Source organism: Promicromonospora noduliphila (assembly GCF_056951025.1).
Map to the genome: position 1 here is coordinate 114,767 of NZ_CM167806.1, position 57,543 is coordinate 172,309.

The window sequence follows — 57,543 nt, forward strand, 5'->3', positions numbered from 1 at the left end:
AGCCGAGGTCGGCCGCGATGTGCGAGACCCGGGCAGCGCCGCCGAGGGGACCGGTGCCGTCAACACAGCCCGCCGCGAGCTCGGCCGCAAGCCGCTCGCCCGACGAGTCACGGGTGATCAGCACGAGGTGGACCTCCGGGTCGTCCCGCAGGATCCGCCCGGCGGCGACGCGGCCGATCCCGCGGCTCGCGCCGGTCATCACGATGGTGTGCACGGTGGCTCCGATGGTGTGGTGGCTGTCCTCGACACCGGCCAGCGTCGCCGTCGCCGTCGTCGGCCGCCAGGGCCCGGGCGAGCCTGCGGACTGGCGGTACCCATGCTCGCCCGCCGTCGTGCCGCCACAATGGCGGCATGACGACGACCGGGACGGGCTTCGGAGCGCTGGTGCACCGGTGGCGCGACCGGCTGTCCCCGGCCGACGCCGGTCTGCCGCGGCAGACCGGGCGCCGGGCTCCTGGACTGCGCCGCGAGGAGCTCGCGCAGCTCGCGGGGCTGTCGGTGGACTACGTGCTGCGCCTGGAGCAGGGCCGCGCGAGCAACCCGTCGGCGCAGGTGGTCGCGTCGGTGGCGCGGGCGCTCCAGCTCTCCCGGGTCGAGCGCGACCAGCTCTACGTGGCCGCGGGGCTCCTGCCGCCGCGTGACGGTCTGGTCAGCCTGCACGTGCCGCCGAGCGTCCAGCGGCTCACGGCCCGGCTCGGCGACTTCCCGATAGCCGTGTTCGCCGCGGACTGGACGCTGGTGTGGTGGAACGCGGTGTGGACAGCCCTGCACGGCGACCCGGGCGAGGTGCCGCCCGGCGAACGGAACCTGGCCCGCGCGCTGTTCGGCGCAGGCCCGGCCCGGGCTGCCGTGCGGCAGTCCTCGTCGGAGAACGGCGACGAGGTGTTCGCCGCCGCCGTGGTGTCGGATCTCCGGGAGGCGGTCTCGCGTTATCCCGGGGACGAGCGGCTGGGCCGGCTCGTCGCCGGCCTGCGCCACGACTCCCCGGACTTCGACCGGCTCTGGGTCGCGGGCGAGCTGGTGCGGCACGTCGCGGACCGGAAGACGATCCGGCACCCCGCCGTCGGCGACGTCACCCTCGACTGCGACGTCCTGCTGGTGCCGGACGCCGACCTGCGCGTGGTGACCTACACGGCGGCCGAGGGCGGCCCTGACGCGGGACGGCTCGACCTGCTGCGGGTCATCGGCGCGCAGACGGTCGGGTCGCGGTAGCTACCGCGTCGGCTCCGGTTCTCGCCTTGCCCGGTGGGGTCCCGCCCGGCCGGCAGCGTGCGACGGCGGCTTGGTAGTGTCCGACGCCGGTTCGGCAGCGTGCGACGCCGGTTCGGCAGCGTGCGACGGCGGCTCGGTGGTGCGCGACGGCGTCCGCAGCCGCGACCGGACCGCTATGCCGGCGCAGGCGATCACGGCGGCCCCGCCGAGCACGGTGGGCCAGGTGAGCTGCTCGTGCAGGAGCAGCGCGGCCCAGGTGATGCCGAGCACCGGCTGCACGAGCTGGACCTGGCTGACCTGCGCCATCGGGCCGATGGCCAGGCCGCGGTACCAGGCGAAGAAGCCGAGGAACATGCTCACCACCCCGAGGTAGGCGAACAGGACCCAGTCCAGCGGGCTGCCCGACGGCGGGAGCCGCACCACCGAGACGCCCGTGAGGACCGCCATCGGGATGCCGGAGAGCACGAGCGCCCAGGAGATCGTCTGCCAGGCGCCGAGCTCGCGGGACAGCAGCCCGCCCTCCGCGTAGCCGATCCCGCACGCGACCACCGCGGCGAGCAGGAGCAGGTCGGAGCCGTGCAGGCCGCCGAGTCCTCCGCCCTGCGCGGCGGCGAACGTGGTAGCGGCGATCGCCCCGAGCGCGGCCATCACCCAGAACGACGTCCGCGGCCGTTCGTGGCCGCGGAGCACCACCAGCACCGCCGTCGCGGCGGGCAGCAGCGCGATCACCACGGCGGCATGGCTGGCCGACGCCGTGGTGAGCGCGAACGAGGTGAGCACGGGGAAGCCGACGACCACGCCCCCTGCGACGACCGCGAGCCGCGCCCACTGGATGCCGCGGGGCCGGCGCTGCCGGGTGATCGCGAGGGCGGCGGCCGCGAGCACCGCCGCGACGACCGCGCGGCCGCAGGACACGAAGAGCGGCGACATACCGCCGCCGTCGATCACCACGCGCGTGAAGGGGAGGGTGAACGAGAAGGCCGCGACCCCGAGAAAGCCCCACAGGAGGCCCGCGCGGGGCGTGGATAGCGGCTGGGCCGTTGCGAGAGTAGCGCTACTATTGCTCGTCATGTACGACGATAGCAGTGGCCGGATCGTCGCGGGCCTCCAGGAGTGGATAGCCGCCGCGGCGCCGGGGGCGCGGCTGCCGTCCAGCCGGTCGCTCGTCGCGCAGTACGGGGCGAGCCCTGTCACCGTGCAGAAGGCGCTGCGCACCCTGACGTCGCAGGGTGTGGTCGAGACCCGGCCGGGCGTCGGGACGTTCGTCCGGGCCGTGCGGGTGGCCCGCCCCAACGACTACGGCTGGCAGACGGCGGCGCTCGGCCCCCGGCCGAAGCCGGCCCAGGAGCTGTCCAGGGCCCTGCACTACTACTCGAACGACGTGATAGCGCTGCACTCGGGCTACCCGGACCGCGAGCTGCTGCCCGAGCGGCTGGTCCGGTCCGCCCTCACCAGGGCTGCGCGCGGCGACGCCGCCGTCAGCAGGTCGCCCGCCGCGGGCGACCCGGAGCTGCAGGCCTGGTTCGCGACCGAGCTCGGCGCCACGGCACCGGTCGGCACCGCGCCGCCGACGCCGGGCGACGTCGTCGTCTTCCCCGGCAGCCAGGCCAGCCTCAGCACCACCTTCCGTGCCCTCGTCGGCGCGGGTCGGCCGCTCCTGGTCGAGTCGCCGACCTACTGGGGCGCGCTCCTCGCGGCGGACCAGGTCGGCGTGCAGGTGGTGCCGGTGCCCAGCGGACCCGACGGCCCCGACCCGGACGCGCTCGCCCGCGCTTTCGCGCAGACCGGGGCGCGCGCGTTCTACGCGCAGCCGAGCTTCGCCAACCCGACCGGCGCCCGCTGGTCGCCCGGCCTGTCCGACGACGTGCTCCGGCTGGTGCGGGAGCACGGCGCCTACCTGATCGAGGACGACTGGGCGCACGACTTCGGGATCACCCAGGACGTTGTTCCGCTCGCGGCCCGTGACGACGGCGGGCACGTGGTATACCTGCGCTCGCTGGCCAAGAGCGTGTCGCCCGCCGTGCGCGTGGCCGGGCTCGTCGCCAGGGGCCCCGCCCGCGAGCGGATCCTGGCCGGCGCCCAGGCCGAGTCCATGTACGTGAGCGGCATGCTGCAGGCCGCCGCGCTCGACGTCGTGACCCAGCCCGCCTGGCGCACCCACCTGCGCGGCGTGCGCCAGCAGCTCGCGGCCCGCCGTGACCTGCTGCTGGACGCGCTGCGGGAGCACGTCCCGGCCGCCCGTGTCGAGGCCGTCCCGCAGGGCGGCCTGAACCTCTGGGTGCGGCTCCCCGACACCACCGACGTCGCGCGCCTGGTCCGGGACTGCGAGGCCGCCGGCGTGATCGTGGCGGCGGGCGACGAGTGGTTCCCCGCCGAGCCGACGGGCGCCTACCTGCGGCTCAACTACTCGGGACCGAACCCGGGGGCGTTCCCGGAGGGCGCCAGGGTGATCGGGGAGATGCTGGAGCGGCAGGCGGGGTGAGCCCATTGGGCTCCTTTTGACCATGCACTTGCTGCCAGATTCGGCGGCTACGTGGCAGCAAGTGCATGGTCAACCGGCGTCAGCTTTGCCGTCCAGCGCGCCTCGGATCTCGTCGGCGAGGGCCGGGTCGTGGGGCCTACTTGGCCGGCAGCGAGCGGGCGTAGTCCACCCCGCGCCGCGCCCACGTCGAGACCTCGGCCTCTGTGCCCAGGTCGTCGGCGCCGACGTGCAGCCAGCCCTTCATGACGCGCCCGCCCATCACGGCGCGCGTCGCGGTGGTGGTGCGCACCAGCTCGTCGGCGTCGTCGGCCGCCAGGCGCACCAGGATCCCGCCCTGGCTGCTCACCGCGACCGCCAGGTTGCCGTTGACCAGGAAGGCCAGCCCGCCGAACATGCGCCGCTCGGTGAGGGCGGCCTCGCCGTCGAGGGCGCCCCGGATCTCGTCCGCGAGGGCCGTGTCGTATGCCATGCGAACGAGGCTACGTCGGCGGCTCGTCCGATTCGCGAGCGCCGCGGCTGTGGACGGCCCCTTCAACGTTGAACGCACGCCGTGTACCGTCACGACCGGCGCTCTCGTGCGCCCGCTTCCCCACCCGACGCCGCCTGGAGGAGTCATGACCATCACCCACGAGTCCGTCGCAACGCCGGACGGCGTCGTCGCACCGCGGTTCCGCCCACCGGCCGGCGCCTCCAGCGCCGCCACCGTGTCGCTCGACGGCGAGTGGCGGTTCCGGCTGTTCCCGCACGCCGACACGGGTGTGGACCCCGCGGAGCCCGGTGACGACTGGGACCGCGTGTCCGTGCCGGGGCACTGGCAGCTCGCGGGAGCCCCGCACGCCTGGCCGTACGGAACCCCGGCGTACACCAACGTGCTCTACCCGTTCCCGGTCGAGCCACCCCACGTACCCGACGACAACCCGACGGGCGAGTACCGCACCACGCTCCGGCTGCCGGCGGACTGGCCGGACGGCGGCCGCACCCTGCTGCGCTTCGAGGGCGTCGACTCCTGGTTCCAGGTGTCGCTCGACGGCGAGCTGCTCGCCACGTCGCACGGTTCCCGCCTGCCCACGGAGGTCGACCTCACCGGCCGCCTGCGGCGGGGTGGGGAGCACCTGCTCGCCGTGCGGGTCACCCAGTGGTCGGCCATGTCGTACATCGAGGACCAGGACCAGTGGTGGCTCTCGGGCATCTTCCGCGGCGTCACGCTGGAGCACCGCCCGGACGGCGCCCTCGACGACGTCCGCGTGCACGCGGCCTACGACCACACGACCGGCGTCGGCACGCTGCGGGTGGACGCCGCGACCGTCGTGGGCGGGGCGGGCGCCGTGGCCGCGCGGGTGGCGGTGCCGGAGCTCGGCGTCGAGGCGGCGGCCGGCGAGGAGCTGCGCGTGGCGGTCGAACCGTGGAGCGCCGAGGTCCCACGGCTGTACGACGTCGTCGTCTCCACCGAGGCCGAGACCGTGACGCTCGCCGTCGGCTTCCGCACCGTCTCGATCGAGGACGGCGTGTTCCTCGTCAACGGGCGGCCGGTCAAGCTGCGCGGCGTCAACCGGCACGAGTTCGACCCGCTGCGCGGCCGCTCCGTGACCCCCGAGCGGATGCTCGAGGACGTGCTGCTCATGAAGCGGCACCACGTCAACGCCGTCCGCACGAGCCACTACCCGCCGCACCCGCACTTCCTGGACCTGTGCGACCGGTACGGGCTCTACGTCATCGACGAGAACGACCTGGAGACGCACGGCTTCGAGATCGACGGCTGGGTGGGCAACCCGGTCGACGACCCGGACTGGACCGACGTGCTCGTCGACCGCGTCACCCGGATGGTGCGCCGCGACGGCCACCACGCGAGCATCATCATGTGGTCGCTCGGCAACGAGGCGGGTGCGGGCCGCAACGTCGCGGCGATGGCCGACGCCGTCCGGGCGCTCGACCCGAGCCGGCCCGTCCACTACGAGCGCGACTACGCGAGCGAGCACGTGGACGTGTACTCGCGGATGTACGCCGACGTGACCGAGGTGGAGCTGATCGGCCAGGGCACCGAGCCGCCGTTCGAGCGCGCCGACGCCGACGCCCACCGGCGCACGCTGCCGTTCCTCCTGTGCGAGTACGCGCACGCGATGGGCAACGGCCCGGGCGGCCTCGCCGACTACGACGCGCTCTTCGACCGGTACCCCCGCCTGCTCGGCGGCTTCGTCTGGGAGTGGATCGACCACGGCCTGACCCGCACCGACGGCGACGGGGTCGAGTTCGCGGCGTACGGCGGCGACTTCGGCGAGCGCCTCCACGACGGCACGTTCATCGCCGACGGCCTGCTCCTCCCCGACCGCACGCCCTCGCCCGGGCTGGTCGAGACGGCGGCGGTGTTCGCGCCGATCCGCATCGACCCGCAGGACGAGGGCACGCTGCTCGTCCGCAACCGCTACGTGTTCCGGGACACGAGCCACGCCGAGCTCCGCTGGACCCTGCACCGGGGCGGGGACGAGCTCGCCGCCGGCACGCTCGACCTGGAGCTGGCCGCCGGGACCGAGGCGGTGGTGCGGCCGCCGTCGGACCTGCCGCTGCCGGAGCCGGGTGACGCGCCGGTCTGGTGGACCCTGCGCGCCGTCCAGCGGAAGCCGGACGCGCTGGAGGAGGGGTGGTTCGAGCCGGACTTCGTGCTCGGCGCGGGTCAGCTCCTCGTCGTGGAACGCGCGCCGCTCGCGGCGCCGGCCGGCCGCGTGACCATCGAGGCCGACGGCGGGTTCGTCGCGGGCCCGGCCCGGTTCGACCGCCGGGGCGGGCTCCGCGAGCTCGCCGGCCGCGCGGTGCACACCTTCCGGGCCGACGCCTGGCGCGCGCCGACCGACAACGACCGCAAGCCCGGCAGCCACCGGGACCGGTCCGACGCGCAGGTCTGGTACCGGGCGGGACTGACCCTGCTCGGTGAGCGCATCGCGGGGGTCGACGCCGGCGCGGACGGGGCGCTGGAGATCGACGCGCGCGTCGCGGGGCCGGCGATCCGGACGGGCTTCGTCACGCGTTACCGGTGGCAGCCGGTGACCGATGCGCCCGACGCCGTCGACCTGCTCGTGGACCTCCGGCCGGAGGGGCCGGCGCCGGAGAGCGTCGCCCGGCTCGGGGTGCTGCTCGCCCTCGACGAGCCGCGGGCCGCCGAGGCGGAGGTCCGGTGGACCGGCCTCGGCCCGGACGAGTCGTACGCCGACTCGAAGGTGGCGGCGCTCGGCGGCGCGTGGCGGCACACCGTCGCCGACTGGCAGACCCGGTACACACACCCGCAGGAGAACGGCGCGCGGCGCGGGGTGACGAGCGCCGTCCTGACCTTCGCCGACGGCTCCGGCCTGCGGATCGACGCGGGCGAGGTGACGGTCGGCCCTCGTTCGCAGGCCGGCTTCGAGCTGTCGCTGCGCCCGTGGTCCGACGAAGCGCTGGACCGTGCGGCGCACCCCCACGAGCTGGTGCCGGACGGCCGGCTGTGGCTGCACCTCGACGCCGCGCAGCACGGCGTCGGGAGCGCGGCCTGCGGACCGGGCGTGCTGCCGAACGCGCAGCTCCACGCCGCGCCGGTCCGGATGCGGCTGCGCTTCACCACCCTGTGAGCACGGTGCCCGCCCCGCCTGCCGGGGCGGGCATGATGTATACAAGCGTGACGGCACACGGACGACGGACGAGGAGAACGCTGTGAAGATGGGCTTCCGCTGGTACGGCGAGGGCAACGACACCGTGACGCTGGACCAGGTGCGCCAGATTCCCGGCGTGGAGACCATCGTCTGGAGCCTGCACCACAAGCAGGCCGGCGAGGTGTGGGAGCAGGCGGAGATCGACGCGGAGGTCGCCCGGATCACGGGCCTGTCCGAGGAGGCGCGGGCGCGCGGCATCACCCGGACCTTCGACGCCGAGGTGGTCGAGTCGGTCAACGTGCACGAGTCGATCAAGCTCGGCCGCACCGTGCTCGGGCTGAGCCGGGACGAGGCGATCGAGAACTACGTCACGACGGTCCGGCGGCTCGGCCGGGCCGGCGTGAAGGTGGTCTGCTACAACTTCATGCCCGTCTTCGACTGGCTGCGCACCGACCTCTGGCACCCCCTGCCCGACGGCTCGACCGCCCTGTTCTACGAGAAGGCCGTGGTGGGCAGGATGTCGCCGGAGAGCCTGATCGCCGACATGGAGGCCAACACCCACGGGCTCACGCTGCCGGGCTGGGAGCCCGAGCGGCTGGCGAGCTTCAGCGAGCTCAACGCCGCCTACGAGGGCGTGACCCACGACGACATGTACACGAACTACAAGTACTTCCTCGACGCGGTGATCCCCGCGTGCGAGGAGGCCGACGTCAAGCTGGGCGTGCACCCGGACGACCCGCCGTTCGACGTCTTCGGCTGGCCGCGCGTGGTCTCCACCAAGGAGGGCCTGGCCCGGGTGCTCGACCTGCACCCGAGCCCGTACAACGGCCTGACGCTGTGCCTGGGCAGCTTCTCGGCCAACCCGGAGCAGGACGCCGTCGACGCCGTGCGCACCTTCATGGACCGCATCCACTTCACGCACGTGCGCAACATCAAGCACTTCGACAACGGTGACTTCACCGAGGTGGCGCACCGGGCGTCCGAGGGCAGCGTGGACACCACGGGCATCATGCAGGCGTACGCCGATGCGAACTACCAGGGCTACGTGCGGCCCGACCACGGCAGGCACCTGTGGGACGAGAACACCACGAACAAGCCGCGCCCCGGGTACGGCCTCTACGACCGGGCGCTCGGGATCCAGTACCTGCTGGGCGCGTGGGACGCGTTCCGCTACCGCGCGTGAGATTTCCTGGTCTTGTCGTCGTCGGCGCTGCCATGATGCGGCCATGGTGAGCAGCGGCGAGTCTCGGTCCGACGACGACACCACGTCCGGCGTGACCGTCACGTCGGACGACGACGGTGCGCAGCCCACCGCCGCCGTCGGCCCGGACTACGCCGCCTGGAGCGAGCGCGCCGTCGCGGCCGTTCTCGACAACGCGATCCTGGCCGGGGTCACCTGGCTGGCGCTCGGCGCGGGGTTCTTCCAGCCCACGCTCACGCCTGGGTCGCCAACGCCCGGGTCGGTGCTGGACAGCGAGGCGCTCAGGATCGACGATCCGCTCAACCTGGTGCCGGTCGGTGCCCTCGTGGTCCTCCTGGTGCTGCAGGGCCTGACCGGGTGGACGCCGGGCAAGCTCGTGGTCGGCATCCGGGTCGTCCGTGCGGAGTCGCACCGGCCGGCCGGGCTGTGGACGACGCTCGTGCGCTGGGTCCTGCACCTGCTCGACTCCATCCTGCTGATCGGCTACCTGCGGCCGCTCTGGCACGCGAGGCGACAGACGTTCGCCGACGGGATAGCGCGCACCGTCGTGGTGCGCGCGCTGCCCGCGCTGCCCCGGCGGCCGATGATCGCCGTGTACGGCGCGGCGCTGGCCGCATGCGTGCTCGGGCTCGGGTACGGCTGCGTCCCGATCAACAGCGGCGGCACGCTGTCGGCCGACGGCGAGATCTCGTGCGGGCAGGAGCCCCACGGACCGGCCCTGACCGGCGGTGACATCACGCTCGCCGGGTCGGTGTCGGTCGAGCGGGAGCGCCGGATGTGGACCGTCCGGGAGACCCGCACCACGCTCCCGGGCGCCGAGCTCACCTGGACGAGCGAGCCGTCGGTGCGCGACGTCGAGTACCGCGTGGAGCTCGAGGCCGGGCCGGGTTCGAGACCCGGGGACGCGACGGTCTCGCGAGCCTGGGACATCGGGACGGGCGGCCTCGACTGGTCGGACAACGCCGGGTTCACGCACACCAGGACCATCGCGGCGGACGAGGACGTCCACGTCGCACAGGTCGACGTCACCGACTCCACGCTCGCCGCGCGTGGCCTCGGCAACGACGTGTGGATCGACGTCCGGCTGATCGCCGACGGCGAGACCGTAGCGGCGTGCGGCGGCTCCGTGACCTATCCGCGGTGAGGCCGGGCGACCTCGTCGCGGTGAGGCGCGACGACCTAGTCGTTGTGAGGCCTGGTCGCGGTGAGGCGCGGCGGTCGGGTGGTCGGAGGTCGCTCCTAGGTGGTGGGCCGCCTCGATTTTCCGTGGCGGGCGGCTCCGGCGCGGGTCCACCCTGTTCGCATGGACGCACCAGAGCACGGCACAGGCCAGCGTGACGCGGGCGAGCGTGACGCCGCGGAGTCAGAGACGACTCGGTGGACGCAGTCGACCGTCTACCCCGACATGTGGGTCGACCCGGACGACGATCCGCGGGAGACCGACGCCCCGCTCGTCGACGAGCGGAGCATGCTGCTCGACTACCTCCGCTACTACCGGCTCACCCTGGAGCTGAAGTGCGCGGACCTCGACGCCGAGCAGCTCGCCCGCCGGTCCGCGCCGCCGTCCACCATGTCCCTGCTCGGGCTGGTGCGGCACCTGGCGGCGGGGGAGCGGCACCTGCGCCGAGTGATGGCCGGCGAGGACGCGCCCGAGCTGTACCGCACCGACGACGACCGCGACGGTGACTGGACCGGCGCCGTGGCCGACCCGGCGGTCGTCGACGACGCCTGGCGGCGGTGGCGCGAAGAGGTGGCCGCGACCGACCGGTACCTGGACGGCGTCGCCGACCTCGGCACGTGGAACGCCGGTGCCTCCGACTTCGGCCCGGATGGCGCGGACCTCCAGCTCCGGGAGGCCATTATGGGACAGATCGTGGAGTACGCGCGGCACTGCGGCCACGCCGACCTCTTGCGAGAGCGGATCGACGGCCGCGTGGGCCAGTGATCACCTCGCCTCGCGCAGCAGGGCGAGCTGGAGGTCTACGGCCGCGGTGATTCGTGGTGCGTCGTCGGTCGCGAGCAGGTCGAGCAGGGCGCCGCGCAGCACGGCCAGGGCCAGGGTGCGACGTCGCATCCCCTCGGCACTGTTCCGCTCGGCCGCGGGCTGGTGCTCGGCCAGCACGGCGAGCCAGTCGTCCACGGTGGCGCGGGCGAACCCCGCCCAGGGCCCGTCGGGCTCGACCAGCGAGCGGGTGTAGGCCTCGGCCCACAACCGCAGCAGCGGGCGGTGGTCGTCGTCGGCCAGCCAGGCCCAGACCTGCTCGACCGCTCGGGCCAGACCGGGCGGGGCGCCGTCCTCGGTCTGGCGGAGGCGGTCCAGGATGGCGAGCTCGTCGGCCCGGGCCCTGCTCAGCAGGGCCTTGATCAGCCCGTCCTTGCTCCTCCACAGGAACAGCAGCACCCGAGGGCTCGAGCCGATGGCGGTGGCCAACGGGCGGAGCGAGAGGTCGGCCAGGCCGTGGGCCAGCGCGTACCGGTACGCCGCCTCCAGCAGCTCGACCTGGCGCGCGGACTGGGTCGCCTCCGCGGGGGCCGGCTCGGTGTGGGTTGTCTCCGCCTCGGGCATGTGGCTAGCCTACTGGTACTGAAACGATCGTGTCAGTGGAGCCATCGGGAGGAACTCGTGCACGAGCAGGACCACCGGCGCGGCGTCGTGGTGCGCGATGCGGACCAGCCCGGCGACCTGGGCTGGATGGTGAAGGCGCACGGCGAGCTGTACCACCGCGAGTTCGGCTGGAACGGCGAGTTCGAGGCTATGGTCGCCCGGATCGTCGCCGACTACGCGACCGCCCACGATCCGGCTACCGAGGCGGCCTGGGTCGCCGAGGTGGAGGGCGAGCGCGCCGGCTGCATCAGCCTCGTGGCCGGCGACGAGCCGGGCATGGCCAAGCTCCGGATCCTCCTGGTCACGCCGGAGGCCCGCGGTCGGGGTATCGGCGGCCGGCTTGTGGGCGAGTGCCTGGCGTTCGCGCGCAAGGCCGGGTACGAGCGCGTCACCCTGTGGACGGTCGACGTCCTGGCCTCCGCCCGCAGGATCTACGAGAGCTTCGGCTTCACCCTCGCCGAGCAGGAGCAGCGCCACAGCTTCGGCCACGACCTGGTGGGCCAGACCTGGGTCCTCGACCTGGACCGGGTGGTTCGGAGCCGTCAGCCGCTGTAGTGCTCGTGTGCTGTGGAGTGCTCGCGCCGTTTGTCGTGCTCGCGCCGCCGTCGAGGGTCTTCTAGCCTGGCGGCATGGCCGCGACCGGCACGCGTGAGATCGCAGTCCTCCCCGCCAACGAGGCGTCGTGGGAGGACCTCCAGGCGGTGTTCGGGGAGCGCGGAGTGCCGCAGTGGTGCCAGTGCCAGTGGTTCAAGTTCCCCAACGCGGAGTTCGACGCCCTGGACGGCCCGGCGCGGCAGGAGCGGCTCGCGGCGCAGACCGGGTGTGGTGACCCGGCGGCGCCGTCGACCAGCGGGCTCGTGGCCTATCTGGACGGCGACCCGGTCGGATGGTGCGCGGTGGAGCCGCGGACCGCCTATCCGCGGCTGCGGACGTCCCGGCTCGTCTGGGCCGGCCGGGACGAGGACCGCGACGACCCGTCGGTGTGGTCCGTGACCTGCTTCGTCACGCGGAAGGGCTACCGGCGCCAGGGGATCAGCACCGAGCTCGCGCGGGCCGCGCTCGGCTTCGCCCGGGACCGCGGCGCGACGGCGGTCGAGGGCTACCCGCTGCTGCCGCGTGCCGACGGGCGGGTGTCGAGCGGCGACCTCTTCGTCGGGACCGTCGGCATGTTCGAGTCCGCGGGATTCGTCGAGGTCAGCCGTCCGACGGAGCGGCGTGCGGTGATGCGGGCCGAGCTTTGATCTCCTCCACGAACCGTTCGCTGGGTGCCGCACTGATGCCATGCGCTGCCGTCACTCGCCCTACGTGTCGTACTCCAGACCGTCCCACGGTGCGTAGTACGCGATGAAGTCGCCCGGCTCGATGTTGATGAAGTAGGTGCCGTCGTCGTACTGCTCGACGTTCCAACCGAAGGTGACGCCGTCGACCTCCTGGGTGAACGGCTCCACCTCGATGGGCTCCAGGACATAGTCGCCCAGCTCGGCCAGCCGGGCGGCGACGAGGTCCTTCGCGCCGGCGCGCCCGGCCTGACCAAAGGGAAGCCCGCCAGGGCGGGGGACCGCGTCGACCCGGACCTCATCGAAGGTGTCGTCCTTGTTCCACAGGAACACTCCGACATACGCGGAGTCGTCAGCGAACAGCTCCTCGCTGAGGAAGAACTTGCGGCCGTCCTCGGCGGTACCGGCGTAGGGCACGTGGTAGTCGTCGGGCACGATGGTGAAGCGTTCGGGTGCTCGTTCCACATTGGCTCCTTCACACCTGCATGTCGACGAACCGCTGGTAGTGCCCCTGGAACGCCACCGTGATCACGTCGGTCGGACCGTTGCGGTGTTTGGCCACGATGAGGTCCGCCTCGCCGGCGCGCGGTGACTCCTTCTCGTAGGCGTCCTCGCGGTGCAAGAGCACCACGACGTCCGCATCCTGCTCGATAGACCCAGACTCGCGCAGATCCGACATCTGCGGCTTCTTGTCACCACGTTGTTCAGGACCACGGTTGAGCTGCGAGATCGCGATGACCGGCACCTCAAGCTCCTTCGCGAGCAGCTTGAGCGCACGCGAGAACTCGGAGACCTCCTGCTGACGCGACTCGACGCGTTTGCCCGAGGTCATGAGCTGGAGGTAGTCGATCACGACCAGCTTGAGGTCGTGCCGCTGCTTGAGGCGCCGGCACTTGGCGCGGATCTCCATCAGCGACATGTTCGGCGAGTCGTCGATGAACAGCGGGGCGTCCGAGACCTTGCCCATGGTGGCGGCCAGCTTCTGCCAGTCGCCGTCGTCCATGTGGCCGCTACGCATCTTGGTCAGCGGCACGCGAGCCTCGGCGGCGAGCATGCGCATGACGATCTCGTTGCGGCTCATCTCCAGCGAGAAGATGACCGACGCCATGTTGTGGTGAATAGCCGCATGAGAAGCGACATTTATGCCCAAAACGGACTTGCCCACAGCTGGCCTGGCCGCCACGACCACCATCTGGCCCGCATGCAGGCCGTTGGTCAGGCGGTCGAAGTCCGAGTACCCCGTCGGCACGCCGGTGAGTCCCTCGCCGCGGCCCTGTGCGGCGTCGATCTCGTCGAACGTCGGCCCGATGATGTCGGCCAGCGGCAGGTAGTCCTCGGACGCACGGCGTTCCGTCACCGCGTAGACCTCGGCCTGCGCGTTGTTGACGACGTCGTCCACCTCGCCGCCGTCGGTCGCGTAGCCCATCTGCACGATGCGCGTGCCCGCCTCCACGAGGCGGCGCATGATGGCGCGCTCGCGCACGATGCGGGCGTAGTACCCGGCGTTCGCCGCCGTCGGCACGCCCGCCATGAGGTCGTGGATGTACGGCGCGCCGCCGACGCGCGCGTGCTCACCGCGGCGCTGGAGCTCGGCGACCACCGTGATGGCGTCGGCCGGCTCGCCGCGGCCGTAGAGGTCGATGATCGCGTCGTAGATGGCCTCGTGCGCCGGCCGGTAGAAGTCGTTGCCGCGGATCTGCTCGATCACGTCGGCGATCGCGTCCTTGGAGAGCAGCATGCCGCCCAGCACGCTCATCTCGGCGGCGATGTCCTGCGGTGGTGTTCGGTCGAAGCCCGAGCTTCCCCCGGAATAACTCGACTCGAGCTCCTCGATCGACATCCGCACCTCCAGCCCTTCCTCGTTCACGCCGCCGGGCGCACGCCGCACGTGCGCTCTCCCGACGTCCTGCACCTGTTCTACTCCCCGCCACTGACACTCCCGGGACGCCGGCCTCGACACGCCCTTGTGTCGCGCGCGGCCGACCCGCGGGTTATCGGACCAGCAGGCAAGTTCCGCTGACGCTAAGCCTCTGTGCATGCGAGCGCAACGAGACCTGTGGACGGGTCTGTGCACATCCATGTGGAAAGGTGGCCCAGGGCTGTGCACAGCGGGTGGACAACCCTGTCCCCAGTTGTGGATAACCCCTGTGTAAAACATCGCCACACAGCGTGACCTGCGTTGACGTAACCCCCAGCCTGTGGAGGAAAGAAAGTTGGGCGAGTCCCGCCACACCCCGGATTCCCCGCGGTCCATCGACCGGGAGATCCTCGCCCTCGCGGTACCCGCCCTCGGAGCGCTGGTCGCCGAGCCCGTGTTCGTGCTCGTGGACAGCGCCGTCGTGGGCCATCTCGGCACCGCCCAGCTCGCCGGCCTGTCCCTCGCCAGCAACGTGCTGCTCACGCTCGTCGGGCTGTGCGTCTTCCTCGCGTACACGACGACGGCGTCGGTGGCCCGGCTCACGGGCGCGGGCAAGGAGCGGGAGGCGCTGCAGTCGGGCATCGACCGGATCTGGCTGGCGGTCGGGATCGGCGTGGTGCTCGCCGTCGCGCTGCTGCTCACCGCGCCGCCGACCGTCGCAGCCCTGGGTGCGCGCGGCGACGTCGCCCAGCAGGCCGTCACCTACCTGCGGTGGTCCGCGCCGGGTCTGGTCGGGATGCTCGTGGTCCAGGCCGCGACGGGCGTGCTGCGCGGACTGCGCGACACGCGCACGCCGCTGGTCGTGGCCGCCGCCGGCGCGCTGCTCAACACCGTGCTGAACGTCGCGCTCGTGTACGGGGCGGGCATGGGCATCGCGGGATCCGGCCTCGGGACGGCCGTCACCCAGCTCCTCATGGCTGTCGTGCTCGGCGTGATCGTGGTGCGCGGCGCCCGCGCCCGCGGCGCGAGCCTGCGCCCGCACCGGGCCGGCATCCTGTCCGGCGCCCGGGCCGGTGTGCCGCTCGTGGTGCGCACCCTCAGCCTGCGCGCCGCGATCCTGCTCACCGTGGTCGTCGCGACCGACCTCGGCGCCGTCGCTCTCGCGGGGCACCAGGTGGTGAGCTCGCTGTGGGGTCTGGCGGCCTTCGCGCTCGACGCGCTCGCCATCGCCGCACAGGCCCTGGTGGGGCACGGGCTCGGCGCGGGCGACGTCGCGCACGTGCGCTCGGTGCTGGCCCGCTGCCTGCGGTGGGGCGTCGGGGCGGGAGCCGTGATCGGCGTGGTGCTCGCGGCGGCCGGCTGGTGGATCGCCCCCCTCTTCTCGCCCGACCCCGGCGTGCGCGTCGCCGTCGCGCTCGGCATCGCCGTCTGCGGCCTGCTCATGCCCATGGCGGGCTGGGTCTTCGTGCTCGACGGCGTCCTCATCGGTGCGGGCGACGGCCGCTACCTCGCCTGGGCCGGCATGGCGACGCTCGTGGTCTACCTCCCGTTCGCGCTCGCGGTGTCCGCCTGGGCGCCCGACGGCGCACCCGGGCTCGCCTGGCTCTGGCTCGCGTTCGCCGGCGTGTTCATGGCCGCCCGCGCCGTGACGACCGGCTGGCGCGCGCGAGGCGACCGGTGGCTGGTGACCGGGGCGTGAGTACGAGCCGCTACGTCCACACCTTGAGCCGGTAGCCGACGCCGCGCACCGACGCGACCTCGACGTCGCGCACGGGTGCCAGCCGCTTGCGCAGCCGCTTCACCGCCGAGGTCACCGGGTCGGAGTCACCGAGGTACGGGAGCCGCCACACACGCGCGGTGAGCTCTGCGAACGACCACACCCGTCCTGCCTCGAGGGCGAGCGTCGCGAGCAGGTCGAACTCCCGCGCCGACAGGTAGACGCGCCGGCCGAGCGCCGTCACCTCGCGGCCGGCCAGGTCCACGAGCAACGGCCCGGCGACCAGCGGGTCGAGAGCGGGCGGCGCGACCATGGGGATCGGGCCCGTGACGGCGGGGATCGCCCCCGTGACGGCGGGAACCGGGCCCGTGACGGCAGGCACCGAACCCGTGACGGGGTGCGCGGTGTCGCCCAGGGCGCCGCCCGAAGCGGGTCGCGGCGCCGGGATGGTCGCGTGCATCACGGGTACGAACTCGCCAGGGGTGCGCACCGAGGCACCGGTGACGTTGTCGCCGTCGGGCAGACGGTCGGTGGGGCGCTCCAGGCGCCTGCCGTAGGCCGTCCCGGGGTTCTCGAACCGCTCGGCCGGCGTACCGCGGCCCTGCCAGGGCAGGCCGACGGGGTACCGCGACGCGGTGGGGTTGGCGAGGACGGCACGGGCGCCGTCCGCGTCCGGGGTGGCCAGCACCGTGGCCTGGCCGCGCAGGAGCCGGGCGATCTCGATGATCTGGTCCGAGGGGAGGCCCACGCAGACGACGAGGCCGGGCGTGGAACCTGGTGCGGGGTCGAGTGTCATGTGCGTCACCCTCAGTCGGTCGGCCGTTCAGGGTGCGTCCCGGGATGAAATCTGGGCAGCGGGCGTCAGTTTGCTCCCGGGGCGTACCGTTTGGGTCAATTTTTCGTTACCTGCCCGTTGCGCGGTAGAAATGACACATTCCCGCCTGGATGACACTTTTACGCCAGTCCGGTAGGTGTAGCGGGTGAATTCTCCCCGCCAGGGCGGGTGAAATGTGGCCGGAATCGTTGACAAGGGCAATCGGCGCTCTTTCGACCCTGTTTTGACCGGGAAATGACCCATGCCTGACCGTGAACGAACCTTGTCGGTCTGACCTGCGCAAACGACGGTTGGGGCGGCCCACGACCGTGGGCCGTCCACGCGCACCCGCGTCTGTCGGTGCGCCGGGTAGTGGAGGGTTCATGCACCGTCGAACTGCTCTCGCACAACGCGCGACGACCGCCACAGCGGTTCTCGCGCTTGTCGCGACATCAGCGCTGAGCGTCGCTCCGGCGTTCGCAGCAACATCCCCGACAACAGCCGCCACCACGACGACGGGCGTCGCCGCCGACCCCGACGACAAGTTCACCAGCTTCGCCAAGGAGATGCTGACCGAGCGCAAGACCGCCGACTTCTGGGTCGAGCTGGCCGACGAGGCGGACCTGACCGACGCCCGGGGCATCACCAACTGGGACGAGCGCGGCCAGTACGTCTACGACGCCCTCACGAGCACCGCCGAGGAGTCCCAGGCGAGCCTGATCAAGGAGCTGAAGGCGGCCGATGCCGACTTCGAGAGCTTCTGGATCAGCAACCGGATCCTCGTCGAGGACGGCACCCTCGAGCTCGCGACCGACCTCGCGGCGAGCAGCGAGGTCAAGCGGATCAGCGAGACCGTGCAGCTCGACCTGGTCGAGCCGGTCAAGCGCACCCCGGTCGGCGACAAGGGGACGCAGGCCGTGGAGTGGGGCCTTGACGCCATCAACGCCCCGGAGGTCTGGGAGCAGGGCTACACCGGTGAGGGCATCACCGTGTCGAACATCGACACCGGCGCCCAGTACGACCACCCGGCCCTCGCCGACAAGTACCGCGGCCTGCAGTCCGACGGCACGGTCGTGAACGACTACAACTGGCAGGACACGTCCGGTTCCGCCGAACTGCCGTTCGACAACGACGGCCACGGCACGCACACCATGGGCACCATGGTCGGCGACGACGGCGCGGGCAACCAGATCGGCGTCGCCCCCGGCGCCGAGTGGATCGCGACGAACGGCTGCGACAGCTGCTCGGACGTCGCCCTGCTGGAGTCGGGGCAGTGGATCGTCGCCCCGACGCGTACCGACGGCTCCGACCCCGACCCGTCGATGCGGCCCAACATCGTCAACAACTCGTGGGGCTACACCGCGGCCGGCTACATCGACGACTGGTACACCGACACCACCGACGCCTGGGAGGCCGCCGGCATCTTCGGCACCTGGTCCGCCGGCAACTCGGGCCCGTCCTGCCAGACGACGTCGTCGCCGGGCGCCAACTCCGGCTCGTACTCGGTCGGCGCCTTCGACTCCTCCGGTGCCATCGCGTCGTTCTCGTCGCGCGGCGCGGGCGAGGACGGCATGATCAAGCCCGACATCGCGGCCCCCGGCGTGAACGTGCGCTCGTCGATCCCCGGCGACGGCTACGCCGCCTACAACGGCACGTCCATGGCCGCCCCGCACCTCGCGGGCGCCATCGCGCTGCTGTGGAGCGCCGCCCCCGCGCTGATCGGTGACATCGAGGGCACCAAGGCGCTGCTCGACCAGACCGCCGTCGACACGGACAACACGTCCTGCGGCGGCACCGCCGAGAACAACAACGTGTGGGGCGAAGGCAAGCTCGACGTCGCCGCGCTCATCGACGCTGCCCCGATCGGTGCCACCGGGTACGTGACCGGCACCGTGACCGACGCCGACGGCGCCCCGATCGCCGGGGCGGACGTCACCGTCGACGGCGAGCGGGACCGCACCGTCAGCACCGGCACCGACGGCACCTTCTCCGCACGCGTCGCCACCGGCGACTACACGGTGTCGGCGTCGGCCTTCGGGTTCCTCGCCTCGACGCCGGTCGCTGCGACCGTCACCGAGGACGGCACGGTCGACGTGCCGATCACGCTGCAGGCGGCGCCGTCGCACCCCGTGACGGGCACGGTCACCTTCGCCGGGTCCGGCGACCCGGTCGCCGGCGTGCCGGTCAGCCTCGGCAGCCACTTCGAGGACGTCACCACCGGCGCGGACGGCACCTTCGCCTTCGCTGACGTGCCGGAGGGCACCTACACGCTCACCGTGGAGACGGGCGGCTGCGCCGCCCCGTACGAGGGCGACGTCGTGGTCGACGGCGCGGAGGACGTGCCCGTCGAGATCACCGCCGTCACCGACGACTTCGGCTACTCCTGCGCGACGTCGACCGGTGACTACCTGCAGGGCGACACCGAGCTCCCGCTCACCGGGGACGACGTGCAGACGTCGCTCGACCTGCCCTTCGAGTTCCCCTACTACGGCGTCGGCTACGACTCCGCGTTCGTCACGTCCAACGGTCACGTGAACTTCCTGGCCGGCACCACGTCGTACGCGAACGGGCCGATCCCCGGCACCGCGGTGCCCAACGCCGCCCTGTTCCCGTTCTGGGACGACCTGGTCCTCGACGCCAGCGCGGGCCTGTACACGGGCACCACGACGGTCGACGGCGAGGAGGCGTTCGTCGTCGAGTGGCGCAACGTGCGCAAGTACAGCCCGACGACCGACCGGCTGAGCTTCTCGGTCACGCTCGTCGCCGACGGCACCGTGATCTTCGGCTACGACGACGTCACGGACACCGACACCGCCAAGGGCAGCTCTGCGTCGATCGGCATCGAGAACGAGACCGGCACGACCGGCCTGCAGTACTCGTACAACACCCCGGCGATCACCACCGGTTCCACGATCACCTACACCGCCCCGGTGCTCTCGTTCCTCGAGGGCTCGGTGACCGACCTGAACACCGGGGAGCCGGTCCAGGGCGCCACCGTGACGGCCACGGCGGGCGACGTCACCCGCACGGCCACCACCGGCGCTGACGGCACGTACTCGGCCATCGCCCTGCCGGGCGAGTACACGGTCGACATCACGGCCCCCGACTACGAGCCGGAGTCGGGCAGCGTGACCCTCGCGCCCGACGGCACCAGCACGTTCGACGCGGCGCTCGCGGCGGGCCTGCTCACCGTCAGCACCGAGTCGGTCAGCACGACCATCCCGCTGGGCAGCTCGGCGACCAAGCGGTTCACCGTGAAGAACGAGGGTTCAGCGCCGGCCGCCGTCGAGATGACGGGGACCGGTGGTGGCTTCGACATGATGGGCATGGACGGCGCCGCCGTCATCCAGCACACCCAGGGCGAGGCCACCGTGGCCGAGTCGGTGAAGCCGTCGGCCAAGGCGGGCTCGTCGCTCGGTGGCTCGGGCTCGCGGTTCCAGGCCGCAGGCAAGGGCACCGCGGGCAAGAGCGTGACGCCGGAGTCCATCCCGGTCCGGCCGGACGCCACCACCATCACCCACTCGGCGTCGCAGGAGGTCACGGCGCTCAACTCGGCCTCGTGCGGCAGCATCGCCGGGACCACGGAGAACCACTTCCTGCGGACGTTCACGCTGAGCGACTTCGGCATCGACGACGACTTCGAGGTCTCGGAGGTGTCCTTCGGTGTCGAGGAGGCCACGGCCCAGACCCTGACCGTCAACCTCTACACGCTGGACGGCGCGCTCACCTTCGCCAACCTGACCCCGATCGGCACGGCGGAGGAGAGTATCCCGGCGTCGTCCCTGACGATGGTCTCGGTGCCCGTGACGGGTGAGGTGCCCGCGGGCGCCACGCTCGTGGTCGAGGTCGTCTCGCCCAACCAGCAGTCGAACGGCGGTGTGTTCTACATCGGGTCCAACAGCGCGGGCCAGACCGCGCCGTCGTACCTCGCCGCCGCCGACTGCGGGATCGCGGAGCCGGCGACCACCGACTCGATCGGCTGGCCCGACATGCACATCGTCATGAACGTGTCCGGTGACACGGCGGGCGGCGGCATGGAGTGGCTGACCGTGAGCCCGACCGAGTTCACGCTCCAGCCGGGCCAGAGCAAGACGATCACGGCCACCATGAGCGGTGTGGTGGCACAGCCCGGCACGTTCACCGGCTCGCTCCTGGCGAGCGCCGAGACGCCCTACGACACCCCGGCGGTCGACCTGAGCATGACCGTCAAGCCGCCGTCGAGCTGGGGCAAGCTCTCCGGCACGGTGGGTGGTTTCACGCCGGACGGCGTGGTCTCGCTCGGTGACTCGGTGGTGCAGATCAACGCGAGGTACTCGGCGGTCACCCTGGTCACCGGGGCGGACGGCGTGTACGAGTACTGGTTCGACAAGTCGGAGCGGACGGCGCAGATCATCGCGACCGCCAACGGGTACGTCCCCGAGGTCGGCTCCGCCAAGGTGACGGCGGGCACGAACGTCGTGACCGACTTCGAGCTGGACCCGATCGAGTAGTCAGGACTGGCGCGGGCTTGATTCGCGCCGTGTGATCGGTAAAAGGTCACGTGATCGGTAGCTCAGACTGCCGATCACGTGACCTTTTGCCCATCATGCGCCGGTGCGCGTCAGCGCTCCACCTCACCGCGGATGAAAGCCTCCAGCTGGGCACGGCCCGCGGTGTCCTCCATCTGCACGGGCGGGGACTTCATGAAGTACGTGGCCGCCGAGAGGATGGGGCCGCCGACGCCGCGGTCCTTCGCGATCTTGGCCGCGCGTACGGCGTCGATGATGATGCCCGCCGAGTTGGGGGAGTCCCACACCTCGAGCTTGTACTCCAGGTTGAGCGGCACCTCGCCGAACGCGCGGCCCTCGAGGCGGACGTACGCCCACTTGCGGTCGTCCAGCCAGGCCACGTAGTCCGACGGGCCGATGTGCACGTTCCGGTCCTCCTTCTTTCCGGCCAAGGGGCCGGAGAGGTTGGACGTCACGGCCTGCGTCTTGGAGAGCTTCTTCGACTCCAGCCGGTCACGCTGCAGCATGTTCTTGAAGTCCATGTTGCCGCCCACGTTGAGCTGGTAGGTGCGGTCCAGGACGACGCCGCGCTCCTCGAACAGCTTGGCCAGCACGCGGTGGGTGATGGTGGCGCCGACCTGCGACTTGATGTCGTCGCCGACGATCGGCACGCCCGCCTCCTCGAACTTCGCCGCCCACTTCGGGTCGGACGCGATGAAGACGGGCAGGGCGTTCACGAACGCGACGCCCGCGTCGATGGCGCACTGCGCGTAGAACTTGGCGGCTTCCTCCGAGCCCACCGGCAGGTAGCAGACGAGCACGTCGACCCGGGCCCCGCGCAGCGCGGCCACGACGTCGACGACGTCCTTCGTGGACTCGTCGATGGTCTGGCGGTAGTAGTCGCCGAGCCCGTCGAGGGTGGGGCCGCGCTGGACGGTCACGCCGGTCGGCGGGACGTCCGCGATCTTGATCGTGTTGTTCTCGGAGGCGGTGATGGCCTCGGCCAGGTCGAAGCCGACCTTCTTCGCGTCCACGTCGAACGCTGCGACGAACTCGAGGTCCGACACGTGGTAGTCGCCGAACCGGACGTGCATGAGGCCGGGGACGCTGCCCGCCGGATCGGCGTCACGGTAGTAGTGCACGCCCTGGACCAGGGACGAGGCGCAGTTGCCTACGCCGACGATGCCCACGCGGATGGAGGTCATCCTCGCTCCTTCTCTCTCTGTTCTTGCTGCGACAAGCGGTTCTGCGCTGTTGCGCGTCCCCGCTCGGTGGAGATGAGGCTGTCGAGCCAGTGCACCTCGCGCTCGACCTTCTCGAGCCCGAACCGCCGGAGCTCGAGCGCGTACTCGTCAAGCCGCGAGCGCGGGTGCGTGGTCGACTCCCGGAACGCCTCCAGACGCTCGGTGAGCCGGGTGCGCCGGCCTTCGAGGACCCGGAGGCGGGTCGCGGCGTCGGTCTGTGCGAAGAGCGCGAACCGCACGTCGAAGTTGTCGTCCTCCCAGGCCGCTGGACCGGCGGTGGCCAGAACGGACTGGAGGTGCTCCTTGCCCTCCGCGGTCAGCTCGTAGACCACACGACGGCGTCCGAGGGGCTTGGGCTTGGTGGTTCTGCCGGGGATCCCGGACTTCGTTCTCCGAGCTGACGGCGATGGTGGCTCGCCCTCGGTCGTGGCGATCAGGCCCCGGGTGACCAGGCCGCGCAGGGCCGGGTAGAGCGTGCCGTAGGAGAGGGCACGGAACGAGCCGAGCACGAGGTTGAGGCGCTTGCGGAGCTCGTACCCGTGCAGTGGCGACTCGTTGAGCAGGCCGAGGACGGCGGTCTCCAGCACCTCCGACCGACTGCGCACGGCAACTCCCTCCGCGGTCCGCACCGGTTGCCCGGGCGGATCAGTCACATACGATGTATCGAGTCGATACATCGTGAGGATAAGCACGCCCGACCGCGGTCCGCAATCCGGAGCCCGGACGCCGTCGTCCAGGCCCAGACGTGGACGAAATGTGAAGCAGGGGCAGACGGAGTGCGCTGACCCTGGGTGAAATGTCCGAGACGGGCCGGTCAGCGACGATCGGGCTACTAGGGCCGATGACAGATCCCCTATGGTTTCGGTTGGTCCGCAGTGGTGGGTGCGTCGGCCGCCCACCGGCGGGCCCCGAGTCCGAACCGAGGAAGAGGCCGTTGTGTCGAACTGGAGTCCCCCTCCGATCTGGCCGCAGACGCCCCGACGTCGGCAGGCGATCTGGAACTATCCCCGGCCCTACCGCACGGGGCTCCGCGCCTGGATCCCGTCGTGGCGGTTCATCGTGGGTGCCCTGCTGACGGGCACCTCGCTCGTGACGGGGGTGGTCATCGCCGCCTGGGTGGGCACGACGGTGCCGGACGACCTGGAGACGGTGACCTTCGAGACCACGACGGTGTACTACTCGGACGGCAAGCCGCTCGGGAAGTTCGCCGCCGAGAACCGCACCATCGTGTCCCTCGCCGACCTGCCGCCGCACGTGACCCAGGCGATCATCGCGTCGGAGGACCAGGACTTCCGGTCCCACATCGGCATCAACCCGGTGGCGATCGGGCGGGCGATCATCAACAACCTCAGCGGCGGCGCCCAGCAGGGTGCGTCGACCCTGACCCAGCAGTACGTCGAGAACTACTACGTCGGCGTCGGCGACACCACGTACGCGGACGAGTTCCGCGAGGCGATCCTGGCGCTCAAGGTGACGCAGGAGCAGTCCAAGGACCAGGTGCTCGAGGGCTACATCAACACCATCTACCTCGGCCGGGGTGCCTACGGTGTCGAGGCCGCGTCGCAGGCGTACTTCGGGCACTCGGCCAAGGAGATGACGATCTCCGAGTCGGCCTTCCTCGCCGGCATCATCCCGAACCCCACGTACTGGGACCCGCGGCAGGGCGAGGCGGCGCAGGCGCAGGCCGAGGCGCGCTGGAACCGCACGCTCGACTACATGGCGGAGATGGGCTTCATCTCCGCCCAGGACCGGGCCGCCGCGGAGTACCCGAAGCTCCAGAAGTACACCCAGGGCTCTGGCAACCCTCAGACCGCCTACCTGCTGGAGGAGGTGGCCAAGGAGCTCGCAGACCCGGACGGGGCGAACATCTCCGAGGGCCAGCTCACCACCGGCGGGTACTCCATCAAGACCACCATCGACCGCAAGATGCAGGCAGCGGCGGCCGAGACGATGAAGCTGCCGGAGGACGCCAACCCGAACGCCCGCGCGTCGCTCACCTCGATCGACCCGTCGTCGGGTGCGATCAGGGCGCTCTACGGCGGTCCGGACTACGGCGAGTACCCGACCAACGCGGCGACGCAGGACATCGCGCAGGCCGGCTCGACGTTCAAGCCGTTCACCCTGGTCGCGGCCCTGGAGAAGGGCATATCGCTGTACAAGACGTACGACGGTACGACGCCGCAGGAGATCGAGGGCTACACGCGGTGGAACGCGGAGACGGGCCAGGACGAGCAGGCCGTCCTGACCAACTTCGGCGCGCCGCCGTACGGTGACAGCTACCCGAACGTCAACCTGATCGACGCGACGGCCCACTCCGTGAACACCGCCTACGTGCACCTCAACAAGGAGGTGGACCCGTCGAGCACGACGGACGTCGCCGTCCGCGCGGGCATCCCGGAGACGGACGCGGCGGGCAACCAGGTGGTCACCTCCGACCTGTCGAACGTGCTGGGCACGGCGAGCGTGCACAACATCGACCTGGCGCACGCCTACTCCACCTTCGCGGCGCAGGGCATCCGCACCACCCCGCACCTGGTGACGGAGGTGCGTGACGGCGACACGCTGAACTACGAGTGGAGCGGAACCTCCGAGCAGGAGTTCGACGCCGACGTGATGGCCCAGGCGACCTACGCCTTGACCCAGGTCGTGCAGAAGGGGTCCGGCGAGCCCGCCTCGCACCTGGTCGGCCCGGACGGCTACACGCCGCGTCCGGTCGCCGGGAAGACCGGTACGTCGAACGAGAACAGGTCCGCCTGGTTCGCCGGGTACGTGCCGCAGCTCGCGACCGTCGTGGGGCTGTACCAGTACAACCGCGAGGCCCGCGACGGCAAGGGCGCGTACGAGCAGATCACGCCGTTCGGCGAGTGGGCGGACATGGGCCTCCAGGGCCTCACCGGTGGTACGTGGCCCGTCACGGCCTGGGCGGAGTACATGGGCAAGGCGACGGAGGGCATGGACGTCGAGGAGTTCCCCGAGTACGAGCCGCCGCCCCCGCCGCCGTCCCCCACGCCGACGCCGTCGCCGTCGAGCAGCCCGTCGGCGACGCCGGAGGAAGAGGAGACCGTGCTGGTGCCCAGCGGTCTGATCGGCCAGCAGTACGTGAACGTCGCGTCCGCGCTCGGCGGGGCCCAGCTCGTCCCGGAGCAGGTGGACGTGGACAGCGACGAGCCGGCGGGCACCGTGGTCTCGGTCGACCCGGGTGAGGGTACGGAGGTGCCGGTGAACTCGACGGTCCGGGTGGAGGTCTCGAACGGCTCCGGCGCCGAGGAGGAAGAGACCACCATGGTGCCCTGGGGCCTGACCAACCAGGAGCAGGGCTACGCGGAGGACCAGCTCGAGGCCGCCGATCTGGTCCCGGTGGTCCAGGAGGCGCCGTCGGACACGGTGCCGGAGGGCTCGGTCATCTCGGTCGACCCCGGTGAGGGGTCGGAGGTGCCGGTGGGCAGCGAGGTGACGCTGGTCGTCTCCACCGGGCCGGAGGGCGGCGGCGACCCGACCGACGATCCCTCCGACGGGGGCGGGATCTTCGGCTGACCAGGGTCTCGACGAGCCCGAACAATGACCGGGTGAAATACTTCACCCGGTCATTGTTCGGGGCCCGCGGACTTAGCGTGTCGGACACGGGGCGTACACAGAGAAACCTCGTTTGTGCTACTTGCCGCCAACATCGATCCTCTATCGTTTCGTCGGTTCAGTGTGATGGCTGGACCCCGAAACCAGGAACGAGGAAGACGTGGCTAACAGCAGCCCCTCCCCGATCTGGCCGCAGACTCCCCGGCGCCGGCGAACCATCTGGAACTACCCTCGGCCGAACCGCACGGGGATTCGCGCCTGGATCCCGTCGTGGCGTTTTGTCGTCGGTACCGCGCTGACCGGGCTCTCGCTCGCCGTCGGCGTGTTCACCGCCGGGTGGATCGGCTGGTCGGTGCCCGCCGAGCGCCCGGAGATCGGCCAGGAGAGCACGACCGTCTACTACGCGAACGGTCAGGTCATGGGCAAGTTCGCCGCGACCGACCGCACGATCCTGAAGCTCAAGCAGTTCCCCGAGCACGTGCCGGCGGCCGTCCTTGCCTCGGAGGACCAGAACTTCGAGAACCACATGGGCGTCGACCCGGTGGGCATCGTCCGCTCGCTGATCAACAACGTGACCGGCGGGGCGCAGCAGGGTGCCTCCACCCTGACGCAGCAGTACGTGGAGAACACGTACTTCCAGCCCGGCCAGTCGAGCTACGCGGACAAGTTCCGCGAGATCGTCCTCGCCCTCAAGGTGGAGCAGGAGAAGTCCAAGGACGAGATCCTCGAGGGCTACCTCAACAGCATCTACCTCGGCCGCGGCGCCTACGGCTTCGAGGCCGCCGCGAAGGCGTACTTCGACAAGACGGCGGCAGACCTGACCGTCTCCGAGACCGCGATGCTGGTGGGGATCATCCCGTCGCCGTCGTACTGGGACCCCCGGTTCGGCGAGGAGTCGCGGGCCATCGCGGAGGCCAGGTGGGCGCGCGTGCTGCGGAACATGGCCGAGACGGGGGCCATCACAGAGGAGGAGCGCGCTGCGGCCAAGTTCCCCGAGCCGGTCCAGTACCAGCCGGCGTCGCGCGCGGGCCAGGTGGGCTACCTGCTGGAGGAGGTCCGCAAGGAGCTCGCCGACGAGGGCATCGCGGAGGAGGACCTCATGACCCACGGTTATGAGATCCAGACCACGATCAACCCGAAGTGGCAGCAGGCGGCCGTCAAGACGGCGAAGAGCATCCCGTACAAGGGTGAGCACCCGGCATCGAAGCGCCTCGGCGTCTCCATCGTGTCCGTCGACCCGAAGGACGGCGCCATCCGCGCCCTGTACGGCGGCAAGGACTACGAGAAGATCCAGTTCAACGCGGCCACCGACGGCAGTGCACAGGGTGGCTCCACGTTCAAGCCGTTCACCCTGATCGCAGCGCTCGAGGCCGGGCACGAGCTCGAGGAGACCTATCTCGGCACCAGCCCGATGCAGATCCCGGGCTGGGTCGAGACGGTCGACGGCGTCGAGCAGGAGAAGGAGCTCACCAACTTCAACGACGAGTCGTTCGGCTACATCGACCTCGTGACGGCGACGGCGAACTCGGTGAACACCGTCTACGCGCAGCTCAACGAGGAGGTCGGGCCCAAGAAGGCGCAGGACGTCGCGATCCGGGCCGGGATCCCGGAGGAGGCCACGGGCTCGGACCTGTCCAACGTGCTCGGCACCTCGACCGTGCGTGCGATCGACCTGGCGGGGGCGTACGCGACCTTCGCCGCCCAGGGCACGCGGACCGATACGCACATGGTCACGTCGGTGACCAACGGCGACACGCTCATCTACGAGTGGGGCGGTGCGTCGCACCCCGGGGCCATCGACCCCGACGTGATGACCAAGGCCACCTACGCCATGCAGCAGGTGGTCAACGAGGGTTCCGCCACGACGGCGCAGGAGCTCGTCGGCCCGGACGGCGAGCAGCGCCCCGTCGCGGGCAAGACCGGTTCCACCAACGGGAACAGGTCGGCGTGGTTCGCCGGCTACATCCCGCAGCTCGCGACGGTGGTCGGCCTCTACCAGACCGACGAGCAGGGCAACCAGGCCTCGATCACGCCGTTCGGCGAGTGGGCGGACTACAGCATCACCGGTGGCACGTGGCCGGTGACGGCGTGGACCGAGTACATGAAGCTCGTGACCAAGGGCATGGAGGTCCAGGAGTTCCCGGAGTACGTGCCGCCGCTGCCGCCCGAGCCCTCCTACTCGCCCACCCCGACGCCGACGCCGACGAACACGCCCGAAGAAAAGGTGCTGGTCCCGTACGGCCTGACCGGGCAGCAGGTCGCCGCCGTCCTGGCGGCCCTTGCCGGTGTCGGACTGAACCCGGTCGTCGTCGAGGTCGAGAACGAGCTGGAGTCGGGGACCGTGGTCTCCGTGCAGCACGAGGGCCAGGAGGTGCAGCCCGGCTCGGACATCAGGGTCGAGGTATCGACCGGCCCGGCCGAGGAGGAGGTCACCTACGTGCCGGGCGGCCTGGTCGGCGGTGACCAGGGCAACGCCGAGCGGCAGCTCCGGGCAGCCGGGCTCGAGCCGGCCGTCCAGTACCAGTCCTCCGACGAGTACCCGGAGGGCACCGTCATGGACGTCAACCCGGACGAGGGTGCCGAGGTGCCCATGGGCAGTTCGGTGCAGGTGATCGTCTCGACCGGTCCGGAGCTCTTCCCGACCCCGAGCGGCGAACCGACGGGCGGGAACGGTAACGGCAACGGGAACGGGGGCGGCAGCCCGTAGCCCGATCCACGGCCGAGGGGCCGCCTCCTGCGGGAGGCGGCCCCTCGGCCGTGCTCGCCCGCTGGTTCGCCGGTCGGGGTCGGTCGGCGGGACGCGGGTCGGTCGCGGTCGGACGGCGGGACGCGGCCTGTGAGGCGGGTCTCGCCGGCTCGATTCCGCCGTCGCGCGTCGGGCGGGTACGCTTGACCCTTGCTGTGAACCCTCCTGTCACGGAACGACCGTGACCGCTGAGACCAGAGGAGGTGGGTAGACACATGCGTCAGTACGAACTGATGGTGATCCTGGACCCGGAGGTCGAGGAGCGCACCGTTGCCCCGTCGCTCGACAAGTACCTGTCGGTCATCACGACCGAGGGTGGCACCGTCGACAAGGTGGACATCTGGGGTCGCCGCCGTCTGGCGTTCGACATCTCGAAGAAGTCCGAGGGCATCTACGCCGTCGTCGACTTCACCGCGACGTCGGACACCGCCAAGGAGCTGGACCGTCAGCTCGGCCTCAACGAGGTCGTGCTCCGCACCAAGATCCTGCGCACGAGCGACAAGTGAGTCGTCGGAACTGAACCTCCTACGCCCGCGCGAGTGTCAGTGGTTCGTGGTTGCATTCACCGCGAACCCACGTACCGCGTACGGAACGTCGACTGAATCGAGGAATTGGCATGGCTGGTGAAACTGTCATCACAGTGATCGGGAACCTGACCGGAGACCCGGAGCTGCGCTTCACCCCCTCAGGTGCGGCGGTCGCCAACTTCACGGTGGCGTCGACCCCGCGGACCTTCGACCGCCAGAGCAACGAGTGGAAGGACGGGGAGACCCTGTTCATGCGCTGCTCGATCTGGCGCGAGGCCGCGGAGAGCGTCGCGGAGTCGCTGACCAAGGGCACGCGCGTCATCGCGCAGGGTCGCCTGGTCCAGCGCTCCTACGAGACCCGTGAGGGCGAGAAGCGCACTGTCGTCGAGCTGCAGGTGGACGAGATCGGTCCGTCCCTGCGCTATGCGACGGCCAAGGTCACCCGGTCCCAGCGGTCCGGTGGCGGTGGCTTCGGTGGCGGTGGCTTCAACGGTGGCGGCCAGCAGGGCGGCTCCGGCGGAGGCTTCAGTTCTTCCGGTGGCGGTCAGAGCAACGACGACCCGTGGGCCACGGCAGGCCCGGCGTCGTCCGGCGGCGCGTTCTCGGACGACCCGCCGTTCTGATCGGCACCACCCCGTTCATCTTTTGTGCTCGCACGGCCCGCCAGGCCGGGTGAGCAGCACCTGACGAAGGAGCAACACCATGGCGAAGCCTGTGGTGCGCAAGCCCAAGAAGAAGATCAACCCGCTGAAGTCCGCGAAGATCGCGAACATCGACTACAAGGACACGGCGCTGCTGCGCAAGTTCATCTCCGACCGCGGGAAGATCCGCGCTCGTCGTGTCACCGGCGTCTCCGTGCAGGAGCAGCGTCAGATCGCGAAGGCCGTGAAGAACGCCCGCGAGATGGCCCTGCTGCCGTACACGTCGACGGCTCGCTGAGGAAGGGATCGAGAACCATGGCAAAGCTGATCCTGACCCACGAGGTGACCGGCCTGGGCGAGCCCGGCGACGTGGTCGAGGTGAAGGACGGGTACGCCCGTAACTTCCTCATCCCGCGTTCGCTGGCGACGCCCTGGACCAAGGGCGCAGAGGCCGACATCAACGCGATCCGCAAGGCTCGCAAGACCCGCGAGATCGCCTCGCTGGACGAGGCGAAGGCCCTGGCCACCTCGCTGGCCGCGAAGCCGGTGGTCGTCGCGGCGAACGCCGGCCCCGGTGGTCGCCTGTTCGGTGCGGTGACCACTGCGGACATCGCCGGTGCGGTCGCCGCCGCCGGTGGCCCGTCCGTCGACAAGCGCAAGATCGAGATCGGTCAGTCCATCAAGACGACCGGCGACTTCACCGTGTCGATCCGCCTGCACCCCGAGGTGTCGGCCAAGATCGGCGTGAAGGTCGTCGCCGGCTGATCGCCAGCTCGCTGAGAGGCCCCGGATCCGCCCTGGATCCGGGGCTTTTCGCATGCCCGGTCGATGGCGGACGTGCTGGTCCGGAGATCGCACGTGCCGGTCGGGGGAGGGCGCTGACCGGGCAAGCAGACGTGCTGGGTGGGCGAAGGGAAACGTCAGCCGTTCGGCACGTGCGGACAGCCGAGCCGCGGCCCGCTGATCGTCTCGTCGGAAGTCCGCTTCGACCATGTGGTTACGCATGAAACCGCGCCCTGATCGATGCCCAATCGCATGATCGAAGCGGACCTGGTTACGGGCGCGGCAGCACCTCCGGCTCGTCCGCGAGCAGCACGTCCAGCGTCAGGGCCGCGGTCCAGGAGAACTGGCGGGTTCCGCGGCCCGCTCCCGTGTTCGGGTCCACGTACTCCGGGAAGCCCTCGCGTGCGGCGAGGGCGAACTGCTCGCGCAGGCGGGCGGCCAGGTCGTCGCGGCCCAGCGCCCGGACCGCGCGCAGGAGCAGCCACGACGTGTTGAACCACGCCGGTCCGCGCCAGTACAGCGCGGGGTCGAACGCCGGGTCGTCGCGTGAGGTGCTGGGCAGGAAAGGTCCGCCGCCGAGAAACCCCGGGCCCGTGAGCGTTGCCAGGAGGCGTTCGGCCCGTCCGGCCGCGGTGCCTGTTGCTGGCCCGACGTTTCTCTGAGCGGCCCCCATGACCGGGGCTGCAGGTCCGGTGAACGCCGGCACGTCCCGCCCGGTCCGCGTCTTGGCTGACGCTCGGACGCCGGCGAGCAGCAGCGGGACCAGCCCGTTCACGGTTGCCCGCCGGACGGGCTCACCGGTCGTGTCGTCCAGCGCCACGTACAGCCCGAGCTTCTCGTCCCACAAGTGTTCGTCGAGCGAGGCGACCACTCGTGCGGCGGTTGCCTCGTGCGCGCCGGTTCGGGCGGCCGACGGCGTCGTGCCGCCGACGTCGGGGCTCGCAGCGGGCGATCCGCCGCCGTCGCGCAGTCCGCTGTCGTCGCGCAGTCTGCTGCCGTGCGTGCTCCCGCGGTTATGCCGACCCTCGGCGCCGTGCTTGCCCTCGACGCCGTGCCCGCCCTCACCGTGGTGTGCGTCCGGAGCCTCCTGCCCGCTCCCGGCGTCGGCCAGCACCGCCGAGATCCGGGCCAGGGCCAGCTCCGAGACCGCCAGCACGGTCGCGAACAGCGGGCAGACCATGGCGAAGCCGACCGGGACGTCGTCGGCGCAGCCGGCGTCGCGGTAGGTTTCGGCGAGCCGGTAGTAGCGCCGGTAGTCGCGGCTGCCGGGCCGCTCACCGGCCCCGGCGTGCTGCAGGTCCGGTCGCCGGATCGCGGTGCGCGCCTCCGGCGGCACCCGGTCGAGCGCGGCGTCCCACAGCGGCGAGTTGTCCGTGCCGGTCTCCCACGGATGCTTCACCACCGGCAGGCCGACGGCGCCCGCGCGCCGGACGTGCAGGTACTCGTGCCAGCGGGCGAGCCGCGGATAGACCCACGCGAGGAATCCCTCCCGTGCGGAACCGGCCGGGTCCGCACAGTGCACCAGCCAGGCGGCCCAGGCGTGCATCGGCGGCTGGACCAGCCCGGATGTCGCCGGTCCGGATGTCGCCGGTCCGGATGTCGCCGGTCCGGATGTCGCCGGCCCAGACGGCGCCGGTCCGGATGTCGCCGGCCCGGACGTCGCCGGTCCAGATGCCGCCGACCCGGACGGCGCCAGTCCGGCCGTCGCCTGCTCGGCCGTCGCCTGCGCGCCTGTGCTCCCCCTGCTTGTGTCCAGCCTGACCGTGTCCGTCCCAGTGTCCGCCTCGGACATCGCCGCCCCAGCGTCCGCCCCACCCCCAGCAGTCCCCAGCCGCGCCGCCGTCGTCGGAGATCGCCAGAAGTCCGGCCCCGGTGCGTAGTCGTCGTCGCGCCCGGTGTCGTAGACGATCTGCGGCACTCGCCCGTCGGCCCACTGGGCGTCCAGCAACGCGACCAGCTCCGCCCGCGCCCGCGCCGGCTCGCGGTGCCGCGTGCCGATCGCGACGAACGCCGAGTCCCAGCTCCACTGGTGCGGGTACAGCCCGGTGGCCGGGACCGTGTGCCGGCCGGTCCAGTTGGTGTCCAGGACCCGGGCGGCGGCGTCGACGGCGCCGGCCCACACGTCTTCCCGCAAGTCCTTGTGCATCTTTCGACAATAGGCTAGACATAAGTGCCAGCTCTACTCACTCGATGACGAGGAGATGCCATGCTCCGGCACAACCGGGCGGCCGCCGTCCGCCTGACGATCGCAGCGGCGACCGCCGCCACAGCGGTCCTGACGCTCACCGCCTGCGGCAGCGGCGGCCCCGAGTCCGACGGGACGGTCACCGTCTGGACCGTCGAGACCCAGCCCGAGCGCCTCGCCATCCAGGAGGCCGCGATGGCCGCTTGGGCGGCAAACGCGGAAGCGGCCGCCGGCGTCGAGACCGAGCTGGTGCCGGTCGAGGAGGACCAGGTCTCCCAGCTCCTGTCCGCCGCAGCCCTCTCCGGCGAGGACATGCCCGACGTGGTCAACGCGATCAGCCCCGGGCTGGTCCGGTCGTTCGACCGCGACGGCTACCTCGACCGGGACGCCGCCGCCGAGGTGGTCGAGGCGCTCGGCGCGGACACCTTCACCCCGGAGGCCCTCGAGCTGACCAGCGACGGCGACGAGCTGCTGGCCGTGCCGTCCGACGCGTGGCCGATGATGGTCTACTACCGCACCGACCTCTTCGAGGAGGCGGGCCTCGAACCGCCCACCACCTACGACGACCTGCGCGCGGCCGCCGAGGAGCTCACGACGAGCGGCCGGCACGGGATCACGCTGTCCACGGACGCGGCCGACCCCTTCACCCAGCAGACGCTCGAGTTCCTCGCCCAGGGCAACGGCTGCGAGCTCGTGGACGACGCCGGTGAGGCGACCCTCGACAGCCCCGAGTGCACCGAGACGATCGAGCTGTACGCCGACCTGGCGGGCGAGTTCTCACCGGAGGGTACGCAGGGCGTCGAGTCCACGCGCGCCTCCTACTTCGCCGGGCAGGCCGCGATGATCGTCTGGTCGTCCTTCCTCCTGGACGAGATGGCCGGCCTGCGCGAGGAGTTCACGCCGTCGTGCGACGAGTGCGCCGACGACCCGGGCTGGCTCGCCGAGAACACCGGCGTGGTGCCGGTGGTGCAAGGGCCGTCCTCCGGCGGGGACGCCGCGGGGTACGTCGAGTTCGTGTCCTGGGGTATCACCGACGGGGCCGATCCGGAGACCGCGGACTTCGTGGAGTACATGATGTCCGACGCCTACGTGGACTGGCTGTCCATGGCGCCGGAGGGCAAGGTGCCCGTGCGGACCGGCACCGCAGACAACCCGACCGAGTACACGGACGCGTGGTCCGGGCTGCAGATCGGCGTCGACACCAAGGCGACGTTCTCCGACGTCTGGCCCGCCGACGTCACCGACACCCTGGCCGCGGCGCCCGAGTCGGCCGATCGCTGGGCGCTGCCGCAGGGCCAGGGCGCGATCCTCGGCCCGATCACGAGCGAGCTGCCGCTCGCGAAGGCGGCCGCCGACCTCGGGGCGGGCAGCACCGACGCCGCGCAGGCGCAGGCGACCATGCAGGAAGCGGTGGCCGAGATCGCCGGCCGCGACTGACCCATGGTGACGTCGCTGCGGCGGTCGGAGAACCGCGACGGGATCGCGCTCGTCGTGCCCGTCGTCCTGGTGGTGGCCGCGATCATCGTGGTCCCCATCGTGTGGACCGTCGTGCTCTCGTTCCAGGACGCGCGGTACGTGGACGTGGCCCGCAACGGGCTGTTCAACGAGCTCACGCTCGACAACTACGCCGACGTGCTCACGGCGCCCGCGTTCTGGCAGGCGCTGCTCACCACGGTCGAGTACTCGGTGGCGACCACCGTCGGCTCGATAGCGGTGGGCCTGGTGGCGGCGCTCGCGTTCCGGGACCGGTTCCGGTTCCGGGCGCCGCTGCGCGCCGTCATGCTCCTCCCGTACGTGGCGCCGGTGGTGGCCACCACGTTCGTCTGGCAGGTGGCGCTGAACCCGCAGTACGGCGTGGTCAACGCGTTCGGCACGCAGGTGCTGGGCTGGGAGCACCCGGTCAACTTCCTCGCGGCGGCGCCCACCGCGCTCCTCACCGTCATCGTCTACGACATCTGGCGGTACTTCCCGTTCGCGTTCATGTTCCTCGGGGCGGCCCTGACGGGCCTCAGCCGCGAGATCGAGGAGGCCGCGGTGGTCGACGGCGCCACGCCGCTCCAGAAGTTCTGGTTCGTGGTGCTGCCCCAGCTCCTGCCCACGGTGGCGCTGCTGGTGCTGTTCCGCATGGTCATGGCCTTCAACGAGTTCGACGACGTCTACCTGCTCACGGGCGGCGCCGCGGGCACGCAGGTGGCGTCGGTGCGGGTGTTCGAGCAGCTCACCGGGTCGAGCGACATCGGGAGCGCGAGCGCCACGGCCGCGGTGATGGCCGTCTTCCTGGGCATCGCGCTGGCGATCTACCTGCGCCTGACGGCCCGGCAGAGGGAGGCGTGATGGCGACGGAGACGGTCACCGGCCGGACGACGGCGCGGCGGGGGACGAGCGCCGTCGTCGTGCAGACCCGGGTGCTGCAGGTGCTGCGCGTTCTGGTGATCGTGGCGCTCGTGGTGGCGACGGTGCTGCCGTTCCTCTACATGCTGTCCCTGAGCTTCGTGCGGATCGACGACCTGCTGCGCGACCCGTTGCGCGTGCTTCCCGCCCTCGACCGGATCACCACGGAGACCTACCGCGAGGTGCTGGCCTCGGAGGAGGACGGCGGGTACGGGTTCGCGCGGTTCATGCGCAACTCCGCGGTCGTCGCGGTCGCGGCGTCGGCGCTGACCGTCGCCCTGGTGGTGCCGGCGTCGTACGCGCTGACGCGCCTGCGGTTCGCCGGGCGCTCGCAGGTCTCGTGGCTGTTCCTGGCCGTCTACCTGTTCCCGACGATCATCATCGCGGTGCCGGTGTTCGTCGGGTTCCAGGTGCTGGGGCTCGGGTCGTCGCTGGTGGGCCTCGTGATCGCGTACGTGGCGCTGACCGTGCCGGTCTCGGTGCACATGCTGCGCAACTACCTGGCGGGCATCCCGGAGTCGATCGACGAGGCGGCGGTGATCGACGGCGCCTCGCGCCTGCAGATCCTGACCCGCATCACCGTGCCGCTCGCCATGCCGACCATCATGTCGACGGCGCTCTACTCGTTCATGATCGCGTGGAACGAGTTCCTGTTCGCGCTCCTGTTCCTCTCCGCCAAGCAGGACCTGTGGACCGTCTCGCTCGGGCTCACCCGCCTCGCCGACGGTCAGGAGGTCTCGAAGACCGTCCTCATGGCGGGCAGCGTGCTCCTCACCGTGCCGATCGTGATTCTGTACGGGGTGGCCGAGCGCGCCCTCACCGAGGGGCTGACCGCCGGGGCGGACAAGGGCTGACCGGCCGCGGAAGAACTGAGGAACAACGTGGCAGCAGGCGCGGGCGAGATCCTGCAGCTCATCCGGAGCGGACGGGCGACGACGCGCACCCAGGTGCTGGAGGCGACGGGGCTGTCGCGCGTCACCGTGGCGCAGCGGATGGACGCCCTGGTGGCGGCGGGCATCATCCGCGCGGCGGGCGACGCGGGCGCCACCGGCGGGCGGCGTGCGGAGCGGTTCGTCTTCGACCCGACCGACTCGCTGGTGCTCGTGGCGGCCCTGGAGCTGGGGGACGTCGCCCCTGACGGCCCGGCGGCGCGGGTCCCGGGGGCTCGCTCGTCGGTCGGGGCGTCCCATGCCGCGACAGGGCGGCAAGTTCGCTCGGCGGACACGGCGGCGCTCGCCGTCGTCGACCCGCACGGGGCGCTGCTGGCCCGGGCGACCCTGGCCGTCGACCTCGGCGCGGGGCCCGGCACGGTGGTGCCACGCCTGCTGGATGCCTTCGAGGTGCTCCTGGCCGATGCCGGGATCAAGCCGGGCGCCGTCGGCGGGGTCGCGCTGTCGGTGCCGGGCCCCGTGGATCCGCACGACAGCCGGCTGTCGGACCCGCCCGTCATGCCGGGCTGGGGCGCGTGGCCCGTCGTGGAGGCCGTGCGCGAGCGGTTCGCCGTGCCGGTCCACCTGGAGAACGACGCCGACGCGATGGCGTACGGCGAGCTGGGCGCGCTGCGGCACGAGCGGTCGGGGGACGGCCGCCCCCAGCCGTTCGTGCTGGTCAAGATCTCCGGGTTCCTCGGGGCCGGGCTCGTCATCGACGGCCACATCTACCGCGGGACCGACGGCGGCGCGGGCGACATCGGGCACGTCGACGTCGGCGGCGACGCCGTCTGCCGGTGCGGTCGGCGGGGATGCCTCGCCGCCGAGGCGGGTGGGGCGGCGCTGCTGCGCCGCCTCGGTGAGGCCGGGGCCGACGTCGGATCGCTCGCCGAGCTGCGGACCCTCGCCGAGCGCGGGGACCCGCTCGTGACGGCGGAGCTGGACCGGGCCGCCGGGCTGATCGGGCGGGTGCTGGCGGTGGTGGTCGGCGTGCTCAACCCGGCCGACCTCGTCGTGGCCGGCGAGCTGGCGGTGCCGACCGTGATCGCCGGGATACGGGCGGGCGTCTACGCGGGGGCGCAGCCCAGGGCGACCGCGCGCCTGCGGATCCGGCCCGCCGCGCTCGGGCCGGACGCCGTGCTCGTGGGGCTGGCGCGGGTCGCCGTCGACGAGCGGTTCTCTGCCGAGGCGGTGGATACCCGCCTGGGCTGACCACGAGCGGGTGATCTTCGGGGGTTTTACTGAGTTGTGATCAATAGAAGGGTCCGTGGCGCCGGATCCGCGGGTAACTTCTGCGCAGACGCCCGCGACGACGGGCTTCGTGCTCGCCAACGGCGGCGGGCCCGGCGGACAGGGGCGCCGGTCGGACAACTTTCGCGGGCAGCGGTGCCCGCGAAGCGAGAGGCGAACCTATGACGCAGCTTCATGCATCCCGAACACCCAGATCGGGCCCGGGCCCCACCATCCTGACGGCGCTCGGCGTCGCCCTGCTGCTGGCCGGCACCATCGCGGTCACGGCCTTCATGCTCCTGTTCCAGGGACAGGTCGCCGACGGCGCGAACCGGCTGGCCGACGGCGCGGGCGAGCTGAACGATGGCGTCCAGGCGGACCTGGTCTCCGGCGTCGGCGACCTCGGTGCCGGGGCCAGCGACCTCAATGCCGCCGTGCAGGACGACGTGGTTCCCGGCGTCGAGGCATTGGCGGACGGTGCGGGGCAGCTCGACTCCGGCGCGGGTGACCTGCGCGAAGGCGTGATCAAGCTGCACGACGGATCGAAGAAGGTCGCGGACGGCACTGCGGAGACGGCGCAGGATGTCTCGGAACTCGCCGATGCGTCGCTGCGGCTCACGGACGGTTCCATGAAGATCAACGAGGGTCTGGCGGAGCTGAACGATGGTTCTGAGCAGGTCAATGCTGGTCTCGGGACCCTGAGCTCGAAGGCGCCGGCGCTGGCCGACGGTGCGAAGCAGCTTGCGGGCGGATCCCTGCTCGTGGCTGCCGGTGTCGCGACAGTCAGCGACGGTGTGACACCGCTCGACGCGGGTGCGCGTCAGCTCGCCTCCGGGGCGCGACTCGTCGCTGACGGCGTGGGCGAGGTCGACTCCGCCGCAGCGCAGATCGCAGGCGGTTCCGCGCAGGTCCGCGACGGGAATCAGGCGCTCAGCGCCGGACTGTCGCAGCTCGCGGCCAACAACAGCACGATCCTCAGCGGAACCACTTCCGTCCAGGCGGGTGCCGGCAAGCTAGCGGCCGGCGCCGTGACCCTCGACGTGGGAGCTGACCAGGTCGCCGGCGGCCTGGCACAGCTCAACGCTGGTGCGCCCGCGCTGGCCGACGGCGCACGTGACGCGGCGGCGGGTGCAGAGGAGCTGGAGTCCGGCACGGCGGCTGTGGCCGGTGGTGCCGCCGCGGCACAGAGCGGCGCGGGCACCCTGGCCACGAAGATCGGTGGCCTCGTCGCCGGTGCAGACCAGGTGCAGGGCGGCAACCTGGCTCTCCAGGACAAGCTGATACAACTCGCCGCCGCCACGGACGACCCAGACCTCAAGGCGCAGCTCGAGGCGCTCGCAGCGTCGTCGGGTGGTCTGGCGGCCGGGGCCGGTCAGGTCAGCGCCGGCGCTTCCCAGGCGCAGGCCGGCGCGTCTGGACTCGCCTCGTCGCTCGGCGACCTGTCGGCGGGCGCGTCGAAGGCCGCCGACGGTGCCAAGAAGCTGGCTGACGGCACGGCTCTCGTGTCGGCCGGTGCGCAGAAGGTCGCGGGCGGTTTGGCACCGCTCACGACTGGTGCGGCCAGCCTCGCGGCCGGCTCGGAAGACCTCAAGGTCGGCAGTGCGAACCTGCAGGCCGGCCTGGGGCAGCTCGCTCCGGGGATCCAGCAGTACGTGGCCGGCGTCGGCTCGGCGTACGCGGGTAGCGCCGAACTTGCCGCGGGCGCGAAGAGCCTGGCGGGCGGTACCGCGCTGCTGGCGCGGAACACGCCGATCCTGGCGGCTGGAGCCGAGTCGCTCGCGTCCGGGAACGCCTCGCTGGCAGCCGGCACCGGCCAGCTCAAGGGTGGCTTGCCTGCTCTGCTCGCCGGCGCGACTCAGGTCGCCGGCGGCAACGCCGAGCTGGCTGGCCAGACACCAGCGCTCGTCTCCGGCGTGCAGCAACTGCACGACGGATCCGGAAGGCTGGTGGGCGGGTCCGCACAGCTCCACGACGGATCCGGTCGCATCCTCGACGGGATCATCGAGGTGCGCGACCGCGTCGTGCCGAAGGTCGAGAAGTCGCAGCGCCTCGCCGACGGGTCGGCGGACCTCCGCGACGGGCTCAAGGCGGCCCGGCAGGGCACCAGGACCCTGGTCGGCGGTACGGGCGACCTCTCCGACGGCACGCAGGAGCTCGCCGCCGGCGCCACCACCCTGGCCGACGGCACCCAGCAGCTCGCCGACGGTTCGGCCGAGCTCGTGGCGGGGACAACGGAGGTGGCGTCCGGTACGGCGCTGCTGTCCGACGGCACCGGGGAGCTGCGCACCCGGGTGGACGGCTCGCCGGCGGGCGCCCTCGGCGTCGGCGTGGTCATCTTCGCGGCGCTCGGCGTGCTGGCCGCCGTCGCGGGCCTGATCCTGCTGGGTCGGCGCCGCGCCTGACCCTGCACCCGATCGCCGGGGCAGCGCACCGCGCCGCCCCGGCGATCGGCACGTCGCAGCCCGGCGATCGGCACGTCGCAGCCCGGCGATCGGCACGTCGCAGCCCGGCGATCGGCACGTCACAGGTCGGCGAGCATCTGGTCCAGGCGGTCGATCTCCGCCATCTGGTCGGCCGCGATGTTGTTCGCCAGCTCCAGCACCCGCTCCTCGCTGCCCGACGCCGCGACCTCCTCGCACATGGTGAGCGCACCCTCGTGGTGCCTGATCATGCCTTCGAGGAACAGGCGGTCGAACTCGGCTCCCGACGCCTCCTCCAGCTCCGCCAGCTCGCCCTCGGTCAGCATCCCCGGCATGTCGGCGGCGTCGTGCCCGTGCTCCGGTGCGCGCGGGCCGGAACCGTCCCCGCCCTCCGCCGTCACGGGCACGGGGTACTCGTTCTCCTTCAGCCAGTCGGACATGAGGTCGATCTCGCTGCCCTGCACCACGGAGATGCGCTCGGCGAACGTCTTGAGCTGCTCGGACGCCGCACGCTCCGGCGCCAGGTCCGACATCTCGATCGCCTGGCCGTGGTGCCAGATCATGTCGGTGAGGAAGTCGGCGTCGGCCTTCGAGAACGGCGCGTGGGCGGGCGCCCCCTCGTAGTCCTCCGGCGCGATCGTCTCGGCAGCCTCGCCCGGCTTCCCCGGCTGCAGGACGACAGAGCTGGGCGTCGAGACGGCCTCCGGCTCCTCGTCCGGGCTGCAGGCCGACACCACGAGGGCCGGCGCCAGCACGGCCGCACCGATCGCGAGGGCTCGGATCCGCGGTCGTCGTCGTGCGGTACCAGTCAGCATCTCCACGGTGATCCTCTCTTGCGGGCTGTCGCGGCGTCGTCCGGCCTCGTCGGTGAACCGTAACGAGGATCCTCTCAGGCGATTTGTCACCGGTGTGTAAAAAGCGCCCAATTTCCTGGTGCTGGGAGAACCCTGTGAGTCAAACTCGGTCCACCGACCTAGGAGGTGTGACGCCCTTGCGTCGATCGACCTTTACCCGTCAGCAAGTACGGGGCGCCGCTGCTGCCGCCCTCGTGGCGACGCTCGCGGCAGGCTCACTCGCTGTCGCGGCACCCAGCCTGGCATCGCCGGGCGACGATGCGGCGGACCTGTCCACCGCAACTACCACCACGTCGACGTCCTCGGCCGACCCGGACGTACCGCCGGGCGAGACCGCGTCGTCGAAGATCACCCACCTGAGCAACCAGCCCAAGAACGGTGCGCTGCTCAGCACCGGCTCCGACATCGCCTTCCAGGGCAAGTACGCGTTCGCCGGCAACTACGACGGCTTCACCGTCTACGACCTGACTGATCCGGAGAACCCCGAGCAGGTCGTGCAGGTGTACTGCCCGGGCGGGCAGAACGACATCTCCGTCTACAAGGACGTCCTCGTCCTGTCGACGGACTCGTCGCGCAGCGACGACTCCTGCAACTCGACGTCGCTCCCGGCCACCAACGAGGCCGCGTGGGAGGGCATCAAGGTCTGGGACATCTCCAACCCGCTGGAGCCGGAGTACGTCCAGTCCGTGGAGACCGCCTGCGGTTCCCACACGCACTCGCTCGTGCCGTCCAAGAACAAGCGCGACCTGTACGTGTACGTCTCCTCGTACTTCCCGTCCGAGACGTACCCGGACTGCCAGCCGCCGCACGACACGATCTCGATCGTGAAGGTCCCGCTGCGCTCGCCGGAGTCCGCCCGCATCGTCTCGACGCCGAACCTGTTCCCGGACGGCGGCTACGGCGGTGACGACCGTGGCGCGTACACGGAGACCACCGGCTGCCACGACATCACCACCTACGCCAAGTACGACCTGGCGGCGGGCGCATGCATGGGTGACGGCATCCTCATGGACATCTCGAACCGCGAGCGTCCCCGGGTGATCAGCCGCGTCCGCGACACGGAGAACTTCGCGTTCTGGCACTCGGCCACGTTCAACAACGACGCCACCAAGGTCGTCTTCACCGACGAGCTCGGCGGCGGTGGTCTGGCCACCTGCAACGAGGAGTTCGGCCCGACGCTCGGCGCCAACGGCATCTACGACATCAAGCGCAAGTGGTTCGGCAAGAAGGAGCTCGTCTTCAAGTCGTACTACAAGATCCCGCGCACCAACTCGGACAACGAGAACTGCGTGGCGCACAACGGTTCGCTGATCCCGGTCGAGGGCAAGGACCTGATGGTCCAGTCGTGGTACCAGGGCGGCGTCTCGGTGTTCGACTTCACCGACTCGCGCAACCCGCGTGAGCTGGCGTGGTTCGACCGTGGCGAGGGCATCAGCGGCGGTGGCACCTGGTCCACGTACTACTACAACGGGTACGCGTACTCGAACGACCTCGGCATCGGGTTCGACACCTTCGAGATCGACGACTCGATCGACCGGAAGGCCGAGAAGGTCCGCCTCGGATCCCTGAACCCGCAGATGCAGGAGTCGTTCGGCCGCTGAGGTGCCCGCACGAGCTGGGCGTGAAGCGCCGACCCGAGCTGGGCGCGCCGGCACCGGCGCACAAGGCTGCCCGACGGCGTCGGGGTGCTTTCCGTACGGAAGGCGCCCCGGACGTCGTCGGGCAGCCGTGCGTCGCCTGGGGCAATTTGTCACCACTGTGTAAAAAGTCACCAGAGTCCTGGTCCTGGGAGCCTCCTGTGAGCAACACTGCCCCCAACCGACCTAGGAGGTGTGACGCCTGTGCGTCGTCCAACCTTGATTCGATCGCGCGCACGGGGCGGCGCCGCTGCCGCCCTGACCGTGATGTTCGCCGCCGTGGCCGTCGCACTCGCGGGCCCCGTCGCGGCGTCTACCGCAGATCCGGACGTTCCGCCGGGCGAGATCGCGTCCTCGAACATGACCCACCTGAGCAACCAGCCCAAGAACGGTGCGCTCCAGGGCACGGGCTCCGACATCGCCTTCAAGGGCAAGTACGCGTTCGCGGGCAACTACGACGGCTTCACCGTCTACGACCTGACCGACCGGGAGAACCCGGAGCAGGTCGTGCAGGTGTACTGCCCGGGTCTGCAGAACGACATCTCGGTCTACAAGGACATCCTGGTGCTGTCGACGGACTCGTCCCGCAGCGACGACTCGTGCAACTCGACCTCGCTGCCGGCCACTGAGAAGGCGGCGTGGGAGGGCATCAAGGTCTGGGACATCTCCAACCCGCTCGCGCCGGAGTACGTCAAGTCGATCGAGACCGAGTGCGGTTCGCACACGCACTCGCTGGCACCCTCCAAGGACGGCCGGAACGTCTACGCCTACGTGTCGTCGTACGCGCCGAACGAGACGTACCCCGACTGCCGGCCGCCGCACGACTTCGTCTCGATCGTGAAGATCCCGGTGAAGCACCCGACGTCGGCGGCGCTGGTCGCCACGCCCAACCTGTTCCCGGACGGCGGGTACGAGGGTCGACCCGGTGCCTCCGCCACGAGCGGCTGCCACGACATCACCACCTACGCCAAGTACGACCTCGCCGCCGGCGCGTGCATGGGTGACGGCATCCTGATGGACATCTCCAACCGCGAGCGTCCCCGCGTGATCAGCCAGGTGCGCGACACGGAGAACTTCGCGTTCTGGCACTCGGCGACGTTCAACAACGACGCCACCAAGGTGGTCTTCACCGACGAGCTCGGCGGCGGCGGCCTGGCGACCTGCACCGGCGAGTTCGCGCCGGAGCTGGGCGCCAACGGCATCTACGACATCAAGCGGTCGTGGTTCGGCAAGAAGAAGCTCGAGTTCGCCTCGTACTACAAGATCCCCCGGATCAACACGGCCGAGGAGAACTGCGTGGCGCACAACGGCTCGCTGATCCCGGTCAAGGGCAAGGACCTCATGGTCCAGTCGTGGTACCAGGGCGGTGTCTCGGTGTTCGACTTCACCGACTCGGACAACCCGCGTGAGGTCGCCTGGTTCGACCGCGGCGAGGGCCTGAGCGGTGGCGGCACCTGGTCCACGTACTACTACAACGGGTACGCCTACTCGAACGACCTGTCGGTCGGGTTCGACACGTTCGAGATCGACGACTCGATCGACGGCCGGGCCGAGCGGGTCAAGCAGCACGAGCTGAACCCGCAGATGCAGATGCCGTTCCCGTACTGAGCACCTGATCTGTTGGAGGCCCACCGGCGGTTGCCGTCGGTGGGCCTCCGGCATCATCTTCGAGACCGAGGTTCCTTCGCTCTCAACCCGCTCAGAGCAAAGGAACCTCGGCCTCGAAAGGGAGCGGTGTGAGCCCGGCACGGGGCGTGCGGGATTTCCGTGATGGCGCGGCCTCGGGTTTCTGTGGCACTCTCCCGGACATGACGCCCCAGGAGTCGACGACGACCGAGGACCCCAGCACCCCGCCGTCCGGCGGCAAGCCTGGGGACGACGCCACGCCTCCGCCGTCGGCCTATGGGCTGGGGCGGCGGCTGCGGATCATGGGGGCCGTGCTGGCCGGGGGCCTGGCCGTGGTGCTGGCGCTGCTGCTGTGGCTCGGCGTGCTGGTCCCGGCCAAGCAGGAGGCCGCCGGATACTCCCCCGCCGACGTCGCCTACGCCGAGACGATGGTGGAGCACAACGCGCAGGCCGTGCAGCTCACGGCGCTCGCGCCGGGGCGGTCAACGGACCAGGCGGTGCTGGAGCTCGCCGTCGAGGTGGGCGAGGCCTCGGTGAGTCGCGTGAGCGACCTCGCCGGCTGGCTCGAGGCCCGGGAGATCCCCGTCCCCACGGCGGGCACGGAGGCGCTCGCCCTCGGCGAGAACGGCCTGGACACCGAGCTGCCCGACGGCGGCGGCAGCGGGCCCCGGGCCGGCGCGAACGCCCACTCGCACGAGGGCGGGAACCACGGGATGCTCACGGACGAGCAGGTCGACGCGATAGCGGCGCTCGACGGGTCGGAGTTCGACATCGCGCTGCTGGCCGCGCTGGTCGAGCACCACTACGGCGGGCTGCAGCCGGCCGACGAGGAGATCGCCGGCGGCGAGGACGCCGACGCGAAGGCGCTGGCGCAGTCGGAGGCGGACGAGATCCGCGCCGAGGTGGAAGAGGTACGCGAGGTGCTCGCCGCCGTCGGCGGTCCCGGGTCGACGAACGCGAGCGCGAACTAGGGCGGGCCGGGACGCGCGGCGACCCCCGGCCCGCGCCAAGCGCCTGACCGGCGCCACGCCCGGCGCGGCCCGGAGTCCCGCCGCGTCAGGGCGCCGTCACGAAGATGTCGAACAGCTCCGGGTGGTGGCCGTGCACCAGGACGCCGAACACCACGGCGTCGAACAGCAGGTGCACAGCCACCACGTAGGTGAGCGACTTGAACTTGGCGAAGATCCAGCCCTGGACCAGCGCGAACGGCACCGTGAGCAGCGGACCCCACTCGCGGTAGCCGAGCTCCCAGAGGAACGACACGAAGATCATCGACTGCAGCACGTTCGCCTGCCACACCGGGAAGTGCCGGCAGTACAGGGCGAACACGACGCAGATGAAGAACAGCTCGTCCCAGATGCCCACGGCGTTCACGCCCACGAACAGGCGCCAGATGTCCTGGGACCCCTCCAGGTCGGGCCAGTTCAGGTACGCGCCCGAGCCCAGGAAGTAGAACGGCAGCACCAGGTACCCGACCACCACCACGATGACGAGGTAGGTCCACTGCCCGCGGCCCCACCGGCGTCCGGTCGCCACGGGGAACTGGATCGTGTCCTGCCTGAGCACGAACCGGGACAGCGCCCAGGGCACCAGCACGGCCCCGCCGAGCGCGAGCGTGAAGCGCAGCATCCCGGCGTCGGACAGGTCGGCCTCCAGGGAGATCAGCGAGATGATCCCCATGCCGACGCCGATCAGCGCGAGGTCGCGGCCCAGCGCGCGGTCGGCCCACAGGCCCAGCGCGATGCCCAGGACCAGCGGCACGTACGCGATCGGCCGGATGTGCACGGCGAACAGCAGGATCGCCGACGCCGACACGAGGAAGGCGGCGGTCAGGCGGGCGGGACCGGCCAGCGGCCCGGACAGAGTGAGGGTCACGGGGACGAGGCTCCCACACGCCGCGTGTCGGACGTGCAGGTCACTCCCGTGATCCGTCCGGCTGACGCCGAGGTTTCTCGGCGTCCGGGCCTGGTTCTTCGTGTTCCGGGGCAACTAGAGTCTGTCCACGGTAACGATTCACCCAGTATCCGGCCCGCCGTCCACCGGCTCGGGCCGGGCCACCCGGCAAGGAGGCCGCCGTGCGCTCACCCGAGCACGTTGAGCTGGTCCGGAACGATCCGGACCTCCCCCCGGTCGCGATCATCGACCGCCGACCCATGACCACCGGCAAGAAGCTGATCTTCGCCGCCATCGGACTCCTCGCGGCGATCGCGTGGGCGCTCGTCGCGTTCGTGCGCGGTGAGTCGGTCAACGGTGCGTACTTCGTCGTCGCCGCCGTCGGCACGTACATCATCGCCTACCGCTTCTACGCGCGGCTCATCGAGTACAAGGTGGTCCGGCCGCGCGACGACCGGGCGACGCCCGCCGAGGAGCACGAGAACGGCCGCGACTTCGCGCCCACCGACCGGCGCGTGCTGTTCGGGCACCACTTCGCCGCCATCGCCGGCGCGGGGCCGCTGGTCGGGCCCGTGCTCGCCGCCCAGATGGGCTACCTGCCGGGCACGCTGTGGATCATCATCGGCGCCGTCCTGGCCGGCTGCGTCCAGGACTACCTCGTCCTGTGGCTGTCCACCCGCCGCCGCGGCCGGTCGCTCGGCCAGATGATCCGCGACGAGATGGGCTCCGTCGGCGGTGCCGCCGGCCTCATCGGCGTGTTCGTCATCATGATCATCATCCTGGCCGTGCTCGCCCTCGTGGTGGTGAACGCCCTGGCGGAGTCGCCGTGGGGCGTGTTCTCGGTCGGCATGACCATCCCGATCGCCCTGTTCATGGGCGCGTACCTGCGGTACATCCGTCCGGGCCGGGTGTCAGAGGTGTCCCTCATCGGCGTCGCGCTGCTGATCCTCGCGATCGTCGCGGGCGGCTGGGTGGCCGACACCACCTGGGGCGCCGAGCTGTTCACGCTCGAGCCGGTGACCGTCGCGTGGCTCATCGTCGGCTACGGGTTCCTCGCGTCCGTGCTGCCCGTGTGGCTGCTGCTCGCCCCGCGCGACTACCTGTCCACGTTCATGAAGGTGGGCACCATCGTCCTGCTCGCCGTCGGCGTGCTCGTGGCGCAGCCCGCCGTCCAGGCGCCGGCCGTGTCGAGCTTCGCCATCGAGGGCAACGGCCCCGCGTTCGCCGGCGCGCTGTTCCCGTTCCTGTTCATCACCATCGCGTGCGGCGCGCTCTCCGGGTTCCACTCCCTGATCTCGTCCGGTACGACGCCGAAGCTCGTGGAGAAGGAGAGCCAGCTCCGGATCATCGGCTACGGCGGCATGCTCACCGAGTCGTTCGTGGCGATCATGGCCCTGGTCACGGCGATCTCCATCGACCAGCACCTGTACTTCACGATGAACGCCCCCGCGAGCCTCACGGGCGGCGAGCCGGGAACGGCCGCCGAGTACGTGAACGGCCTCGGTCTGGCCGGACCGGCGGCCACGGGCGCGGAGATCCAGGGCGCGGCGGACGCCGTGGGCGAGGAGTCCATCGTCTCCCGCACCGGCGGCGCCCCGACGCTGGCCTTCGGTATGTCCCAGATCCTGGGCTCGTTCCTCGGCGGCGCGAGCCTGCAGGCGTTCTGGTACCACTTCGCGATCATGTTCGAGGCGCTGTTCATCCTCACGACGGTCGACGCGGGCACGCGCGTCGCCCGGTTCATGCTGTCCGACACGCTCGGCAACCTCGGCGGCCCGCTGCGCAGGTTCCGTGACCCGTCCTGGCGCGTCGGCGCTTGGATCTGCTCCGTGGTGGTGTGCGGCCTGTGGGGCGCGATCCTGCTCATGGGCGTGACCGACCCGCTGGGCGGCATCAACACGCTGTTCCCGCTGTTCGGCATCGCCAACCAGCTCCTCGCCGCCATGGCGCTCGCCCTGGTCACGGTGGTCCTGGTGAAGAAGGGCTACCTGAGGTGGGCGTGGATCCCCGCCGTCCCGCTGGTCTGGGACCTGGCGGTGACCATGACGGCGTCGTACCAGAAGATCTTCTCGCCCGAGCCGACCCTCGGGTACTGGGCGCAGCACACCGCGTTCCGCGAGGCGCGGGACGCGGGCGAGACGTCGTTCGGAACGGCCGCGGACCCCGCGGCGATGGACGCCGTCATCCGCAACACCTTCATCCAGGGGACGCTGTCGATCGTGTTCGCGGTGCTCGTGCTGGTCGTCGCGCTGGTGGCGCTGTGGGTGTGCGTCAAGGCGATCCGGGCCGGTGGACTGCCGACCACCGAGGAGCCGGACACGCCGTCGGCCACCTTCGCGCCGTCGGGCCTCATCTCCACCGACGCGGAGCGGGAGGTGGCCGCGCAGTGGACCGCCTACTACGGGGAGCACCCGGACAAGCTCCGGGCGGGGACGCACGCATGAGCTCGCTCTCCGTGCGCCGGGGCTGGCGCGCCCTCGCCTGGTACGTCACCGGCGTGCTGGGCGAGAGCGACTACCAGCGGTACGTGGCGCACCTGCGCCGCGTGCACCCGGACGCCGCGGTGCCGACGGTGCGGGAGTACTGGCGGAACCGCTACGCGGAGCAGGACGCCAACCCGGGCGCGCGCTGTTGCTGACTCGGGCGCGATCGTCGTGAACGGCTAGTGGTGCCCGGCGGGGAGAGACCCCGCCCCGGGGTCGTGTTGCTGAAAGTGGACGTTGTCTACTGTCAGTGACACACCCTGGGGAGCAACTGTTTCCCAGGAGAGCTGGACCGGCGCTCAGGGGCCCCACCGCGGGTCAGCCGCGCAGGACGCCGGTCGAGGCCTCTGCCAGCGCGTCCAGTTCTCGCCGGCTCAGGGTCAGGCCGGCCGCCGCGGCCGCCTCCTCGGCGTGCCGCACCTTGGACGCGCCGGGGATGGCCACGACGGTGTCGTCGTAGTAGGTGATCAGCCAGGCCAGGGCGACCTGCGTAGGGGTGGCGCCATGCGCGGAAGCGACGGCGCGAAGCTCGTCGATCAACGGCCGCGTGCGTTCGAGGGCGCGCGGCGAGTACCCGTAGCGGCCGCCGGCGATCAGGCGCCGGCTGTTGCGCAGCGCCCGCACGCGCGAGGGGTCCTCGTGAAACTTCCCCGTGAGGAGTCCGGCCCGCAGTGGCGCCGACGCGATGAGCGTGACCCCCAGTCGGCGCGCCGTCGCGAGCACCCCGTCTCGTTCGAGCGTGCGGTGCACCAGGCTGATCTGCGTCTGGTTCGACAGCAGGGGGATGCCGCGGGCGGCGAGCACGGCGTGGGCCCGTTCGAGGTCGGCGGCGCCGAAGTTGGAGACGCCGACGCCCCGGATGGTGCCCGCCTCGAACAGGCGAGCCATCGCCTCGACCTGACGGGTGATGGGGGAGAGGCTGCCGAACGGGGCGTGGATCTGGTGCAGGTCGAGCGGGTAGCCCTGCAGGGCGGCCAGCCGGCGCGGCGCAGTGGCCTCGATGCTGCGGGCGGTGCGGCCGAACGGCGTCCACTTGCTCGCGATGAGGACGTCGCCGGGCGCGACGCCGAGGCCGCGCAGCGCCGTGGTCAGCGCGCGCTCCGAGGCGCCGCTGCCGTACATCTCCGCGCTGTCGAACCAGGTCACGCCGCCCTTGAGGGCTGCGCCGACGATCGCATCGACCTCGTCCTGCGGGACGGGTGGGTAGAAGCCGATACCGGTGCCGGCGAACTGCATGCAGCCGAGCCCGATCGGGCTGATCTCGCGTTCGCCGAGGTGGCGGATGGATGTCATGGGGGTGCTCGCTCTCGACTGAGACAGTGATGTCTCAGTAACGATACATATGCGTCCCGGAGAGCGACAGCCCGTGTTCACGGTCGCGTACGGTCTACCCATGGCCGCCGCTCTGTCCCGCCCCGCCACCGCGATCGTCGACGAGGTGGTGCGCGCCCTCGGCATGCGGCTCGAGACGGCGAGCATGGCCGACATCGCCCGCGCCGCCGGCGTCGGCCGGGCCACGCTGTACCGGTGGTTCCCCACCCGCGAGGCGCTGCTGCGCGGTGTGGTCGCTGTCGCGATCGACCGCATCGCCGAACGCGTCAAAGACGCCGACCTCGATCAGGTGGCGGTGCGTGAGGGCGTGGCGCGGCTGACCCGCGCGTTCATCGTGACGGGCGGCGCGTTCACGGTGCTGGCGCACATGGACGTCAAGGACGCCAAGGACGAGGCCGACCTGGACGAACGGGTCGGCAAGCCGCTGCGTGCGCTCCTGGCCCGCGGCGTCGACGACGGCACGCTGCGCGCCGACGTTCCCGTGGCCACGCACGTCGCGGCCCTGTCGGCCCTGCTGGAGATGGGCGTGCACCTCGTGGTCGGCGGTGTCGCCGCGGAGACGGCAGCGGCCACCGTCACGTCGCTGTTCCTGGACGGTGCCGCGGCCTGACCAGGCCTCGTTTCAGGTCAGGTGGTCGAAGTCGCCCCTCGTCCACGCCGCGTGCCGCTCCGCCGACCGCTGCACGATCTCCCGGGCGTCGGTCGGGATGATGCCCCGGAAGTTGTTGTAGAGCCGGTCGAACTCGAAGCGCCCCACGTGGTGCGCGACGCGCTGCACCACAGGTCCCGACAGTGGGATCCGGTTCGGGTAGCTGCGCATGAAGGACACGGACGTCCGGTCGGGGTTCGCGAAGATCGTGTCGCCGCTCAGCAGCACACCCTTCCCCTGCGCGCCCGACGCCCAGTGCGCCACCGCCGAGCCCGGGAAGTGCCCGCCCGGCTGGCTCAGCGTCACGCCCGGCAGGATCTCGCGGTCGCCCTTCCACAGCTCGACGGCGTCGTCGCGCCGGGCGAGCCAGCCGGCGTCGGCCTCGCTGACCAGGATGGGGACCCCGCCCAGCCGGCGGCTCCACTCCACCTGCACGCCGTACATGTGCGGGTGGCTGGCCACGATGTACGCGAGCCCGCCGAGGTCCTGCACCGCGGCGACCGCGGCGTCGTCGACGTAGCCGGGGACGTCGAACATGAGGTTCCCCGCCGGGGTCCTGGCGATCTTCGCGGTGGGGCCGATGCCGACGTCGGGCACGGTGGTGAGGCCGAACAGGTCGGGCTCCAGCTCCTCGACGCTGACGCTCTGGCCCTCGGCGGCGAGCTCCTCCAGGGTGGTCCAGTGCTGCCCGTCGGCGGGCACCCACTGGCGTTCGTCGGCGCAGATGGCGCACACGTCGGGCCGGGACTCGTGCTCCACGCCGCAGGTACTGCAGATCCAGAACGTCATTGAACGGTTTCCCTTCGTGAGGCAGGTGCTCCGCCACCATGCGTCACCGGGCGGGCCGTGTCCAGCGACTTACGCGCCGGCTGGCCGCTGTGCGCCGGTTGGCGCCGGCGGTCCGGGTCCGCTGGGCGTGGCCAGCTCTCGCGGAAGGTGGCCGAGCCTCGCCCGGAGGAGGCCGGCTCCGTCCGACGGCGGAGCGCGCCGGGCGGCTCCGCCTCCAGGCGGAAGCGGTGGCGTCCCCGAGTTCCTAGGCTGGGGGCATGGCCGATGCACCACCTCGTTCCGACGCCGGGCGGTCCGACGCCCGGCAGCCCGCCGCGGCGCCTGGACGCGCCGAGGGCGTGGGCGGCCGCGTGCTCGACTGGTTCGGCGTCGACTCGGACTGGGAGCGCGTCCCCGCCGACCCCGCCCGCGCCTACCGGAACGACCTGTGGCTGGGTGCGGGGTTCGCCGCGTTGGCCGCGCTCTCCGTCGAGCTGGGGCGCAGCATGGGCTTCTTCGAGGACCGCCGTGAGCCGCTGTGGCTCATCCTGCTGCTCGGGGTGCTCAGCACCGCCCCGCTGGCGTGGCGCCGTCGCTACCCGCTGATCTCGCTCACGGTGGTCTACGGGTTCTTCCTCGGGCTCGGGCTGACCCTTGCGCCGCTCACCGTGCTCATGCCGATGCAGGTCATGTACTTCGTCGCGCTGTACACGGCGGTGGCGTGGGCGCGGGACCGGCGGGCGATGCTCGTGGTGGTGAGCGTCTGCGTCCTGGTGATGTTCACGTGGCTCATCTGGATGTTCGCGGTGCAGCAGGGCATCGAGACGATCCTGGAGGAGTTCCCGACCCCTGCCGACTGGCCCGGCCTGATCGACCCGTACCTCGCGAACACCGTGTACACGCTGATCATCAACATCGCGTTCTTCGGCGGCGCGGTCCTGGCGGGCCAGATGCAGTGGAACGCCGCTCGGCGCCGGGAGCAGCTCGCCGAGCAGGCCGTCACCATCGAGACGCAGGCCGCGGCCCTCACCGACCAGGCGGTGGTGAGCGAGCGGGTGCGGATCGCGCGCGAGCTGCACGACGTCGTCGCGCACCACGTGTCCGTCATCGGCATCCAGGCGACGGCCGCGCGCCGCGTGCTCGGCCGCGACCCGGCCCTCGCGGCCGAGGCGCTCGCCACCATCGAGCGCGAGTCGCGCGAGGGGGTCGCACAGATGCGGAACCTGGTGGGCACCCTCCGCTCGGTGCCGGACGGCGGCGCGCCGGGCTCCGCGACGTCCGACGGCGCCTCCCGGGCACCCGAACCGGGGCTGGCCGACCTCCCGGCCCTGGCCGCCGCGGACCACGACGGGCTCGACACGACGTTCCGCCAGGTCGAGGAGCCGCCCGGCGCAGCGGCCGACGTGCCGGCCCCCATGGGGCTCAGCCTGTACCGGACGGCCCAGGAGGCGATGGCCAACGTGCGCAAGCACTCGACCGCCCGCTCCGCGACGGTCACGCTGCGGGTGGTGCGCGGCCCGGACGCGCTCGCGGACCGGCAGTTCGCGCACGGCTTCGCGGAGGTGGAGGTGCTCGACGACGGGCGCCCCCGCCACGGGACCTCCGGCTCCGGGCTGGGGCTGCTCGGGATCCGGGAGCGGGTCGCGACGCACCAGGGTGTGGTCGAGATCGGGCCGCGCGCCACGGGCGGGTACCGGGTGCGGGTGCGGTTGCCGCTTCCGGCGCCGGTGTCCGCGGTGGCGCCGTCGTCCGGGTCCGGTGCCGCGCCGTCGTCCGCTGCCGTGCCGGGAGCGCGCCGGACGGCGGCGGACCGGCCGGACGAGGGACCGGCCTCTGCGGTGGATACCCGTTCGGCGGAGCTGCCGGCCGCGGCGTCGGAAGGCCCTTCGGGGGACGTGTCGGCTGCCGTGGCGGAGACCCGGTCGGAGGCGGCCCGGTGACGCGCGTCCTGCTGGTCGACGACCAGGCGCTGGTCCGTTCGGGCTTCTCCCTCATCCTCTCGGTGGAGGACGACGTCGACGTGGTCGGCGAGGCCGGCGACGGTGCGGCGGCGATCGAGCTGACGCGCGAGCTGCGCCCCGACATCGTGCTCATGGACGTGCAGATGCCCGTGATGGACGGTATCGAGGCGACGCGCCGGATCGTCGCGGAGGATCTCGCCAAGGTGCTGGTCCTGACGACGTTCGACCACGACGAATACGTGTTCGACGGTCTCGCGGCGGGCGCGTCGGGGTTCCTGCTGAAGAACTCCGACGCCGAGCATCTCGTGGACGCCGTGCGGACGGTGGCGGCCGGCCATGCGTTGCTCGCGCCGCAGATCACGCGACGGGTGATCGAGCAGATGGTGGCGGGGGAGCGTCGGCCGGCGGCCGGGCCCGCGCGTTCGACGGCCGGGGCCGGGGTGGTCGGCGCCGCGGGAGTGGCCGGGCCAGCGGGGGCAGCTGGGCTCCCGGGGGCGGCGGCGAACCAGAGCGTGGGCCAGGCCGAGGTACCTGCCGGTCTTGCTCTCCTCACGCCGCGCGAGCGCGAGGTGCTGGAGCTGGTGGGTACCGGGCTGTCGAACGCGGAGATCGCCTCGACCCTGTTTCTCGGCGAGGCGACCGTGAAGACGCACGTCTCGAACGTCCTGGCCAAGCTGCACCTGCGCGACCGGGTCCAGGCCGTGGTCCTCGCCCACCGGGTGGGCCTGGTCTGACCCGCAGCCGCCGCCGACCCGCAAGTTGCCGTCACATCGCGTCGCCGAACCGAAACGACACGCTGACCGAGCGTCGGATACCGGCGTGTCGTTGCGGTTCGACGCCGGGGAGCACGTGGAAGTTGCGGTTCGGCCGTGGTGGTTAGGCGGGGGTCGGCCGTGGAACGACTGGAAACGGATGACGGGGTAATCGGGTGACGGGGTAATCGGGCGTGCGCCGTCCGCTGGATATGTGCAGCGGAAATGGCGGGACCCCTACCAGGAAGGCCCCTATTTCTCTGGGTTGACCGAGCGGAAATTTCACCCGCGAATTCAGACTATTCGACCGATTCCGGCGAAGAACTGGCCGACGGTTCCGGCGACGGCTCGGTCGTCGGTTCCGATGACGGTTCGGTCGACGGCTCCGGCGACGGCTCCGGCGTGGGAGACGGCTCCTCGGACGGCTGCGCCGTGGGCTCGACGGTCGGCTCCGCCGACGGCTCGGTCGTCGGGGTGGGCTCCGGCGTGGGCGTCGGAGTTGGGGTGGGGGTCGGCGTGGGCGTCGGCGTGGGGGTGGGCGTCGGCCGGGTCGTCGGCTTCTGCGTCGGCCGGTCGGTCGGCTTCGGCGCGGGCGGGTCCGCGGGCCGCGGGGTCTGGGTCGGCTCCGAACCGCCCCCGAAGTCCGGGTCCGGCACCGGCGTGATCGTGAAGTCGCCGGACGGCGGGGTCGGGTCCGCCACCCCCGTGTCCTCGGGAGCCTCGGGAACGTCCACCGGCTCCGGCGGGGGCGTGTACTTGAACGGGTTCCCCTGCGGCTCGGGCCGCCCGTGCACGTCCACCGTGCCGTTCTCGCCCGGTCGCGCCACGGGCTCGCGCTTCACCATCATCGGCGGCAGACCCTGCAGAACATCGGGCACCGTTGCCCCGGCCGAGGTCAGCCGGGCCTGCTCCTTCCCGGACGGCTGGACCGCTACGGCACCCACGATCCCTGCGGTCAGCACCAAGGCTGCAGCCGCTCCTGTGACGATCAAACGCTTGCGCACGCTTAGCTCCCCTGCGGGTTCTGATATTGCCCTGTGGCTCTCTGCGGTGACGCTCCGGTCTGTGCTCACCCGGGCGCGGATCATCCACGGGAGCGCACTGCTCATTTCCCCCCGCGGAAGGCCAGTCGAACCATTCGGCACGACGCTCGTTCCGCACGGGACAATACGTGCCAGACCCCCATCGGCAACCGCAAGGTGTAATACCACACCGCCACCCGCGGTCAGCACCCCTTCGCTCGGCGGAGGGCGGTTCCGTCCTGCGGCGGATCCGCCGCAGGCGGAGGGCTCATAGCGTGAGGGTCATGAGCGATCTGGAGGTGCGGGACCTGACCCGCGTGTTCGCCTCGGCCGACCCACCACGGCGGGCGGTGGACGGCGTGAGCTTCACGGCGTCGTCGGGCCTGCTCACGGGGTTCGTGGGCGGGAACGGCGCGGGCAAGACGACGACCATGCGGATGATCATGGGCGTGCTGGCGATCACGAGCGGCGAGGTGCGGTTCGGCGGCGCGCCCGTCACCCGGAGCGACCGCCGCGAGTTCGGCTACATGCCCGAGGAGCGCGGTCTCTACCCGAAGCAGCCCGTGCTGGACCAGCTCGTCTACCTGGCGCGGCTGCGTGGCATCGCGGCGCCGGTGGCCCGGCGTGAGGTGCTGGAGCACCTCGACCGGCTGGGGCTCGCGGGCCGCGCGAAGGACCACGTGGAGAAGCTGTCCCTGGGCAACCAGCAGCGCGTGCAGATCGTCGCTGCGGTCATGGGACAGCCCAAGGCGCTCGTCCTGGACGAGCCGTTCAGCGGCCTCGACCCAGCCGCCGTCGACGCGATGGCCGACCTGCTGCGCGAGCACACCCGGCGCGGCGTGCCCGTGCTGTTCAGCTCGCACCAGCTCGACCTCGTGGAGCGGCTGTGCGAGCGGCTCGTCATCCTCGGCGGGGGCAAGGTGCTGGCGGACGGGACACCCGACGAACTGCGGGCCAAGGGCGTCACCAGGCACCGGCTGGTGCTGTCGGGCGACGCCGGCTTCGTGCGCGGCGTGCCCGGCGTGCTCGCCGTGGACGTCGACGGCTCGTCCGCCCTCGTCGAGGTGCACGACGACGCGGCGGCCACCCGCCTGCTGTCCGCAGCCCTCGACCGGGGCGCGGTCCAGGAGTTCTCCCCCGTACGGCCCACGCTGGCCCAGATCTACCGCGAGGTGACCGCATGAGCCGGGGGCGCGGTACAGGGCGCAGGGACGAGGCAGGCGGTCGGAGCGGAGCCGCAGGCTCACGCGGAAAGGACATGGCATGAGCAACGCCTGGATGCTGGTGGCGACCCGCGAGATCGTGGTGCGGGCCCTCAACAAGGGGTTCCTGATCGGCCTCGCGGTCACGGTCGCGATGATCGGCGGGCTGATCGCCTTCACGGCCTACCAGGAGGGCCGCACCGAGTCGTTCGATGTGGCGGTCGTCGCGGGTGACGACGCGGCGGACAGGGCGCTCGGGTCCGCCGTCGCGGCGGCCGAGGCGGCCGAGGAGCCGATCGAGCTCGGCGTGGTGCGGGTGGACGACGAGGCGGCGGCCGAGGCCGCCCTCGAGGACGAGACCGCCGACGCCTGGCTCAGCTCCGGAACCGGCGCCACCGCCGACTGGACCCTCTCGGCCTGGCGTGAGCCCGACAACGACCTCGCCGCGCTGGTCGAGACCACGATCCGCGAGCAGGCCATGGCCGAGCGGGCGGCCGAGGCGGGCACCACCATGGCAGCCCTCACGGCGGGCAGCGAGGTCCGGACCGAACGGCTCGACGGCAACCCGGTGGACCCGCAGGTCGTGTTCGTGGCCGGGTTCGTGCTCGCGTTCCTGTTCTTCATGGGGGCGGTGGGCTCCGGCGCGATGATCGCGGGCAGCGTGATCGAGGAGAAGCAGTCGCGGCTCGTCGAGATCATCGCCACCGCCGTGCCGCTGCGGCAGCTCCTCGCGGGCAAGATCATCGGCAGCTCCGTGATCGCCCTGGCGCAGAACCTCCTGCTCGCCGCCGTCGGGCTCATCGGGGTCTCGTTCACCGACCTGTCGGCGATCCTGCCCGCGATGACGGCGACGATGCTGTGGTTCGTCGTCTTCTTCACCGTCGGCTTCGTCGCGGTGGCGGCGCTGTACGCGGTGGCCGGCTCGCTCGCGTCGCGCACGGAGGACCTCCAGTACACGACCAGCCCCCTGATGATGCTGCTCATGGGCGTGTACATCGTGACGTTCTCGGCCGACGGCGTCTTCGAACGCGTCCTGTCGTACATCCCGCCCGCGTCCATCGTCTCGATGCCGGTGCGGGTGCTCAACGGGGACACCCTCTGGTGGGAGCCGCTGGTGTCGCTGCTCATCCTGGTGGCGGCCACCGTCGGCGCGGTGCTGCTCAGCGAGCGCGCCTACCGGGGAGCGCTCATGCAGACCGGTGGCCGGGTCACGTGGAAGGCGGCCATGGCCAGGGACAGGGGCACTACTCTCGGGGCGTGACCGAACGCACGGAGTACGACGACACCGGGCACGACGACGGCGCGCCGGCACGTCCCGACCCGGAGCAGAAGGTGCACACCTTCGACCTCATCGACGAGGTGCCCGGTGTGTCCGACGGCCCCGGTGCGTCCGGCGACGGGGCGGACCCGGACGCCGTCCGCCCC

The 57,543-nt window shown here is 71.4% G+C and carries 47 protein-coding genes (2 of these 47 only partly in view); 32 read left to right on the plus strand and 15 right to left on the minus strand.

Translation table 11 applies throughout. From position 1 onward, the window contains the following. Positions 1–214, minus strand: the beginning of a protein-coding gene (locus AC0QU1_RS00495) for an SDR family NAD(P)-dependent oxidoreductase (RefSeq protein ID WP_483573711.1). It extends 746 nt beyond the left edge of the window; only the first 214 of its 960 coding nucleotides appear in the window; the start codon lies at positions 212–214; the stop codon falls past the left edge of the window. 137 nt (positions 215–351) lie between these two features. Here AC0QU1_RS00495 and AC0QU1_RS00500 point away from each other — a divergent pair, with 137 nt between their 5' ends. Next, positions 352–1,212, plus strand: a complete 861-nt coding sequence (locus tag AC0QU1_RS00500) for a helix-turn-helix transcriptional regulator (RefSeq protein ID WP_483573712.1) — start codon at positions 352–354, stop codon at positions 1,210–1,212. Here AC0QU1_RS00500 and AC0QU1_RS00505 read toward each other — a convergent pair whose 3' ends face one another. Then, the gene (locus AC0QU1_RS00505) at positions 1,213–2,283 is read right to left on the minus strand and encodes a DMT family transporter (RefSeq protein ID WP_483573713.1); all 1,071 of its coding nucleotides are present in this window, start codon (positions 2,281–2,283) and stop codon (positions 1,213–1,215) included. It lies immediately after the preceding gene. Between AC0QU1_RS00505 and AC0QU1_RS00510 the strand changes: the two genes are divergently transcribed. Beyond that, positions 2,282–3,694, plus strand: coding sequence for an aminotransferase-like domain-containing protein (locus AC0QU1_RS00510; RefSeq protein ID WP_483573714.1), 1,413 nt, complete (start codon positions 2,282–2,284; stop codon positions 3,692–3,694). The two genes, AC0QU1_RS00505 and AC0QU1_RS00510, sit on opposite strands and share 2 nt — an antisense overlap. A gap of 136 nt (positions 3,695–3,830) precedes the next feature. On the opposite strand, the gene AC0QU1_RS00515 is transcribed toward AC0QU1_RS00510, so the two are convergent. Next, positions 3,831–4,163 carry a TfoX/Sxy family protein gene (locus AC0QU1_RS00515; RefSeq protein WP_483573715.1) on the minus strand — a complete coding sequence of 111 codons (333 nt, stop codon included), beginning with the start codon at positions 4,161–4,163 and terminating at the stop codon, positions 3,831–3,833. Positions 4,164–4,308: 145 nt separating this feature from the next. Between AC0QU1_RS00515 and AC0QU1_RS00520 the strand changes: the two genes are divergently transcribed. The 4 genes from AC0QU1_RS00520 to AC0QU1_RS00535 all read left to right on the plus strand — a co-directional run bounded on the left by AC0QU1_RS00520 (position 4,309) and on the right by AC0QU1_RS00535 (position 10,457). Further along, on the plus strand, positions 4,309–7,290 hold the full coding sequence (locus AC0QU1_RS00520) for a glycoside hydrolase family 2 TIM barrel-domain containing protein (RefSeq protein ID WP_483573716.1): 2,982 nt from the start codon (positions 4,309–4,311) through the stop codon (positions 7,288–7,290). Positions 7,291–7,378: 88 nt separating this feature from the next. Then, the gene (locus tag AC0QU1_RS00525) at positions 7,379–8,494 is read left to right on the plus strand and encodes a mannonate dehydratase (protein WP_483576600.1); all 1,116 of its coding nucleotides are present in this window, start codon (positions 7,379–7,381) and stop codon (positions 8,492–8,494) included. A gap of 43 nt (positions 8,495–8,537) precedes the next feature. Further along, complete coding sequence (locus AC0QU1_RS00530; protein ID WP_483573717.1) at positions 8,538–9,656, plus strand: RDD family protein; 1,119 nt, start codon at positions 8,538–8,540, stop codon at positions 9,654–9,656. Positions 9,657–9,815: 159 nt separating this feature from the next. Beyond that, a complete protein-coding gene (locus tag AC0QU1_RS00535) occupies positions 9,816–10,457 on the plus strand; it encodes a DinB family protein (protein WP_483573718.1) in 642 nt (213 codons plus the stop codon). On the opposite strand, the gene AC0QU1_RS00540 is transcribed toward AC0QU1_RS00535, so the two are convergent. After that, a complete protein-coding gene (locus AC0QU1_RS00540) occupies positions 10,458–11,078 on the minus strand; it encodes a TetR/AcrR family transcriptional regulator (protein ID WP_483573719.1) in 621 nt (206 codons plus the stop codon). Between the two features lie 57 nt (positions 11,079–11,135). Between AC0QU1_RS00540 and AC0QU1_RS00545 the strand changes: the two genes are divergently transcribed. Further along, positions 11,136–11,672 carry a GNAT family N-acetyltransferase gene (locus tag AC0QU1_RS00545; protein ID WP_483573720.1) on the plus strand — a complete coding sequence of 179 codons (537 nt, stop codon included), beginning with the start codon at positions 11,136–11,138 and terminating at the stop codon, positions 11,670–11,672. A 74-nt stretch (positions 11,673–11,746) separates the two neighbouring features. Continuing rightward, positions 11,747–12,358, plus strand: a complete 612-nt coding sequence (locus AC0QU1_RS00550) for a GNAT family N-acetyltransferase (protein ID WP_483573721.1) — start codon at positions 11,747–11,749, stop codon at positions 12,356–12,358. Between the two features lie 60 nt (positions 12,359–12,418). On the opposite strand, the gene AC0QU1_RS00555 is transcribed toward AC0QU1_RS00550, so the two are convergent. Then, positions 12,419–12,859, minus strand: a complete 441-nt coding sequence (locus AC0QU1_RS00555; protein WP_483573722.1) for a hypothetical protein — start codon at positions 12,857–12,859, stop codon at positions 12,419–12,421. A gap of 10 nt (positions 12,860–12,869) precedes the next feature. Then, the gene (dnaB, locus tag AC0QU1_RS00560) at positions 12,870–14,234 is read right to left on the minus strand and encodes a replicative DNA helicase (protein ID WP_483576601.1); all 1,365 of its coding nucleotides are present in this window, start codon (positions 14,232–14,234) and stop codon (positions 12,870–12,872) included. A gap of 373 nt (positions 14,235–14,607) precedes the next feature. On the opposite strand from dnaB, the gene AC0QU1_RS00565 reads away from it, so the two are divergent. Continuing rightward, on the plus strand, positions 14,608–15,951 hold the full coding sequence (locus AC0QU1_RS00565; RefSeq protein ID WP_483573723.1) for an MATE family efflux transporter: 1,344 nt from the start codon (positions 14,608–14,610) through the stop codon (positions 15,949–15,951). 10 nt (positions 15,952–15,961) lie between these two features. Here the strand turns inward: AC0QU1_RS00565 and AC0QU1_RS00570 are convergent, their stop codons facing one another. After that, the gene (locus AC0QU1_RS00570) at positions 15,962–16,765 is read right to left on the minus strand and encodes a winged helix-turn-helix domain-containing protein (protein WP_483573724.1); all 804 of its coding nucleotides are present in this window, start codon (positions 16,763–16,765) and stop codon (positions 15,962–15,964) included. 401 nt (positions 16,766–17,166) lie between these two features. Between AC0QU1_RS00570 and AC0QU1_RS00575 the strand changes: the two genes are divergently transcribed. Then, a complete protein-coding gene (locus AC0QU1_RS00575; protein ID WP_483573725.1) occupies positions 17,167–21,273 on the plus strand; it encodes a S8 family serine peptidase in 4,107 nt (1,368 codons plus the stop codon). Positions 21,274–21,383: 110 nt separating this feature from the next. On the opposite strand, the gene AC0QU1_RS00580 is transcribed toward AC0QU1_RS00575, so the two are convergent. Together AC0QU1_RS00580 and AC0QU1_RS00585 are read right to left on the minus strand one after the other, a co-directional pair. Continuing rightward, positions 21,384–22,475, minus strand: coding sequence for an inositol-3-phosphate synthase (locus AC0QU1_RS00580; protein WP_483573726.1), 1,092 nt, complete (start codon positions 22,473–22,475; stop codon positions 21,384–21,386). Beyond that, positions 22,472–23,119 carry a PadR family transcriptional regulator gene (locus tag AC0QU1_RS00585; protein WP_483573727.1) on the minus strand — a complete coding sequence of 216 codons (648 nt, stop codon included), beginning with the start codon at positions 23,117–23,119 and terminating at the stop codon, positions 22,472–22,474. Before AC0QU1_RS00585 ends, AC0QU1_RS00580 begins: the two co-directional genes overlap by 4 nt. A 331-nt stretch (positions 23,120–23,450) precedes the next feature. Between AC0QU1_RS00585 and AC0QU1_RS00590 the strand changes: the two genes are divergently transcribed. The 6 genes from AC0QU1_RS00590 to rplI all read left to right on the plus strand — a co-directional run bounded on the left by AC0QU1_RS00590 (position 23,451) and on the right by rplI (position 30,766). After that, positions 23,451–26,048, plus strand: a complete 2,598-nt coding sequence (locus tag AC0QU1_RS00590) for a transglycosylase domain-containing protein (RefSeq protein ID WP_483573728.1) — start codon at positions 23,451–23,453, stop codon at positions 26,046–26,048. 199 nt (positions 26,049–26,247) lie between these two features. Then, positions 26,248–28,794 carry a transglycosylase domain-containing protein gene (locus AC0QU1_RS00595; RefSeq protein ID WP_483573729.1) on the plus strand — a complete coding sequence of 849 codons (2,547 nt, stop codon included), beginning with the start codon at positions 26,248–26,250 and terminating at the stop codon, positions 28,792–28,794. A gap of 254 nt (positions 28,795–29,048) precedes the next feature. Beyond that, a complete protein-coding gene (gene rpsF / locus AC0QU1_RS00600) occupies positions 29,049–29,339 on the plus strand; it encodes a 30S ribosomal protein S6 (protein ID WP_483573730.1) in 291 nt (96 codons plus the stop codon). A gap of 110 nt (positions 29,340–29,449) precedes the next feature. Next, positions 29,450–29,983, plus strand: coding sequence for a single-stranded DNA-binding protein (locus AC0QU1_RS00605; RefSeq protein WP_483573731.1), 534 nt, complete (start codon positions 29,450–29,452; stop codon positions 29,981–29,983). Between the two features lie 79 nt (positions 29,984–30,062). Further along, positions 30,063–30,299: a 30S ribosomal protein S18 gene (gene rpsR / locus AC0QU1_RS00610; RefSeq protein ID WP_020013532.1), complete on the plus strand. Its 237-nt coding sequence runs from the start codon at positions 30,063–30,065 to the stop codon at positions 30,297–30,299. 17 nt (positions 30,300–30,316) lie between these two features. After that, positions 30,317–30,766 (plus strand): 50S ribosomal protein L9, encoded by a 450-nt coding sequence (gene rplI, locus AC0QU1_RS00615; RefSeq protein WP_483573732.1) that lies wholly within the window; start codon positions 30,317–30,319, stop codon positions 30,764–30,766. Positions 30,767–31,055: 289 nt separating this feature from the next. Here the strand turns inward: rplI and AC0QU1_RS00620 are convergent, their stop codons facing one another. After that, positions 31,056–32,930: an MGH1-like glycoside hydrolase domain-containing protein gene (locus AC0QU1_RS00620; RefSeq protein WP_483573733.1), complete on the minus strand. Its 1,875-nt coding sequence runs from the start codon at positions 32,928–32,930 to the stop codon at positions 31,056–31,058. Between the two features lie 60 nt (positions 32,931–32,990). Here AC0QU1_RS00620 and AC0QU1_RS00625 point away from each other — a divergent pair, with 60 nt between their 5' ends. The 5 genes from AC0QU1_RS00625 to AC0QU1_RS00645 all read left to right on the plus strand — a co-directional run bounded on the left by AC0QU1_RS00625 (position 32,991) and on the right by AC0QU1_RS00645 (position 39,921). Further along, the gene (locus AC0QU1_RS00625; RefSeq protein WP_483573734.1) at positions 32,991–34,406 is read left to right on the plus strand and encodes an ABC transporter substrate-binding protein; all 1,416 of its coding nucleotides are present in this window, start codon (positions 32,991–32,993) and stop codon (positions 34,404–34,406) included. Between the two features lie 3 nt (positions 34,407–34,409). Then, positions 34,410–35,303: a carbohydrate ABC transporter permease gene (locus tag AC0QU1_RS00630; RefSeq protein ID WP_483573735.1), complete on the plus strand. Its 894-nt coding sequence runs from the start codon at positions 34,410–34,412 to the stop codon at positions 35,301–35,303. Next, positions 35,303–36,214 (plus strand): carbohydrate ABC transporter permease, encoded by a 912-nt coding sequence (locus AC0QU1_RS00635; protein ID WP_483573736.1) that lies wholly within the window; start codon positions 35,303–35,305, stop codon positions 36,212–36,214. The genes AC0QU1_RS00630 and AC0QU1_RS00635 overlap by 1 nt, the downstream gene beginning before the upstream one ends. 27 nt (positions 36,215–36,241) lie before the next feature. Beyond that, positions 36,242–37,501 (plus strand): ROK family transcriptional regulator, encoded by a 1,260-nt coding sequence (locus AC0QU1_RS00640; protein ID WP_483573737.1) that lies wholly within the window; start codon positions 36,242–36,244, stop codon positions 37,499–37,501. A gap of 200 nt (positions 37,502–37,701) precedes the next feature. Beyond that, positions 37,702–39,921: a hypothetical protein gene (locus tag AC0QU1_RS00645; protein ID WP_483573738.1), complete on the plus strand. Its 2,220-nt coding sequence runs from the start codon at positions 37,702–37,704 to the stop codon at positions 39,919–39,921. A 119-nt stretch (positions 39,922–40,040) separates the two neighbouring features. Here AC0QU1_RS00645 and AC0QU1_RS00650 read toward each other — a convergent pair whose 3' ends face one another. Next, positions 40,041–40,754: a DUF305 domain-containing protein gene (locus AC0QU1_RS00650; RefSeq protein ID WP_483576602.1), complete on the minus strand. Its 714-nt coding sequence runs from the start codon at positions 40,752–40,754 to the stop codon at positions 40,041–40,043. 167 nt (positions 40,755–40,921) lie between these two features. Between AC0QU1_RS00650 and AC0QU1_RS00655 the strand changes: the two genes are divergently transcribed. The 3 genes from AC0QU1_RS00655 to AC0QU1_RS00665 all read left to right on the plus strand — a co-directional run bounded on the left by AC0QU1_RS00655 (position 40,922) and on the right by AC0QU1_RS00665 (position 45,027). Continuing rightward, a complete protein-coding gene (locus tag AC0QU1_RS00655) occupies positions 40,922–42,394 on the plus strand; it encodes an LVIVD repeat-containing protein (protein WP_483573739.1) in 1,473 nt (490 codons plus the stop codon). 255 nt (positions 42,395–42,649) lie between these two features. Further along, entirely contained in the window at positions 42,650–44,038 is a 1,389-nt protein-coding gene (locus AC0QU1_RS00660) for an LVIVD repeat-containing protein (protein WP_483573740.1), read from the plus strand. 200 nt (positions 44,039–44,238) lie between these two features. Beyond that, on the plus strand, positions 44,239–45,027 hold the full coding sequence (locus AC0QU1_RS00665; protein WP_483616356.1) for a DUF305 domain-containing protein: 789 nt from the start codon (positions 44,239–44,241) through the stop codon (positions 45,025–45,027). A gap of 85 nt (positions 45,028–45,112) precedes the next feature. Here the strand turns inward: AC0QU1_RS00665 and AC0QU1_RS00670 are convergent, their stop codons facing one another. Then, entirely contained in the window at positions 45,113–45,931 is an 819-nt protein-coding gene (locus AC0QU1_RS00670; protein ID WP_483573742.1) for a CPBP family glutamic-type intramembrane protease, read from the minus strand. 200 nt (positions 45,932–46,131) lie between these two features. Here AC0QU1_RS00670 and AC0QU1_RS00675 point away from each other — a divergent pair, with 200 nt between their 5' ends. Both AC0QU1_RS00675 and AC0QU1_RS00680 read left to right on the plus strand, forming a co-directional pair. Beyond that, the gene (locus AC0QU1_RS00675) at positions 46,132–48,393 is read left to right on the plus strand and encodes a carbon starvation CstA family protein (RefSeq protein ID WP_483573743.1); all 2,262 of its coding nucleotides are present in this window, start codon (positions 46,132–46,134) and stop codon (positions 48,391–48,393) included. Next, positions 48,390–48,587 carry a YbdD/YjiX family protein gene (locus AC0QU1_RS00680; RefSeq protein ID WP_483573744.1) on the plus strand — a complete coding sequence of 66 codons (198 nt, stop codon included), beginning with the start codon at positions 48,390–48,392 and terminating at the stop codon, positions 48,585–48,587. The genes AC0QU1_RS00675 and AC0QU1_RS00680 overlap by 4 nt, the downstream gene beginning before the upstream one ends. 163 nt (positions 48,588–48,750) lie before the next feature. Here the strand turns inward: AC0QU1_RS00680 and AC0QU1_RS00685 are convergent, their stop codons facing one another. Then, positions 48,751–49,725 carry an aldo/keto reductase gene (locus tag AC0QU1_RS00685; protein WP_483573745.1) on the minus strand — a complete coding sequence of 325 codons (975 nt, stop codon included), beginning with the start codon at positions 49,723–49,725 and terminating at the stop codon, positions 48,751–48,753. Positions 49,726–49,825: 100 nt separating this feature from the next. Here AC0QU1_RS00685 and AC0QU1_RS00690 point away from each other — a divergent pair, with 100 nt between their 5' ends. Further along, on the plus strand, positions 49,826–50,374 hold the full coding sequence (locus AC0QU1_RS00690; protein ID WP_483573746.1) for a TetR/AcrR family transcriptional regulator: 549 nt from the start codon (positions 49,826–49,828) through the stop codon (positions 50,372–50,374). Positions 50,375–50,386: 12 nt separating this feature from the next. Here AC0QU1_RS00690 and AC0QU1_RS00695 read toward each other — a convergent pair whose 3' ends face one another. Next, positions 50,387–51,202 carry an MBL fold metallo-hydrolase gene (locus AC0QU1_RS00695; RefSeq protein ID WP_483573747.1) on the minus strand — a complete coding sequence of 272 codons (816 nt, stop codon included), beginning with the start codon at positions 51,200–51,202 and terminating at the stop codon, positions 50,387–50,389. 257 nt (positions 51,203–51,459) lie between these two features. Here AC0QU1_RS00695 and AC0QU1_RS00700 point away from each other — a divergent pair, with 257 nt between their 5' ends. After that, positions 51,460–53,121, plus strand: a complete 1,662-nt coding sequence (locus AC0QU1_RS00700; RefSeq protein ID WP_483573748.1) for a sensor histidine kinase — start codon at positions 51,460–51,462, stop codon at positions 53,119–53,121. Beyond that, complete coding sequence (locus tag AC0QU1_RS00705; protein WP_483573749.1) at positions 53,118–53,876, plus strand: response regulator; 759 nt, start codon at positions 53,118–53,120, stop codon at positions 53,874–53,876. Before AC0QU1_RS00700 ends, AC0QU1_RS00705 begins: the two co-directional genes overlap by 4 nt. Before the next feature lie 317 nt (positions 53,877–54,193). On the opposite strand, the gene AC0QU1_RS00710 is transcribed toward AC0QU1_RS00705, so the two are convergent. Beyond that, complete coding sequence (locus AC0QU1_RS00710) at positions 54,194–54,898, minus strand: hypothetical protein (protein WP_483573750.1); 705 nt, start codon at positions 54,896–54,898, stop codon at positions 54,194–54,196. 302 nt (positions 54,899–55,200) lie between these two features. Here AC0QU1_RS00710 and AC0QU1_RS00715 point away from each other — a divergent pair, with 302 nt between their 5' ends. The 3 genes from AC0QU1_RS00715 to AC0QU1_RS00725 all read left to right on the plus strand — a co-directional run. After that, a complete protein-coding gene (locus AC0QU1_RS00715; protein WP_483573751.1) occupies positions 55,201–56,100 on the plus strand; it encodes an ABC transporter ATP-binding protein in 900 nt (299 codons plus the stop codon). Between the two features lie 79 nt (positions 56,101–56,179). Further along, complete coding sequence (locus tag AC0QU1_RS00720) at positions 56,180–57,379, plus strand: ABC transporter permease (protein ID WP_483573752.1); 1,200 nt, start codon at positions 56,180–56,182, stop codon at positions 57,377–57,379. After that, a protein-coding gene (locus AC0QU1_RS00725) for an outer membrane protein assembly factor BamB family protein (RefSeq protein WP_483573753.1) crosses the window boundary here: on the plus strand, positions 57,376–57,543 show its start. Its footprint extends 1,638 nt past the window's final position; 168 of the gene's 1,806 nt are visible here — the first part of the coding sequence; it begins with the start codon at positions 57,376–57,378; its stop codon lies beyond the right edge, outside the window. Before AC0QU1_RS00720 ends, AC0QU1_RS00725 begins: the two co-directional genes overlap by 4 nt.

What these genes read in the sequence shown, in the direction of transcription:
- AC0QU1_RS00605 (WP_483573731.1), top strand. Translation starts at nt 29,450, where the DNA reads ATGGCTGGTGAAACTGTCATCACAGTGATCGGGAACCTGACCGGAGAC.
- AC0QU1_RS00685 (WP_483573745.1), bottom strand. Translation starts at nt 49,725, where the DNA reads ATGACATCCATCCGCCACCTCGGCGAACGCGAGATCAGCCCGATCGGG.
- AC0QU1_RS00520 (WP_483573716.1), top strand. Translation starts at nt 4,309, where the DNA reads ATGACCATCACCCACGAGTCCGTCGCAACGCCGGACGGCGTCGTCGCA.
- AC0QU1_RS00540 (WP_483573719.1), bottom strand. Translation starts at nt 11,078, where the DNA reads ATGCCCGAGGCGGAGACAACCCACACCGAGCCGGCCCCCGCGGAGGCG.
- AC0QU1_RS00720 (WP_483573752.1), top strand. Translation starts at nt 56,180, where the DNA reads ATGAGCAACGCCTGGATGCTGGTGGCGACCCGCGAGATCGTGGTGCGG.
- AC0QU1_RS00535 (WP_483573718.1), top strand. Translation starts at nt 9,816, where the DNA reads ATGGACGCACCAGAGCACGGCACAGGCCAGCGTGACGCGGGCGAGCGT.
- AC0QU1_RS00570 (WP_483573724.1), bottom strand. Translation starts at nt 16,765, where the DNA reads ATGACACTCGACCCCGCACCAGGTTCCACGCCCGGCCTCGTCGTCTGC.
- AC0QU1_RS00665 (WP_483616356.1), top strand. Translation starts at nt 44,239, where the DNA reads ATGACGCCCCAGGAGTCGACGACGACCGAGGACCCCAGCACCCCGCCG.
- AC0QU1_RS00695 (WP_483573747.1), bottom strand. Translation starts at nt 51,202, where the DNA reads ATGACGTTCTGGATCTGCAGTACCTGCGGCGTGGAGCACGAGTCCCGG.
- AC0QU1_RS00680 (WP_483573744.1), top strand. Translation starts at nt 48,390, where the DNA reads ATGAGCTCGCTCTCCGTGCGCCGGGGCTGGCGCGCCCTCGCCTGGTAC.
- AC0QU1_RS00505 (WP_483573713.1), bottom strand. Translation starts at nt 2,283, where the DNA reads ATGACGAGCAATAGTAGCGCTACTCTCGCAACGGCCCAGCCGCTATCC.
- AC0QU1_RS00645 (WP_483573738.1), top strand. Translation starts at nt 37,702, where the DNA reads ATGACGCAGCTTCATGCATCCCGAACACCCAGATCGGGCCCGGGCCCC.
- AC0QU1_RS00690 (WP_483573746.1), top strand. Translation starts at nt 49,826, where the DNA reads ATGGCCGCCGCTCTGTCCCGCCCCGCCACCGCGATCGTCGACGAGGTG.
- AC0QU1_RS00575 (WP_483573725.1), top strand. Translation starts at nt 17,167, where the DNA reads ATGCACCGTCGAACTGCTCTCGCACAACGCGCGACGACCGCCACAGCG.
- AC0QU1_RS00530 (WP_483573717.1), top strand. Translation starts at nt 8,538, where the DNA reads ATGGTGAGCAGCGGCGAGTCTCGGTCCGACGACGACACCACGTCCGGC.
- AC0QU1_RS00500 (WP_483573712.1), top strand. Translation starts at nt 352, where the DNA reads ATGACGACGACCGGGACGGGCTTCGGAGCGCTGGTGCACCGGTGGCGC.
- AC0QU1_RS00550 (WP_483573721.1), top strand. Translation starts at nt 11,747, where the DNA reads ATGGCCGCGACCGGCACGCGTGAGATCGCAGTCCTCCCCGCCAACGAG.
- rpsR (WP_020013532.1), top strand. Translation starts at nt 30,063, where the DNA reads ATGGCGAAGCCTGTGGTGCGCAAGCCCAAGAAGAAGATCAACCCGCTG.
- AC0QU1_RS00515 (WP_483573715.1), bottom strand. Translation starts at nt 4,163, where the DNA reads ATGGCATACGACACGGCCCTCGCGGACGAGATCCGGGGCGCCCTCGAC.
- AC0QU1_RS00635 (WP_483573736.1), top strand. Translation starts at nt 35,303, where the DNA reads ATGGCGACGGAGACGGTCACCGGCCGGACGACGGCGCGGCGGGGGACG.
- AC0QU1_RS00715 (WP_483573751.1), top strand. Translation starts at nt 55,201, where the DNA reads ATGAGCGATCTGGAGGTGCGGGACCTGACCCGCGTGTTCGCCTCGGCC.
- AC0QU1_RS00620 (WP_483573733.1), bottom strand. Translation starts at nt 32,930, where the DNA reads ATGCACAAGGACTTGCGGGAAGACGTGTGGGCCGGCGCCGTCGACGCC.
- dnaB (WP_483576601.1), bottom strand. Translation starts at nt 14,234, where the DNA reads ATGTCGATCGAGGAGCTCGAGTCGAGTTATTCCGGGGGAAGCTCGGGC.
- AC0QU1_RS00630 (WP_483573735.1), top strand. Translation starts at nt 34,410, where the DNA reads ATGGTGACGTCGCTGCGGCGGTCGGAGAACCGCGACGGGATCGCGCTC.
- rplI (WP_483573732.1), top strand. Translation starts at nt 30,317, where the DNA reads ATGGCAAAGCTGATCCTGACCCACGAGGTGACCGGCCTGGGCGAGCCC.
- rpsF (WP_483573730.1), top strand. Translation starts at nt 29,049, where the DNA reads ATGCGTCAGTACGAACTGATGGTGATCCTGGACCCGGAGGTCGAGGAG.
- AC0QU1_RS00580 (WP_483573726.1), bottom strand. Translation starts at nt 22,475, where the DNA reads ATGACCTCCATCCGCGTGGGCATCGTCGGCGTAGGCAACTGCGCCTCG.
- AC0QU1_RS00700 (WP_483573748.1), top strand. Translation starts at nt 51,460, where the DNA reads ATGGCCGATGCACCACCTCGTTCCGACGCCGGGCGGTCCGACGCCCGG.
- AC0QU1_RS00625 (WP_483573734.1), top strand. Translation starts at nt 32,991, where the DNA reads ATGCTCCGGCACAACCGGGCGGCCGCCGTCCGCCTGACGATCGCAGCG.
- AC0QU1_RS00650 (WP_483576602.1), bottom strand. Translation starts at nt 40,754, where the DNA reads ATGCTGACTGGTACCGCACGACGACGACCGCGGATCCGAGCCCTCGCG.
- AC0QU1_RS00510 (WP_483573714.1), top strand. Translation starts at nt 2,282, where the DNA reads ATGTACGACGATAGCAGTGGCCGGATCGTCGCGGGCCTCCAGGAGTGG.
- AC0QU1_RS00525 (WP_483576600.1), top strand. Translation starts at nt 7,379, where the DNA reads ATGGGCTTCCGCTGGTACGGCGAGGGCAACGACACCGTGACGCTGGAC.